This is a genomic window from Bacteroides sp. AM44-19, assembly GCF_003603395.1.
Taxonomy (GTDB): domain Bacteria; phylum Bacteroidota; class Bacteroidia; order Bacteroidales; family Bacteroidaceae; genus Bacteroides; species Bacteroides uniformis.
This window is the reverse complement of sequence record NZ_QTNB01000001.1, coordinates 459,913-517,583: the sequence shown is the minus strand read 5'-3', so window position 1 is coordinate 517,583 and position 57,671 is coordinate 459,913. Positions and strand designations below refer to the sequence as shown.

Sequence of the window (57,671 nt, the reverse complement as noted above, 5' to 3'; positions counted from 1 at the left end):
CAGCACTTTACCGGTTTTGGTATCAATGCCCTTTTCATTCACGCCTTCTCCTTCCCAACGCAGTTCCACACCGGTTTCCTTGAAGGCAAGTGTAGTGAAATCACGTACGGTATGATATTCTCCGGTAGCTATGACAAAATCCTCCGGAGTGTCGTGCTGCAGAATCAGCCACATGCACTCCACGTAATCTTTGGCATATCCCCAGTCGCGCAGCGAATTCAAGTTACCCAGATATAACTTGTCCTGATATCCTTGGGCTATACGTGCTGCCGCCAGTGTAATTTTGCGTGTCACGAAGGTTTCTCCGCGCCGTTCGCTTTCGTGGTTGAAGAGAATGCCGTTTACGGCGAACATGCCGTAGCTTTCCCGGTAATTCTTCGTAATCCAGAAGCCGTATTGCTTGGCCACACCATACGGACTGCGCGGGTAGAACGGGGTTGTCTCTTTCTGTGGTACCTCCTGCACCAGACCGAACAGTTCGGAAGTCGAAGCCTGATAGATTTTCGTTTTTTTCTCCAGTCCCAGGATACGTACTGCTTCCAGCATACGCAGGGTGCCTACGGCATCTGCTTCCGCAGTATACTCCGGCACATCGAATGATACTTTCACATGGCTTTGTGCCGCCAGGTTATAGATTTCGTCCGGCTGCACCTGCTGTATGATGCGGATAAGCGAGCTGCTGTCCGTCATGTCACCGTAGTGCAGGTTTACGAGACGGTTCTTCTTCATGTCACGCACCCATTCATCCAGATAAAGATGCTCTATGCGTCCGGTGTTGAACGATGACGAACGGCGCAGAATGCCGTGTACTTCATATCCTTTTTCAATTAGGAACTCGGCCAGGAATGAACCGTCCTGACCGGTGATGCCTGAAATCAATGCAATTTTCTTATCCATGATTCGGGTTTTAAAATCAGTTTTTATTTATGTTATGATGTAAATTTCTCTTTTGTGATATTCCATAAGAATAAGCAGTTCCCGATGATATATCTTCTCCACATTCTTTTGGGTTCCTTTATCAGCCGGTACAGCCATTCCAACCCGTGTTCCTGCCACCATACGGGAGCACGTTGCACGTTTTCGGCAAAGAAGTCGAACACAGCGCCAATAGTACCGATGGGACCGTTTACCTCCAGTTCTTTTAGGTGTGCATAAGCCCATTTCTCTTGTTTGGGAGCGGTCATGCCCACCCAGAGCAAATCCGGCTGTGCCCGGTTTACGGCGGCTATCATGGCTTGATTGTCTTCTTGGGTGAATTCCGGCTTGTAGGGTGGGGAATAGGTTTCTACCCGGATATTGGGATATAACCGGACAGCTTTTACCTTTATTTTCCTCAGGGTGTCTTCGCTACTTCCCAGGAAGAAGCAGGTTCCTCCTTTCCGGTTCAGTTTATCCATTTCGTACAGAAATAAGTCCCATCCCGCTGTGCGCTCTATCTTCTCATGTCTCAGGAGTTTGAACGCCAGTACAATGCTTGCTCCGTCCGGAATCAATGCGTCTCCCCTCAGCAAAGCTTCTGCAAAGGCAGGATCTTTCAATGCTGTGTTATACGAGTGCGCATTGATGGTGTTAATCAGCAGTTTGCCTTCGGGCAATGCGTCAAGTTCACTTCTGTGTTCCAGAAGCGAAATCGTCTTTAACTTCAACATGTAAAAAGGAGTATAATTTTCCGCAGAGTACGCTACGCTGTCGCCCGTCACATGGAAAGGTATTTTTGAACGGAACGATGCAATATGTCCGAAAACTGCGGCAAATGTAAAGATTATGTGTGTAATATACAAGAGGAATGTGAAAAATGTAATTTAGTTGGTCTGGTGGTTGATGCAGATACCTTTCAGATACCATTCGTACAAACGGTGTATTCCTTCGTCTATTTCTATTTTATGATGCCATCCCAGGTTATGCAGTTTGGTCACATCCGTCAGTTTGCGCAGTGTGCCGTCCGGTTTCGAGTCATCCCATCGCAGCTCACCTTTGAATCCTATTTCGGCTATAATCTTTTCAGCCACTTCCTTTATGCTGAGTTCCTTTCCGGTGCCCACATTGATGTGGCAGTTGCGTATTTCTTTACTGTCCGGAGCATATGTGTCTTTAAAGTCCACATTCAGCAGTACATGTACACTGGCATCCGCCATTTCTTCGCTCCATAGGAATTCACGCAACGGTTTGCCGGTTCCCCACAAGGTGACCGCTTCCGGAGTTATTCCGAAGTTGGCAAGCTCTGCCAGAATCTCCTCGTTGCTATAGCTGCCGTTTACCCCTTTCACCGGACGCAGGTCGATGTCTTTGCGTACAGCATCCCAGTCCCCTTCGTTGAGGCATTTGGCAAGGTAGACTTTGCGAATCATGGCAGGCAGTACATGGCTGTTTTCCAGGTGGAAGTTGTCGTTCGGTCCATATAGGTTGGTAGGCATCACGGCTATGTAATTGGTTCCGTATTGCAGGTTGAAGCTTTCACACATCTTCAGCCCGGCTATTTTGGCTATGGCATACGGTTCGTTGGTGTATTCCAGCGGAGAGGTCAGCAGCACTTCTTCCTTCATGGGCTGCGGAGCTTCACGCGGGTAGATGCAGGTGCTTCCCAAGAAGAGCAGCTTCTTTACTCCGTGACGGAAACTCTCGCCGATTACGTTCTGCTGGATTTGCAGATTCTGATAGATAAAGTCCGCCCGGTATTGCAGGTTTGCCATAATGCCACCCACATGGGCGGCAGCCAGTACCACCGCTTCCGGTCGTTCTTCATCGAAAAATTTCTTTACGGCGGTTCCGTCCAGCAAATCCAGTTCTTTGTGTGAGCGTCCTACTAAGTTTGTATAACCTCTTTGTCGCAGGTTGTTCCAGATGGCGGAACCTACTAAACCACGATGCCCCGCTATAAAAATCTTTGCATTTTTTTCTAACATGACTAATACCCTAGTTATAAAATTAATTTTTTCTATTTACTTCTTGTATGAAGCTATACATTCTTTTAAAATATCTTTCATCCGGTTCTCAAACTTTTCCAAAGTGAATTCCCTTTGAAATTTTTCTTTACCGGCTTTACCCATTTCAGCACATATCATGGGATGGTCTATTAAATATTCTATCTTTTCTGCCAGCTGTTGCGGACTATGTTTTTCCACGATAAATCCGGTTTTGCCTTCCTCTATGATACCGGGTATTCCTCCCTCATTCGTACTGATGCAGGGTAGTCCCTGTTCCATAGCCTCAAGAAGTACTAATGGGAAACATTCATTATGATAATAAGTGGGAAATATAAATAAGTCTGCTTGTTTAAGAAACAATTCTTTTTCTTCTCTATATTTGGCTCCGTGTGCCTGTATATACTTGTCTAGATTTTTGTGTTTTACCTTTTGGTTGAATTCACTTTCCGCAATGTCACTCCATTTTCCAATGTAATCACAATGAAATGAATAACCATCGTTCTTTACGATATTTAGTGCATCTATCAAATCCCATACCCCCTTTTCCCTTAACATGTTGCTGAGGAATAATAATTTGAAAGGGGTGTTTCTTTTCTTGGAAAAATCATAGGTTACGTTTTGTGGAATGCCATTGGGACAGTATACCACCTGTTCTGGTTTTACAAATTTTTGGATGTCATTGTAGAGTGGGGGAGCCAGCAGTATTATCTGTATATTCTTGAAAAAGGCTTTGTATAACCATTTGTCCGGCCATTGCCCTTCTCTTGATTTCACACCTTTGTTATGAAAATGTATTATGATTTTCTGTCCCAAACATTTTAGCAGGAATAGGGTACAAAAATCTTTGTAGAAAGCCCCACCTTTGGTATTGGGAGTCAAATAGCATAATTGCGACTTTATTCTCTTTACGGTTTTTGCTATTTGTATCTGTTTTTTTAAGTAAACAATAAGTTTCCTTATTCCTCCTTTTCCTATGTCATTGATATCTTTGGCAAGAGTTAAGTTAAGATAATGGCAGTCAAAAGCTTCGTTTATCACTTTGCTGTCATGGATATATTCCCCCATCATGGATGCACCGTGTACGGGTGGGGGCATGTGCATTATAAAAAGAACTCTTGGTTTCATGTTTCGTTTAATCAAATTCAAAGTATAGACTTCAACCAGTGTGCTATGGCGAGGTTACCATTATCAGTTTGATGTCTTTCTCTTGGCATATATTGATGATGTACCTATTGTTTATGTGAACTTTACTACTTCCGGTGATACTCCCTGTATTGCAGCAACTTCGCCAACATCCACCAAGTAATAGGAGTATGTTTCGTCATATTCATGAGTTTACCAATGGAGTCCTTCACAAAATATCTGCCATATTTCAAAGCCTCTTGACGGCTCAATGTCAAACGACCGGAGAGAAGTTGGCAATAAGTGAGGTTGCGTGAAATACGACCACGGGCTTTTAAATAACCTGCAGGTAGTTCATTGGGCAGGCGTGTAACAATGCGCTTTTCCCAATCAGCAATACTGGGCGCGCTGTTCCAGCGTATCATCATTTTGTTTAACCAGCCTTGACTACGGGTCACGTCTCCACCATCGCTTACAAAAAGAATTTCCGGGATAAATCCCCATTGTCCATAGGTAGATACCATAGCCCAAAACTCCAAATCTTCAGTGATGCGAAGGTCTTTACGTTGTCCTCCAATTATATTAATCACTTCTTTGCGGATTAAGACACTTCCTGTACAGACATGCATGTGCTTTGCCCAGAAAGTGAAAAAATCTTCTAAGATGAAAGCTTCTTTATACTCTTGGTAGCAACTGGGGATTTCAAATGAACCGGAGACAGTGAGGTGACGTTGCGCAACATTTACTGCCACACAATCAGGATGGTTGTCCAAAAATGAAACAGTTTTTTCGATAAAACCTTGTTCCCAATAATCGTCTGCATCCAAATAAGCGCAATAGCGACCTTGTGCTGTCTTAATCCCATTGTTACGGGCAGCAGAAGGTCCTTCGTTTTTTTGTCGTAACAATGTGATGTTGGCTTCTTTTCGGGTTTTGATAATCTCTATGGAGTTATCTTTGCTCCCATCATCAATGAGAATAACCTCTATAGCGTAAGATGTTTGCTGGTTGAAAATAGAATCTAATGTGCGGTTAATGGATGGGGCGGCATTATAAACCGGTATGATTACAGATAAATCTATCATAGCATTTTATGGATGTGTACATATATTTAACAAATTATCCAAGTAGGCTTTCGACTTAATCAATTCACGTTGCTTGATGTGATTGATCTGTTCGTAATCGAAAGGATAATCATAAGCTTTTTCCCATTTTTCTGGACTGCCCAAGATGCAATTGTTTAATCCGAAAAGAGCCATTAAACTCTCCATACGCGAATTCACTTTATGTCGATGTCTGTTAAACACGAATACAGGTTTGTTAAACATGATGGAGAATGCCGTGCCATGAAAGGAATTGGAAATAAAAACTTTACAATGATAAATCATTGAAATAAACTCACGAGGGCCTGCTTTCATGAAGTTTTTGTTGGCATAAAGCAATGGATAAGTATCTGCTATGGCATAAATCTTCAGATGATGCCGCTGTGCATACTCCTTGGCAAATTGCTTTAATTCTTTGTTCCCCTCAAAGTCGTAAATCAATAGATAATCTTTTTTGGGGATGTTTGTTACCATCAATTTTTTCCATTGCTCTGCCGAAAGTAAAAATACAGGATCAAGTGTCCATGTTCCCTCTATATTCATACTTCTTAAAATATCAAGGCCATGATATTCACGTACCGCCACAGCATCAAAAGTTTCCAATGACTTTTGAATGCGTCTTTTGTTTGTCTCGTCTATGTCCAAATACGAAAAACTTGCAGCATATGATGCTTTATGCCCTTGTTTGACAAACTCCAGGAAGAAAGCCGGATCACGTCCGGCTTCATAAAACACGTTCCATATCTGGTCGCTCCCTACAATGTATAAATCTGCTTTTGGAGGGTTGTTACAAAGTTCTTTATACGAAGTATACCTTAAGGACGTTTCCTTTAGTGTCCGATGATTGAATATGTCGAATGTTTGTTTTCTGCCTAAAGTTGTCTGGCGCTGTAGATACTTCATCACCCGATAGGCAGCACGTGTCAAGGTATATCTGCTCAACTTCGATTCAGGATTCACCCATTTGTAATTATATTTGCGAGTTAGATAGTCTGGTTGGTAATTGATGATTTCCACTTCGTGTCCTAGATTTGTCAAATATTGTTGCAGGGCATAGGCTTGCAGTGATGCGCCATAATTATAAACATCGTATGTGGTAAGTGTGTTTATTTTCATAAATTGTTTTGATAGAACTTATTTTTTGCAATGTTTTTGGGCAATATCAATAGCGGCCATAATACTTTGGGCTGCTCTTTCAGCTGTATGTTTACTTACAATGCGCTTAGACACTTCACCCATTTCCTTTAACCGTTCCTTATTGTTTACAATATTTTGTAAGGTGTCAATGATGGACTGTTCATTGTATGTATCAAACACCCAACCGTTTTCTTTAGTGATTAATTCCGGGTGGCATCCATTGTATATCGTAGTAGCTACGGGTAATCCACAGGCCATTGCTTCTGGTACCACAAGACTCCAGTTGTCTTCTACTGTAGGGAGGATGAAACAATCTGCAGCTTTATAATATTGGGCAATACTATCATAGTCAATGCCTCCTATTAATATCACATCTTGTATCTTTTCGTTTACTATACGGTCACGCAATGGTTGTTCCAAACGTCCATATCCCACATAAACTAAAGTGCAATTTTCTTTGCAATGTGATTTAAATTGTTTCCAAGCAGTCAACAATTGATCAACTCCTTTGATGGGTATTAATTGACCTACAAATAGAATCATGAGCCCCTTGGGGGGGATTTTTAATTCTTTTTTTACTTTGACAATATCTTCATTCGCTATATTTTGTATGGTTCTTGACATACCTGAAATGTCTGCTACCATATGCCCAAATGTTAATCGCTTACTGTCAAACCCTAAAGAGCGAACGTATTCTCCACATAAAATACCGTTACAATCAATAGCGTCTATCCAACGGGAAACTATTTTTCGGTACCATATCCGTAGTCTTCCAGCATTACGTTCTGTATGTGCTGTTCGTTCATAGCACATTACATGAGGAATTCTTTTTAATGCACGTACTGCAAGTGCTGCATATGTCCATTGCATAAATCCATCAGAAATTAATACATCTGGCTTACTGTCAAGAACTTGTTTGATAAGTCCTGGACTAATAGGAATTCTAAAGGTAGTATTACTTTTTGAGGCATTATCAATTTTGGGTTTATTTCCAATACGAAATTCTTTTTCTCGGGCGATTGCTTTATCCCCTAGAACTTCTTTTATTTTTTTTTGTGTCCGCTCTGGTGGAATGTCCTTATAATAAATTACAGTAAGGTTTCTTCCGCAGAGTTTGTTTAGCTCCTGATAAACAGGAATACGATAATCAAGAAAGCTACGTGTTACCCAAGTTATCTTCATACAACGTTTTTATTGTTATTTACATAATCTGAAATTTTTTCAACCAAATCCCAATGCTCTGAACTGAATTTGCGAGCGAACAACATATTTGAATTGATTAATTCATCATAATCTTTTAACTGCCAAATATATGGATTTCCCCTTTGCCAATCTACTTTTCGCAAACACCCCTTATATTCATCTGTTTTTGAATAGAATTTATCTACAAATGGAGAATTGATTAATAAAATCGGTTTGTAAATTTCGTCACAAGCGAATGTATATCGAAACCTTTTGTAGATATAATCTTGTTTGGAAAGAATATAACTTACAGCTTCTTCTGTAAGAGAACTCCAAGTTGTGCCTTTGACTAAAATCGGTATCTCTTTATGCGAGCGCATAATTGGCAGAATCTTTTGCAGTTTTACTAAAATCGAGTTCAAAATACCTTCAATTTGACTTCTCCACCCAAATCCGCGGAGATGCTTGGTGAAAAGATGGTAATACATAATCTTGCTTTTTGTACGCCAAGCATTTTGCATAAGACCATAGAATTCTATTCCATTATGTTCTTCAAAAAAACGGTGAATAAAATTTTGTGATTTGAGAGGTAAATCGATTCCGCTCATTAAGTGGTAGTATCCATACGGACCATGATTATGAGCTAATTTATACAATTCCATTTCTGCCCATGCAATTGTACAATCTGCCCATCTTACATCTATCCGATGTTCATTAGATACAGTGAATAGCTTTGAATACACAGGGTGATATTTTATATCATAAGACACTTTTTTGTCTATGTGAACATAAATATCATTTCCGGGATAATCCAATAGATCCAAAAGTCTTTCCAAAATTTTAAAGTCTGTATGTGCTACAATTAAATATGCATGTTTCATGTAACATAATAGGAATAAGAAAGAATTACCAAGAAACTGTTTAAAATTGATTTTTTAAAAATTGAATCAATGAATCTGTAACTAAAGTCTGACCGTTAACGTTTAAGTGAAGGGGATCAAAAAAAAGTTCATAATTAGATTCATGTTTTGTGAAGTCAATAAAATAGACCATATTATTGTTCGCCAATTTTCGGTAATACTCCATTATGTATTTATAGTTTTCTGGTTGTGTATGGTTTATTGTATCAAGTGTAGGAGTGTTAACTAAATAAACTTTTATGCCGCGTTTTGTCAGCATATGTATTAGCTCATTCAATTTAGACATAAGTTCCTTATTAAAGCTAATGTTACTTTTCCATTTGGAACGCTGTTTCTCAAATTCGTCCATATTTATTTGATTTGTCTTATAGTTTTTGTCATCGTGCATCCAGCCGCGAACAGATGAGTTTATCAAGTCATCGCTATAACGAGACAACCGGATGATTTTGTGCTGCCAATATTCTGTAGGTTTTGCGTGTCTTTTTAAATAGTCGTTCACATTCTTGTCTTCATAGAATGGATAAAATAGCGTATAGCAATTTTTACTAATATTACCTTCTGAAAAAGTAAAAGCATCCACTCCGATTAATGCTGCTTTTAATTTTTTTGAGTATTTTGAGTTTAAATACTGTTGAGTCATTAGATATCGTTCGGGTAAACTTACTCCAGTACGAGTATATTTACTTATTTTGCATTTTAGTCCTTTTTCCAATTTGTCTCTATCCACTCCCATCATCATATGGCTATGACCTACTATTAATATTTCAGACTCTTGTCTTAATCCAAACCCTTTGTTTAATCCTTCTTTTAATAAACTGCTGATAGCAAAATCAAGAAAGAAAAAAACTGCAATGGCAATCAATATTTTATATAATTTCTTCATGTGTCAATTTAAAATTTGAAATAAACAAACTGCGCGCCCGATTGTCCTAATAGAGAAATAGAAAGCAACGTTATCACCAAGAATGCTAAGTTTTTTCCATCATAAGGATTGTTTTCACTTTCTGTTATAGTTATCACTTTCTTATAAGCCAATATTTCAAGTATGATAAATAGTGCTAATGCTGCTAACATTAAAACGAAGCCCATTAGCGATGCGGTGGTGTATTGCCGCCCCCAATCTCTAAATACTCCATTTATCATAGCCGTTGCATCATTGAATGTGTTGGCACGGAAAAAGACCCAAGCCAGTGACACTACTATATATACATAGATGCCTTGTACCCATATACGCCAAAATGACAAAAATTGGTTTTTCAGCCCGCTGATATGTTCTATCAAATACAATACGGCATGTAATGCTCCCCAAAAAATGAAAGTCCAAGCTGCTCCATGCCACAATCCACTAACTAAGAACACTAGTGAAATATTGATATACCATCGCCATTTCGGCACTCTATTTCCTCCACAGGCAATGTAGAGATATTCGGTGAACCAAGACGTAAGTGATATATGCCATTTTTTCCAAAATTGCCTAATTGTAGTGCTGAAATAAGGAAAGCGGAAATTATCATTTAATCTGAATCCCATCATTTTTGCCACACCGATTGCCATGTCTGTATATCCGCTGAAATCGCAATATATCTGTATACTGTATAATGCGATTGCAAGCAGGTTTGAATTTCCTGAATAGAAGTCCGGGTGTTCAAAAACGGAATTTGTATATATGGCTATGCGATCGGCTACTACCACTTTTTTGAAAAGTCCCCAAGCAAATAATTCGCTACCTCTTAATAGATTGTCATTGGTGATAGGGTGTAATTTGTGCAGTTGGGGTAATAGATTGCGCCCCTTTTCAATCGGGCCGGATAGTATATTAGGGAAGAAGGACACAAACAACATAAAGTCAATTAAAGGAGCTTTTTCTTTTATTTTTCCCCGATATATATCAATGGTATAGGTCAATGCCTGAAACGTAAAAAATGAAATTCCGATAGGGAGTACCCATGTGGCAAAATTTTCATTAGCTAGTCCAAGAACGTCCACAATAAAAAAATGAGCATATTTATAGCAAATTAATGGCAGAAGACTTAGTATGACAGTAGTACCACATACCCATTTACGTTTTTGCTGCAACAAACTTTTGCCGCTTATCCAATTAAGTAGTGTAATAGCTCCTAATAGTACAACGTACGTAGGTGATAGTTGAGCGTAGAACCAATAACTGGCTATTAGTAATATTGTATTACGTAAGAATACTCCACCCCATTTTAATTTTTCGTGTATCCATAATGTAGCTAATAGGGGAACTAAGAATAATAAAAAATTAATATCAGAAAATAACATGTTCTTATTTGGTTTTATATTGAATGGTGTGTATTAATGCGAAAAGTCCCAAGATGGGTGGTAAGGTATAATTCCATTCAGAACCCACAGCAGGGAACGATAGATTGTTAACGGTTACAACAGCGAGCATGGGCAAAAGTATGGTCATTTCTGTGCCATATTTGGAAGAAAATGTACCTTGAATATTTATCCATATTGTTTTCAAATAAAACCATCCAAAAATAATAGCTCCTGCAATGCCTGTCCCCAAAAGGACAGATAAAAAGCCGTTGTGGGTGGAATAAGCGGCAGGAAGTCCAGTTAAGTCAACCAAATGCCGTTCACCAACTATATAGCCTAAACCAAACCAAGGATGTTTCCTCCAAGTATCAAACACCACATTCCAAATAATCTGCCTGCCTGTACCAGATTCAACGGCTTCTTGTGATTTGCCGTAAAATACGTACTCGAACACTAAATCTTTAAAAAAATAATAGAATGCCGAGAAAAACAAAAAAGTGACTGCAAGTTTTGGAATGTTTACACCCTTTTTAGTGCATGATAACATTACGAACAAGCCAACTATAAAGGCAATATTAGAAGCAGATGAGGTTCCCATAAGCAACATGAAAAAATTCCAGTATACAAGAGGTGCTAAATGACGTATTTTGTAATGGTTTTTCATTTTCCATGCCATTAAGGCACCCATAGCGGCAATAAGGCTGTGGGTATTGGTGTGGACCAATATGCTTTTAAATGCCAGTACTTTTGCAAAATATCCTATTGTTGCCGATAATGTACATAGATACAATAGATATAGCATGGCTTTTCTCCTGCTTTTTGTTTTCCACATGATTACAGAAACTAACATGTAAGATGAGATTAGTTCTAAACATTTTGAAAAGAGAGCTTTATAATCAGGAAATATAGCCCATAAAAAACTGAGTAATGCAAATATGTAGAACACAAAATAAGATTTAGTTGCTTGAATAGCCGGTGTCAAACTTTTACTTTCTTTAAATGCATAGTAGTAATTGAGTATTGTGCAAAGTAACATCAAGAGAGTGCCTCCGCCTACACTTTCGTTTCCGACATCTTGTTGCACATTAAATATGGTTTTTCTACTCATGTGTAAGAGAATGAGTAAGGTATATATCCAGATTTCTTTGGGATATATCTTTTGGAATAATTTATAATGATATGTTATAAAATTCATCATTAGTTACATTTTAGAGATTTTTTCGTATATCCATAGCAACCAACTATGCTCACGTCTATATTCTTTATAATATAATATTCTACTTTCCGTTTCTATGGCATTGCGTTTGTCTGTTTTCACAGTGGTACTTCCTCCTTCATAATGTATTACAGAAACCGATGGCTCAAATGCGAAACTCCAGCCATGAAGTATAAAACGCTCTGCTAATATCGCTTCTTCATAATAAAGGAATGTGCGTGAATCAAATCCCTCAACAACATGGAATCTATCTGCTCTTACTAGCATAAAAGCGCCACTCACCCAATAGCACTTCCCTTTTGGGGGCTTTGGGGTAGTAGTAGGGATCATAGCTTGTTTGGTTGTAGTATTCTGTCTTCTTAGTTGGGTTGATTCGGATATTGTAAATGTCGCTTTTTGATTTTTCATGGTTTCTCTTTTTCTCTTTTTTCTTAAGAAAGGGAAAAGTTTCCATCCTATAAGTCTTTTAGGTGAAATATATTTCATATGGGGACTTTGGTCGTTTCCATCTAAGCCTATCACTCTTGGTCCTACTCCAGCACATTGCTCATCTTGATAGAAAGTAGTGGCAAGCACATTTAAAATATTAGGATTCATTATCTCAATATCATCATTAGAAAATAGGTAATTGTCAAATGATATCCCGCTCTTTTTCAAAATATTTACGCCCCAATTGTTTCCCTTGGCATACCCCAAATTTTCAGTAGTAGATATGCACCATCCTTTGGGATGGTCGGCTACTTGTTGCGATTGGTTTATATATAATAATTCACAATCATAAGCAAGATTGCGTCCATATTCTTCGGTTGCATCCACAGCAACAACTATAACACGATATGCATCAGAGAGCTTCGAAAGCTGTTTTACTACATATTTACGAGTGCCTTCTGCATTGTGATAAGACACAACTATGATACCTGTCATCATTTTACTTGTTTCTTTTAAAGATATTGAAAACATGAAGCAATATCATTTCATAGAGTTTTGATAAGGCAATAGGCAAGGTACATCCTGCTAATATATAAAGCCCCATCCACTCCATGGAGAGGTAATTTATACACGGAAATTCAGCGATGCGCTCTAACGGATAATCATACATCAAGCATTGCAAGAGATTTACCGCCTTAAAGGCAAGAAAGTGCAATAACATAATGGAAAAACTGTAATCTCCACAAATGGCAATCCAATTTCCAATCTTGCTGTTGGAAATCAAGTGCGATAAGCAATATACCATTAAAGCCCCCATTGCCGCTATAAGCAAGATTGTTATAGGATTTTCAACATTCACGTTGGCTGGCTGCAAACGCCCGTAGATACCGATGGAAGTCAGCCAAAGAAGCAGTATCAAAAGTACGGTAAATAGGATTGCATATAAGAGTTGCATATTTCGCCCCCCCCCCTATTTATCTTTTTTTTACATTTTGAAAAAAGGAAACCTTCATAGAATATCCCACATATTATCATATATTGCCAGATGCAATAAGGACTTTCCAAATGTACGGCATAAAGGCAGATAGAAGCTATACCAATCAGAACCGAGAATACTAAAATTTGGTTTACCTGTTTCGATAGGTTGTTCTTTAGTAGTGAAGCTGTTTTAAAAGCTCCCCAACTTATCAAAGAAACAATTAGCATAGCCGGACAAAACCACATGGCGCCCATTAAAGTTTCGTGTGAAACCATCCGTACTGTGACATGAAACAGTTCTTTCAATATATCTGTAGCAGTTAAAACATTAGAATAGATGTACATATTGTGTAGTGCATTATGCAATAACGCGCACCCAATGCCTGCGCACACAAACGGTATATACAAACGCTTTATTTTTTTTATTAGGTAATTCTTGGGAGCAGCCAGATACTTTTCTTTAAAGAAATATCCGGCTATAAAGAAGAATATAGCCAAATGATATTGGTTGACAAAAATTTCCCAAAACGACGAGTTTACGCAATGCCCTATCACTACGCTGATGATAGCAATTCCCTTTATAATAGAGAATGTAGGGTTATGTTCATTCTTGAAAACCATACAGTTTATCGTAACTCTTTATGTCCATGTATTTTTCGTTCATCAATAATTCCCATTTTTGCATATTTCTTGCATTGAGTCTTTTAATCTTCGGGAAAAGCAACTTTATAGCTTTGGGCGAGATATAAGCACAGGCAAGTGCTCTTATCGTATACCATTTGCGAACCTTGATCCATGGAATATTTACGAAGGCTTTCATAGTAGTTACATCAGTTGCGAAAATGCGTATAAATTTCAATAAATAGCATTCAAGATCTTTGTCGTATTTTTCCAATTGCCCGACATCTAATGATAATAATATTTTTTTTATCAGATGAAGATGACTTTTCAAGTGCTGCTTGCTGCTGATCTTACTGCTAATACTGCCGTTAGTTTTAAAAATACGATAAAAATAATCCGGCTTAGTATCAGCGTAAGCGTATTTACATCCTTTCAACAATGCCTGTATGTTAAAGTCGGAATCTTGCATGGAAAGTAAATTTTCATCCCATTCGAGTTTTCGCTCTTTATATGACAACACCCTATAAATATTAGTCCATCCTACCATCGGCAAAGTCCAATTTAATAAAGCCTTTAAGGTGTCATCAAACAGCTGGTAGCCATAAACATAGTGATACTTATGGTCTTCGCAAACCATAAGAGCCGGGAAAATGGCAAAGTCTAAGTCTTTATGTAAATCCATGTAAGAAACCCTTTGCTCAAAACAATAAGGAGCGATAAGATCATCGGCATCGAAAAAGATAACATATTCAGAATCGCTCGCTAAACTCAGCCCCATGTTTCTGCACGTTTGCGCACCTTTGGGCAGGCGATTCCTTAAATGATATGCAATACGTTGGTCTTTTTTACTAAAACCTTTGACAACTACTGCCGTGTTGTCCGTGGAATGATCGTCAATTAGCAAAAGACGCCAATCTTGAAAACTCTGGTTCAAGATACAATTTAATAGTTGCGCGATGTATTTTTCGCAATTCCAGCATGGAACTACCACTGTTAGTTTGGGTGTGTGCATTTTAATTTATATTTTTACTTTTTGAACCATCAAGATAAGGAACTTCTTCGTGAAGTATGTCATACGTCCGGCAGTTGATGTGAAGGTTAATTCTCCAAAATACACATGCCCGTCTATTTTATAGAAATCAACTCTAACGACCTTGAAAGGTTCAGAAAGTTTGCGTGCGTATTCTATCATATCAGCGAGCTTTGAAGGCTGTGGTACCATATGATTATTCTTGTAATCAGGCGATATGTATCGGTCTAAATTTTCCCATTTTAAAGAGAATAGATTCAACTCCCTCTCTCTCGGGGGTAATATTTTTCTGCAATAATTAATGGTTTAATATTCAGATAATGAGGTTTTGCTGTCATTTTACCGAATTTCCGGTGTAGTTTTTTTTGAGTATATGATTAATGTGTTTTTTATCAATGTTCATCTTGTCATGAACAAGGATTGTGTCCAATTAATATGTTTATGAAAAATTTCATAATACAAATAATCCGCCAGCTTTTAAGGATTATATATTGAGTAAAACTTCTTGATGTAATAACGATATTCCCTTCTGACCTTTTGGGGCATATTCTGTAACTTCATCTTTCTTTATTATTGTAAATTTACGCTAAACTAATCAACCTATAAATAGAATATTGAGCCATTTTTGAATCCTGCCATTCGTAGTGTTCAAGTTGCGTATCAATTGCTCTTGCAAAAAAACTATGAGAAACGCTGCGCTCATAGCGATAGCAAACTTAGCCATATAATGCATGTCACTGTTTGTATATGTAAAAAATTCCACAAACGGAATATGCCAAAAATATATCCAAATAGTATGTGAGCCAATGTATTTAAAAAAAGTGCTTACTTTACCCTCTAACATGCCATTCATTTTTCGTTCTATAGATTTTCTTCTCATCCATAATATGCTAATTATTGCAATAGCGAATGAGGAATAATATATTTGAGGAGGATATTTATATGCACTTGTCACAATGAATTGGTGCGAAGTAGAATAATAGTAAAATGCAATAATGGTAAATATCAACAATCCAGATCGTTGTATTGTGTAATGTATTTTTACCCCCCCCGTTTTAACAGTAACCATGCCTAATATGAAAAATATGGAATAGGGTATTATTTGCGCAAAAATATTCCACAGAAGAAAATCTGTATTGATATACCTAAGCGTTATTTCATAGCAAACGTAAACAAGTGTTAATTGTGTGGCTATTTTCTTAGAACTGTTGATGAAATTAATATATTTTTTAAATAAAGGTGCCAATAAAGCAATCAGAAAAAATACCCTTATTATCCAAACAAACCAATAAGTATAGAAGATGCTATTGAAAAGCAGGAATTTGGCCATAAAATTGGATGAAAGAAATGACAGAACGCACCCATATCCCCATATGAATATCCACGCAGGAAGTATCAGACGCTTGAAGCGCTTCCAGCAATAAGAACCATAAGATTCGTTTTTAGAACTTAATGCATATGACACTCCTGAAAGGAAAACCATCATAGGTACATTAAATTCTGTCAACTGACATACAAAATTACTATCAGGATGACAATGTATAAGAATAATGGCAATTAGAGCAAAGCTACGTAGTATATCAATACTGTTATCTCTAGTTTTAGTGGCAGAACTTATTATCGTTTTCATTTAATAGTTTTTTTCTTTCCTTTTTTCAAGCCCTTAGCTTTTCTATAGCACCATGAATATATCCGATAAATAAATTTATATTGGCAAAACCAAAGAAATCGTCTGTCTATATATCGATACAAAGGTTCCTTCCCATAGGTAGCTATAAATGTTTTTAAAGCTTGATACTCTTCGTGTTGAAAAGATCGTGACGGGTTAAAGAAGTTGCTTACACACGTTGCTTTTTTTAGCAATTTTGCATAGTTCCATTGAGGGTCATCCCCTAAAATCATACGATTAATCTTACCTATCCGAAGTCCATATTCATCAGACATTGATATTGTATTCATCACTCCATTAGGATTCTCGCAATAAACATATGTGCATTCATTTATTATTTTAGCTTGAGATATATGCTTACCAATATACAGATTCGTAGTAAAATCTTCACCGATTGTAAGCTTGTTTTTAATGCACAAATTAAATATATAATCGTCTAATAGGTTTCTACAAAATAAAGAACCGCACATATATGCATCAAGATCTCCTAAAAAAATTTGCTCTATAAACTCTTTTGAGGTCAAAGATTTAGTCTGATACTCATTCTTCCCTTTGCGAGGCGTAGCGTTATTAACGCATACCACACCTTTCACTATGTCGCAGCCATTGCCAATTTCAGCAGCCATTACTTCCAAAGAATAAGGAGGAAGCAAATCATCTGAGTCAAGAAAAGCGACATACGCTCCATCGCTATGGTGCAAGCCAGTTAATCTTGCCCCGTGAGCACCGCGATTTTCTTGCTCCACCACGATGATACGCCTATCTTGTTCTGCCATTTTCCGGCAAACAACCACCGAATCATCGGGGCTGCCGTCAATCACTAAAATTAATTCCCAATGAGTATATGTTTGAGAAATAACCGAACGCACTGTACGCTCAATAAACTTCTCAGCCTTATAAATAGGTACGATTACTGATATTTTTTCCATCAAATACTATTCTTTTACTTTTTAAATTATCATCAACCTTTTTTTATTTAGGTGTTTTTTCAGCCATACCAATAGACCTTTTTGATTTTACTATTTCAATGAGGTCATTATAATTTTCATCATTTGTAAGAATAGATATGCCTATATAACTAATTATGCCAATAAAACTACCTAAAATGAACTGATAATAATAATTTGAAGTTAAGAACATAGGTATTGAACATAACAATCCCATAGCCCATGCTTTTGCAAGCAGAGGAATAATACACTTCATTTGTTCCCAAAAGCCTAATTGAATAAATTTGCCTGTATAATAACAGTTAACACTATAGGCTATTAAGCCGTAAAAAGCACGGCCAAAGCACAACCACCAAAGACCAAAGGGAATTGTCGTAAATAAAATAGACAAACCTATTATACGATTAACTATGTCCAATTTTAATATAAGGTCAGTTCGTCCTTTTACATACAAAATATTCAAATTAACACGAGTCAACGGATCAAACATATAGCCAAATGCTAATACTTGTAATAAAGGAACACAAAAAATCCATTTTTCACCTATCAATAGAACAATAAAAGGTTCTGCGAGCACAATTAGTCCTACTAAAATGGGATGAATAATATATATAGGAAGCCGCAGAATTTTTTGATAGCTTCGTCGTAAACGGTTTGTATCATCTTGTACTTTGCACATTAATGGATATGCAACTTTCATCACAACACTTATCAATGTACTGGACGGTAAATCAGCGAATTGATTAGCGCGATTGTAGTGTCCCACTTCCGTTGGAGTAAAAACACGACCAATAACCAATGTATATAGATTATTATAAATACTAAATAAAAATCCGGACACTAATACCTTGCTCCCAAAATTAAACAGATAGTGGAAAGACTTCCTTGAGAAAACAAACATTGGTATCCATCTTGTATATATTTCAACGAATAAGACTCTTAGCAAACAGGCTGAGACTTGTTGGAATACAAGCGACCAAACTCCAAATCCAACATAAGCCAAGACAATCCCTATGATTCCGGAAATGAGATATGAAGTGATATTTATAATTGAAGAGGCTTTAAATTTAAGTTCTACAGACAGCTTGGCGTTTTGCGAAATAATTAGAGAATTAAATACAAAACCTAACGAAATAACCTTGATTACATCTGTAAGCTCAGCTGTATGATAAAAAACGGCAATATGTGGTGCCGCTATAAACAATATTACATACAAAAACAATCCAACAATTACATTAAAATAAAAACAAGTTGAATAATCGACCTCATTCCTATCTTTTTTTTGAATCAATGCGCTGCCAAAACCACTGTCGAGAATTGATTGCGCCAAATCGGTAAATATAACGGTCATGCCCACAATCCCAAACATTGACGGTTCAAGAATACGGGCGATTATTATTCCGATTATTAATCTAAGAAATTGGTGACCAAACCGTTCCATAGCTGTCCATAACATTCCGGAAACGGCACTGCTCCTTAAAGATGCTTTCATTATCCCAAGATTTCTATTTAGATTGTAAGTACTCAATTTAGGGTATCCTTCTTTGAAAGGGCTCTTTAGAGTGTCCTAAAAATGAGTATGGCTAAAAATTCAATTGATTTTACTCAGTCCCTCCTGAAAATATCCCTCGTATAAATCTTCTCCTTCACATCCTCCAAACAAGCATCATATCGATTGGCTATTATCGCATGGCTCTGCTTCTTGAACTTGTCCAGATTATTCACCACCCGGTTGCCGAAGAACGTGCTTCCATCTTCCAGTGTCGGTTCGTAGATGATAATCTCTGCCCCTTTTGCCTTTATCCGTTTCATTACACCTTGAATGGATGATTGTCGGAAATTATCCGAATTGGACTTCATCGTCAAGCGATATACGCCAATTACAACTTGCTTTTCTTTTGCAACATCATAATTACCTTCTGCATAACTATAGTAACCGGCTTTCTGCAATACACGGTCAGCAATGAAATCCTTGCGTGTGCGATTGCTTTCCACAATGGCGGTCATCATGTTTTGGGGGACGCGGTCGTAATTGGCAAGGAGTTGCTTTGTATCTTTAGGTAAACAATAGCCGCCGTAACCGAAAGAGGGGTTGTTGTAGTGTGTGCCGATACGTGGGTCGAGACATACTCCGTTGATGATGGCTGCGGTATCAAGCCCTTTCATTTCGGCATACGTGTCGAGTTCGTTGAAATAGCTGACACGCAGGGCAAGGTAGGTATTGGCGAAAAGTTTTACGGCTTCGGCTTCTTTCATACCCATAAATAGGGTATCTATGTTCTCTTTAACAGCACCTTGTTGGAGCAATGCTGCGAAAATTTTGGCATATTCTTCCGCATTGGGATTGCTGATGGCATTTATAGCTGTATTTTCTTCTGTAAATTCTGTTCCTTCAATAATTTTAGGATAACCTACTATGATGCGAGAAGGATAAAGGTTATCGTAAAGTGCTTTACTCTCACGCAAAAATTCCGGAGAAAAGAGCAGGTTGAATTTCTTGCCTTCCAGTTCCGGATTGTGAAGGAATTGTTGTGCATATTTTATATAGAGTGAACGGGTATACCCCACGGGGATGGTTGATTTGATGATCATTACCGCATCCGGATTTACGCTGATGACGAGGTCTATCACATCTTCGATATGATGGGTGTCGAAGAAGTTCTTCACCGGGTCGTAGTTGGTAGGAGCGGCAATAACGACGTAGTCCGCATCTTTGTAGGCTGCCTTGCCGTCCAGAGTAGCAGTTAGGTCAAGCTCCTTTTCTGCCAAATACTTCTCTATATATTCATCCTGAATGGGTGATTTCTTGTTGTTGATAAGTTCTACTTTATTAGGGATTATATCGACAGCAGTGACATGGTTGTGCTGTGCAAGCAAAGTTGCAATACTCAGACCTACATAGCCGGTACCTGCAACGGCAATATTATATTGTTTCATAATCATGATTATATTTTATATGGAATAGCTGCTTACTTTCTCTAATATCTATACCATAAAATTCACAGATTCTTGTAGGTAATTTTTCTTTTCAATTTCTGTCAATTTATGTAATCAGTGGTAAGCCGAAATGACACCTGTGTCACCCCTTAAACATAAATACCCGTTACGCGCGCGAGACAAATTATCAATATGCACAGACCTGTATCGTTTGTGTGTGATAAATATTAGCCTAATAGGGAGTATTGGAAAAAGGGTGCCACAAGTGTCAAGGTTGCAAGTGAAGTTAAGGCTTCAGGACTCCGGTATGGATTCTGTAGTTCCTCAAATCACTCTCCAGGCAATCTGCCACCTCTTTCTCAAAACTCTCCCTTTCTTGGTCTGTTTTCGGGAACGACCTCCAGAAATGCGTTATGGCATGTATCTGGTTGATGTTGTTGCTCAGCCCTTTTTTAAAAGGTTGTAGGTTCTGGTACTCATCATCGTTGCTTGGGCGATGGTCTCGTTGGTCAGATGTCTGCCGTTAACGAGCTGTTCTTTCTGGCATTTGCTCAGAAAGGCTCCGAATGCCGGTGTCACCGGCTCTTTCTTTGTCATGTTGACTCTTTTAATTGTTAAACAATAATAAAAACAAGCGAAATCATTTCCATGTAGTGGAAACGACCGGACTTGTGTATCTGGGCACTTATGCGTTCCTTCGCGTCGTAATTTTAAACATAAACAAAAATCAGTAAATTATGGAACACCGCAATATCAGCCTTTTCAGAGGCTATTCGGACACAGAATCAGTAGAAACTTCTCTTGAAGAAATAGTCAACATCATTAAATGCGACGCTGCCCTGCGAGACCGCACCGAGAAACATCGCTACTACTTGCAGCAAGACCTGCGTAGGGATGCCGACCGCGAGAAGTCCGGCTGTCCCTGCTTCGCTGTTGCCGTCTGCTTTGAAGGTGGGAAGACCCGCGAACATATCTGTGCCTGGACCGGCTATACCTTGGTCGACCTGGACCATATCGCTCCCGAGCGGATGGCTGCCACACTGACATTGATTTGTGCCGACAAGTATACATTGATGGCCTACACCACTATCAGCGGTCATGGCATCCGTATCATCTGCCGCATCGATGACCTGAACGGAGCGGAAAAGGGAAAAGCCTTCCGGCAATACGCCAAGTATTTCAATCAAGTCAACGACTACTATTCCTGCCTGGTGGGCTTCGAAAGCGACGGGCAGTGCAAGAATGCTACCCGTATCAGTGGACTGGCTTCCGACCCTCATGTATATTACAATCCCAGTGCCGCTTCTTTTGTTTTGCAAGATAGTCCGATTGCTCCCCAACCGCAGGATAGCGCTTCCGAAGCTGTGCCGACAAAGCGCAACAAACGTTTGGAGAAGGTGGTGAAAGCTGCCGAACGCCTGCTGGAAGAGGAGGGAGTGAGTTATTGTGAACATCATCATAACGAATATGTGATGCGCATGGGGTATCTGCTCAACCAGTACGGAGTGGCCCGGAAGACAGCCGCCGCTTGGGCAGCGGAGCACTTTCCTGACTATGACGGGGATGTGGCAACTGTCATCGGCTCCTGCTACGCGAATACCGGGGAGCATGGCACCCGCTCCCTTGTCCGCAGGGGAGAGGGCGATGAAAAGTTTGCCACGGTGGCAGATATCGAGCAGTTCCTTTCCGAACAGGCGAAGTTCCGCAAAAATACGGTGAGTGGCAAGTTCGAAGTCCTGATGACCGACTGCGGAGAGGAGTATGCGGAGCTGACCGACCGCTACGTCAACACGTTGTGGAGCCGCATGAACAAGGCAGGGATGCTTGCCCGCATTGCGGACATACGTTCCGTGCTCGATTCGGAGTACACACCGCTTTTCAATCCCTTTGTAGCCTATCTGGAGGGGCTGCCTGCTTGGGACGGTACTACTGACCCTATTGCTCGTCTGGCTGCCGGCGTACATGTGAAGGACGACCAGAAGCTTTTCGGCATCTACTTCAAGAAGTGGCTGGTGGCCACCATTGCTTCGCTGCTCGATACTAAGGTGGTGAATCATGAGATTCTGGTCTTCATCGGTAAGCAGGGCATCTACAAGACTACCTGGATGCAGCGTCTGCTTCCTGTCGAACTTCAGCGTTATTTTTATGTGAAAAGCAACAGCCGGCGCGTCAGCAAGGACGACCTTTTTACGCTGACCGAGTTTGCACTGGTATGCCTTGAAGAGCTGGAGGAGATGACCTCTGCCCAGGTCAGCCAGTTGAAGGCCATCACCGGCATGACAGACGTGAACGAGCGTGCCGCCTACGGACACTTCAAGGAGAGCCGTCCGCATATTGCCAGCTTCTGTGGCACGAGCAACAACGTCACCTTCCTCAACGACCTCAGTGGCAACCGCCGTTGGCTTCCCTTCGAGGTGGATTCCATAGACAGTCCTTTCGATTATCCCATAGACTATGCCGGAGTGTATGCGCAAGGCTATGCCCTCTGGAAGAGCGGCTTTCACTACTGGTTTGAGCAGGAGGAGATTGATGCCGTGAATCTTCATAACCGTTATTTTGAGGTGCCCTGCCTGGAGCGTGAGCTCGTTCAGGTGTACTATCGCCGCCCCATGCCGGGCGAGGAGTGTATGTTCTTGACCAATGCCCAGATACTGGGACATATCAACATAGGTATCCGGCAACCCTTGAGTCCCACGCGCCTCGGTCTGGTGATGAAGCAGGAGGGCTATGAGGCTGTCCGTTCCGGTGGCCGTCGTGGTTATCGGGTGGTCGAGCTGAAAGGGGATGAAATCTACCGCAACCAATGCGCCATGGCGCGCTATGTGGGGGATTGATTCTTTCACGGTTTTCCTAAATACCTGAATATAAGTTCCACCTGCAGGGAGGTGAATATTTTCTGGGAGCCTTTGTAGCCGGTATGCCGCAGGGCTTCGTCCAGTTCCAAATTCAGCTTCATCCATTTGGACAAGCGGTTGAGTGCGGATGCCGGTGAAATGGTGGGGGCGTATGCCTCTGCCAGTTCACGTTTGTAATAGGGGCGGACGGGCCACTCTTTGCCGGGGATATTTTCGTAGTCTTCAACGTACTTCATAAACAATGCTTTAACTGGTTATTACACTGTAAATGTACGGAATTTTTTCTGTATACCCATTGCCGGAACCCGGTATAATCTTACCTAATCTCACATTTTCCCACATCCCTTCATATCACTTCACCGCATCTCTTATTCTGCCCGGAGGTACGTCGTATCTTTGTTCTGTCAGACGATGAAGGGTGAAGATTAGTAATCGTGACGCGCGAAGATTAGTAATCGTAAGCCCCTGGGATTAGTATCGTCTCCCTATCTTTTAATTTTTAACTTATAATTTTTAATTTATGATTAACTACAGTATCGTGATGCGTGGCAATCCTACCGATAAGACGGTTGCCAAAAAAGCGTACGCAAGTGCGCAGTATTCGGAAGTGATGGACATCAACCGCTTTGCCGAGCATATAGCCAGTCATGGCTGCGTGTACAAGCGTTCGGATATCGTTGCCATCCTCACCATGTCCGTGGATTGCATGCGGGAGCAGTTGCTGGCCGGACAAAAAATCCAGTTGGGCGACCTGGGGAGTTTCTACATCAGCATCAACAGTATCGGCGCGGCTTCTGCCAAGGAGTTCAATCCTGCCATCCATATCCGTAGGCTGAATGTGAACTGGACCTGTGGCCAGCGTTTTGGAGAGCTGCTGGAGGAGGCGGAATTCAATCTGGTGGCAACCCGAAGTGCAGCCCGTGCCGTGGTGAAAGCCCTGAAGGCCGGAAAGACTACCGTGGACCTGACCGGAGCCACTGGCGGGGGTGAAGATGCCGGTGGAGGCAGCAACCCGGGAGGCGGTTCGGACGGAGACCAGGGGGAAAATCCGTTAGGATAGAAGGCTAATGTGCTAATTGGCTGCGCTTTAGCATGTTAAAAATCCAGATAACCATATTATTTAATTCCTTAATTGCAAATTGTTATGAGTGAGAAAACAAAATCAAAATCTGTATGGGGCATTGTCCTCAAAGTGATTATTACCGTGGCCACTACATTGGCCGGAGTGTTTGGTCTGACTTCCTGCATCAACCGTTAGCCGGATGAAGGCAGGCAGTTTCTATCAGAACTATCGGGAGGTACGCCTCCTGGTAGTTCATTGCAGCGCTACGCGTTGTGACCGCCATTTTTCGGTGGAGGCGCTTCGCCGCAGTCATTTGGCACGGGGCTTTGCCGATATCGGCTATCATTTCTACATCACCCGTGACGGTGAGGTGCATATTTGTCGTCCGGTCCATCAGATTGGAGCTCATGCCACCGGTTGGAATGACAAGAGTATCGGCATTTGCTATGAAGGCGGGCTCAACGAAGAAGGTTCTCCCGCCGATACACGTACGTATGCACAGAAATGTTCCTTGCTCGACTTGCTCCGGCAGTTGAAGACGGACTATCCCCTTGCCCGGATTTTAGGGCATCGGCAACTCAGTGCATCCATCCATAAGGCTTGTCCTTGCTTTGATGCAAAGGGGGAATATGGGGGGATAATCACTAATCACCCAGCATTGCGGTAATATCTTCCCGTATTTTGTCTATTTCCCAATATCCTATGGTCTGCAGACCTTCTAATATAACATCTTTCTCAAAGTTTATATTCGAGCGATGGCAAAAGTAGTCTCCTATTGATTTTATCAGTGTATAGATGGTATGGCCTTTTATATGCAGATATGTATTTTTTTCATTCAGACCTAACTGTTGAAAGTATACTTTATCTTGTACATTGACATACGGGAAGTTGTCTGTTTTTATTTTACGAAGAATGCCTTTCCCGTTTTCTGCTAATTCTTTATTGTTGCATTGTCGTGGGATAGGTTCATCAAAACGCCTTAAAGAAAAGTCTTCTTTGAACCCTCGTTTCCTCATTGTCAGAAGATGCAGGAAACTTGTATAGGTGGCACACGAAAATTCATTGATGAAATATAGAAAACTGAAACCCTGCGCTTTCTCCGGACATTTGCTTTTCCATGATTTTTCTAACTTTTCAGCGTAACAATAATGGTTTTCCCATGAATAACTATATGTTTGCAAGATAAAATGAGCACTGTCTATCCCTTGTTCCCGAGATAGATGCCTCAAATCGCTGTCTATACAGATAAAAAAATTACGGGAAAGATGATTTTTGTATTTTAAACATTGCTTACACCCCTTTGAATCGTTCCCTAACTCACTTTTACTGAAATAAATGTAGTTGTACTTTCCGGGACGGCATTCTTGTAACATGGTGTCCCAAAACATCTCGTCTTTTTCATTTTCCAAGTGGACGGAAGCTCTATATGTTTTGTCAAGAATGGGAATATTGGCAAAATATTCGGCTTGCATCTCAAAAGCAGATACTGATTCCGGCATGGCTTACTTTATTATATCTTCCATATAAACAACTTTATCTCCCCAGCCGGCTCCAAACATACTTGGTGAATGGGTAGCAATAATGATTTGACAAGAAGGGTTAATCTGTCGTATTCGGTCGATAATTTCTCTTTGCCATCGGATATGCAATGAGATTTCCGGTTCATCCATAAAAATGATGGCAGGTTTCTTTTCCTGCAAGAAGACTTTTAACAAAATTAGCAGTAATTGTTTTTCGCCGGATGATAATTGCTCCAAATGGAGTGTATTCTCATTTTGGTGGAATATCAATGTACTGTTGTTCCCTTTGGAAATACTGATTGTTTTACCCGTATCCTGGAATAATTCATTGATGATACCAAACAATTCATCTATATTTTGTTGTATCTCGTTTGCTTTATCGCGAAAATCCAGCATTTTCATCCGATAATTGAAAAATGAGATGCCTTCCTTGTTTTGAAAGACCACATTGTTCAGTTCTTCCATCAATGGACTTCCTGATTTACGTTTATTGGCTAAAGGGGTATCGAATGTACGGAGATATACCAGCGGATAAACTTCTGTGCTGAGAGGGGTGCTTTGAATATCTTGATATTGATATTTTTTTAGTTCTTTTGCATCATTGGTATAATAAGCATACATGATATCCATGAGCGTAGTTTTTCCACTGCCATTGATTCCAACCAATACATTTACATCTGAATTGATGGTTGTCCACTCCACTTCTTTATACCCCCACAATCCTTGTAAGGAAAATGATTTTATATATGTTTTATGAGAATCCTTCATAATTTTTCCACTTATCATCAGCAAATATATGGAAAGTTATTGAGACTTATGTTTTTTATGCATTTTAATTTTTAACTTTTAGTTTTTCCACGTATCCTATCGGCATGTCCACATGTGCGCAGCCCAGCATATCCAGCCGGACTGCCACTTTGCTTTTTCCTCCTATCATGACCAGTTCTCCCTCCAATCCGGCAAGGGGGCCTTTTATTACTTTCACGGCATCACCTGCTGCCAGAGGTGTACTGCAAATCTCTACAGCCTCCGGGCTATAGTCCAGCATAAAGCGGAAACGTTCCATCTGTTCCTCGGGAATGACGGCGGGACGGCTTTCACCGCGCAATACCATGTATCGACTGATAGCTTGTAAGGTAAGCGGCAGGGGGCGTTCCTGCGGAGTGACATGCACGAAAATCATCATCGGGATGACCAGGCGGTCCACTTTCTTGCGCCGGTCGCTCCATTGGCGTATTTCGCTTTGTATGGGTAAGTAATATTCCACTCCCATAGCTTTCAGCCGTTCGGCAGTCTTCTTTTCCAGACAAGACTGCACGTATGCCACCAGCCATTGGCGACGAGGAATAATATGAGGGGTGATATCAGTATGGCTCATCTGAATTTTTTTTAATAAGGTGTTCCGGAACAGCGCTCTGCCTGCCGGAACACCAAACAAACAAAACAAACAAAATAAATCCGGGTACAAAGAACAGCGATGCACTTTGCATGACGCCCCAGACTTATAGGAATATGCTGAATAAAGTATTTCTATGGTCTATAAATAGTTGAGGTTCGGGCGCGCTACGCGGTCGCCTGTCACATTGGAGGGGCGGGGTTAATTAAAAATTAGAAATTAGAAATTAAAAATTAGACACTCGATTATTTACTCTCAACTCTTAATAGCTAGTCGCTAACTCAACTGTATCCGTATTTCTTACCGTAGCCGTAATACTTTCCGTATTTACCATAGCCGTAGTAATAACCGTATTTTTTCTTCTTCATATCGATTCCGTTGACTACTGTGCATAAGTTGGGGAGACGATGATGCTCCTGAAGCTCGTTGATGAGCTGGTAATCGGTCTTATGCGTATAATCTGCACGACAGACGTAGATACTGGCGTCCGCTACGCGCGAAAGGATGAGCGTGTCGGTCACCATGCCGATAGGGGCTGTATCCAGTACGATATAGTCATATTCTTTGCGTAATGTACTGATGGTGTCTTCCAGTGACTGGCGTGCCAGTAGTTCCGTAGGATTGGGTGGGATGGGACCGCCCAATAGCAGGTCGAGGTTGGAAGTTATGCCGGAAGGCTGTATCAGCGCATGAAGGTCTGTGGATTTGGGGGCGGCAAGGTATTGGGTGATTCCTTTTTCTTTGTGTGAAAGATGGAACAACTTGTTCAATCCCGGTTTGCGTATATCCAATCCTACCAGAATGACCTTTTTGCCGAGCAGCGCCAGACTGAGGGCGAGGTTGGAAGCTATGAAAGTCTTGCCTTCACCGCTTATGGTGGAGGTAACCAGGACGACTTTCTTATCCGGATCGCCCATCATGAAGAGCAGGTTGGTGCGCAGGCTGCGGAAGGTTTCCGTCATGATGTCGTTGTCGTTTTCGCGTACGGCAATGGCAGACTCTTCATGCTTGTTTGAACCGGTAAGGGGGATGTCACCGATAATGGGAACCTTTGTGAGCTTTTCCACATCGGTATGCCCTTCAATGCGGAAACGGAGCAGGTTCAATAGGAAAATGATGCCCAAGGGAATGCCGATGCCGATGACAAAGGCAATCATATAGATTTTTTTGCCTTGGGGAGAAACGATGCCGGCAGGCATGGGCTCTTCGATAATGCGTCCATTGTTGGCGGTTGCAGCCAGTGTGATGGCGTTTTCCTCGCGTTTCTGCAGCAGCATGATGTAGAGGGTGGCCTTGATTTCCTGCTGGCGTGCGATACTCATGAACTCCTGCTCCTGCTTGGGGGCGTTGCTGATGCGGCTTTCGTACTTGCGCGACTGTCGGTCGATGTTGCTCCGGGTGATTTGCAGGCCTTTCAAAACACTGTTTACGGTGGTTTTCACATTGTGGCGCATGGCCTCGATCCCCGTGTTCAGATTGATGATGGCGGGATTGCTTTCGGAGGAGGTACGTAGCAGGCGCTTACGCTCCACGATGAGATTGTTGTACTTGTCTATGGCGGAGGTCAGGTTCATGTCGCTCAGTCCTACGTTGGCAGGGATGATCTCGTCGTTGTTTGCAGGATTGTTGATGTAGTCGCGCAGATAGTTCACGAGGTTGATTTGGGTGGCGTTCTCTGCATATTGCTGTTCATACTTGGAACTTTCCTGAAGGGCAAGCTGCGCGTCGCTGCTGATGTCGGTCAGTCCGGCGCGTTGCTTGAATTCCGCCAGTTCGGTTTCTGTGGTGCCCAGTTCGTGGTTGATGATGCTGATACGTTCCTCGATGAAGTCGGCGCTTTTCTGGGCCACTTCATTCTTTTCTGTGTTGGTGTCCTGATTATAGAGTATTATCAGTTCTTGGGTGAAATCGGAGGCTCGTTGTATATGGGTGTTTTGTACACTGATGGTGGCAATGGTACTGGTATTGGATATGGGGGCTACGGTCAGACCTGCCCTATAGCCTGCTGCTACGGCAGTGGGGGTACTGATGATAGCCTTCAGATTGACGGGCTCTTGCGGAGTAGGCAATGAGTCATTGTGCGAAATGGTGATGACACCTACCGGGAGTGGTAGAATGGCAGGTAGTTCGTCGAAAGATTTGGTCGTTTCTTGCTTGTCTCCGTTTTGTATATAAAAGGCTGTGACAGTCAGTTGGCCGGTAGGGGAGTATATCAGTTCCAGCCGAATGTTCCCTTCCAGTTTGTCAGCTTCCTCGGCGGTCATGAACACATCAAGAGGGGAGTTTTTGTAAAGTGGAACATCGTAGCCGAAAGATTGTTCGATGGCGATGTTGGTATAAAGGTTCAGACGTGACACGACTTTCTTGATGAGTGTCCTTGATTTCAGAATTTCCAGCTCATTGTCAAAGTTGCTGGTCATGGAAAGCATACCAAAATCCTGCATGGCAGACAGTGCATTGTTGGTACTTTTCTTGTCGTCTTCTTTAATTAGGATAGAAGATGACACTTCGTAGACAGGTATTTGGTAACGGAGATAAGCAAAGGCCAGGCCAGTGCATATCAATACGCTTGCCACAAACCAGGGCCAATGAATGATGTATTTGAAAAAGAGGGCTTGGAAATCTGTTTTTTCCTCTTTTTCGTTTAAAAGGTCATCGTATAAATCTTCTTTCATTTTTTGAGGATTAAAATTATCTTACAATGTTGACAATCAGACTTGCGAGTGAAACAAGGGAAGTAATCACAGAAACCCAGATAGTGGTACTGTTACTGACGCTTGCACTCTTTGCCTTGGTTTTATTTGGAGCTATATAAAGGATATCATTCTGCTGCATGTAGTAGTAGGGAGAATGAAGAATATTCTGCTCGTTCAAGTTTAGGCTGATGACATTTCGCTGGCCGTTACAGTCTTCGCGGATGAGCTTGACGTTGTTTCGTATACCGTAAATGGTCATGTCGCCTGCCATGGCAAGCGCCTCGAAAATATTCACTTTCTCATTATTGATAGTGAAAGTTCCGGGACTGTTCACTTCACCGAGGACAGAAATTTTGTAGTTGGACATACGTACAGTGACAATAGGTATTTCTTTGAGATAAGGACGAAGCTGTTCACGGATAAGGTTCTCGGCTGCATTTTTAGTTAAGCCCCCTACTTTCAGTCTGCCTATCACGGGGAAGTCTATCTCACCTGCATTGTCTACGAGATATTGTTGCAGAGCTGGTTGCGATGTAGTGCTGGCATTGGATTGTGCTATATTATTATAGGTCTGCATGGTCAGGTTGAACGGTGCGGCAGCTTGCGGATCAGTGGTGTTTATGGTGATATTCAGCAAGTCTTTAGGTTGGATATGCGCATCGTAGAGGGTATCCTGCTGGTTGACTTCATTGATGACGATTTCCTTATAACTCTTATCTGTAAGTGATTTGTAACTTTGTAGATAAGGTACTTTTTTGTAAGATTGGCAGCTTGCCAATGTAATTGCCGCCATCAAGATGGCTATACTTTTCTTGTTTTTCATTACTGCTCCTTTTAATTTTTGATTTTCAATTTTAATTCTCAATACGCTTCTTTCTCGCCTTGAATGGCGTTTCTGATTGTCTTGTATATAATGTATAAATCCAATAGAAAAGTCCAGTGTTCCAGATACCATACATCGCGCTGTACACGTCCTTCCATTTGCCAGAGTTCTTTGGTCTCACCACGGTAGCCGGTGACTTGGGCCCAACCGGTGATGCCGGGCTTTACCAGATGTCTGACCATATATTTGTCGATAAGGCGTGAATATTCTTCTGTGTGTTTCAGCATATGGGGGCGTGGCCCTACAACGGACATTTGCCCCAGTAACACATTGATAAATTGGGGAAGTTCGTCAATGCTGGCTTTACGGATGAAATCTCCGATTTTTGTTTTGCGCGGGTCATTGGCGGTGGCTTGTAGTTCGTCACTGTCTATGTTGACACGCATCGAACGGAATTTGTAACACCAGAATTCATTTCCATTCTCTCCGCTTCGTTTTTGTTTGAAGAAGATAGGACCGGGGGAGGATAGCTTGATAGCGGTACCTATGATGATGTAGACGAAGGGGAATACTGTACACAGAAAAACGAGGGAGAAAAAGAGGTCGAAGGTTCTTTTCAGCAGGCGATTTTCCATTTGTGCCAAAGGTTCCTCGCGGATAGTGAGTACGGGGATATTGCCAAACATCTCGAAGTGCATGCGACGATGCAGGTAATTGCGAATATTAGGTACACTATAGAAACGAATCAAGTGATTTTCGCAATAATTGATGATTGGAAGTATTTCATGGCTACGTGCAGAAGGCAAGCAGCAATAGACTTGTTCTATATGGTGTTGCTGTAAATAAGTGACAACTTCTTTAGGCTGCCCTAAATAGGGGACATCTTCGGGAAAATCATCAGAAGGTACATCACAGAAATAGCCGGTAATGCGGAAGCCCGTGGTGGGATCTCCGGTCATTTCCTGATAGAGTTCTGTCATGTTTTTGTTACTGCCGATTAAAATGATGGTACGTGAGTTGCCTCCATGTTCTCGATATTTTTTCAGTAAATACCGGAAAAGAAGGCGATATATAGCGAGGCAGATAAAGAAAATACTATAAAAGCATGTGAAAAAACGGAGTGAACTGGTACCGATATCTGCTAAAGTAGCCAAGCTGATGAACAGCGTGGCGTGAAAAGTTGTATTACGGAGAGCCCGACGTACAATGCGTTCCGGACGTACAATACGTTCATGCAGTACGACGCCATTGGAGTAATTGCAAAGTAGATAGACTAGATTCAATAATACCAATAGCTGGGACAATGAATGTGTAAATTCATTGCCCAGTGTTTGGTAGTCAAAAATGTGATATAGCGAGATGAAAATGATGTTCAGTAAGCATAAGTCACCAAAGATAATGACGAACTTAATCACTTTATTGAAATGGAGAACTTGTTTCATAATTCACACTAATTCAATAGCTTTTTTCTTTCTCAATGGTATTGAAAGAGAAAAAACTGTTCATTCTTGTTTGTTTAATAATTCTCTTACTTACAAGGTAAGAGGTGGTATTTTATTTGGAGAATAATCTTATAAACCAGCCATTAAAAGGTATTTTACATTAAAAGACTATATATGTAATTAAAATGTAAAACGATATTTTATCTCATAATTAAATTTAATTTTTGAATTCAAAATGGGGGCGTTTATGTAAATATATAAGACTGAAATACAAGTGGCTGCAATGTGTCTTATATCTATATATGAGATAAATATGAATTAAAAAATAAATCTATTTTTTTGCGATTGTAGTAATCTTTTTCATATCTTTGCAGCCACAAAACATATTCTCTTACCTTGTAAGTAAGAGAATAAAATTGGATAATAAAAGTACTCCTATACAAATAGGAATACTTTTACAAATTCTAGTTTTTAGGGCTTTTTCTTTTTGTTTGGATGGATTGTTGCAATCACTTTTTTATTTGCTTTACTCATCGCATTGTTGTCAAAAGAAGCGAGGTAAACATGAGTTACCTTTTCAGAAGTATGTCCTAAGCTTTCACTAATCACAGAAATGGCCACTCCTTCGTCTTTGGCAGTGGTGGCCCAGCTATGGCGGGCTACATAAGATGTTAATGGAATGCTTAACCGTAACATCTTCGAAAGTGTGTGTAAATGTTGGTTGTAGAGCCGTAAAGCACTTTTGTATTGTCTGTAACCATCTTCCCCGGTCAGTGATAATATCGGTAGCAAATAGGGGGAAGAGGCGGCTTCGTTTTTATACCTATTTATAATCTGTGCGGCATACGACTCTATATGTACGGACAATTGCTGACGGGTCTTATGGCGGTAATAATAAATGGTATTGTGCTTGACATCCGTTTTGCGGAGATGTACAAGGTCTACGAACGGAATGCCTCGTAAGTAAAAACTTAACAGAAACATGTCGCGGCTGAAACGCAAGGCGGGTTTCTTCTCCAAATCAAGATTTACCAAGCGCCGGATTAGTAAAGGAGAGATGGCCCGTTTGGCGGTAGGCTCATAGCCAGTGAATACATAGGCGAACAAATCGTCTATACTGTGTGTGAATGGAATGCCTTGTTCGGCAGCCTGGTGAGAGATGGAACGGAGCATACGCATATAGGTGGATATGGTATTATGGCGCCGCCCTTCGCCGAGCAGCCGGTCTTCGTATTGCTTGATGAGGCTGGGGGTAAGATCTGCAAAAGTGATGGAACGGTGGCCGATGAAGCGGAAAAAGCTGTTCACTGTACTGGTATATATACCGGATGTACTGTATCGTCCGGCTTGTTTTGTCCGCTGTATCAGGGAAGCGGAAAAATTATGTATAGTATTCATAATCTGAATTTTAATATTTTAAATACATATAAAACAACCTTGAGCATGAAATGATTGTATGGCAATCAATGCACGCTTAGGGGAGAAATGGTAAAATTTCTATACAAATTCAGATATGTATTCTCCGGGCAGACAGGAGGAGGGTTACAGTATGCCCGAACGTACCCGACTCAGTGTTTCGGGGGTCATCAGCAGATAGGACGCAATGTGCGACAAAGGAGCCCGCTTGATGACTTCGGGCTGATGTTCCATGAGCTGGTTATAGCGCTCGCGTGCAGTCTCAAACCGCCAGGAGTCAGCCTTTATCTGTGAAACAATCAGGGAATATTCCAGAATCTTCCGATAGAACATGTTTATTTCCCATGAGATTTCGGTAAGTGTCAGCAGCTTGTTGTATGGCAGCAGGTATACGACACTCGGTTCGAGTGCCTCAATCATGAGGTGGGTGGGTTCCTGCTTCAAGGTACTTTCTATGCAGATGATGATGCAGCCTTCATAGGAAAAGTGTTCGGTGACGTCTTTACCGTTTTTATAATAGAATTGGCGCAACATGCCTTTTCCTACAAATACGATATTATGGCTTATCTGCCCTTCATTGAGTAATAATGCGCCCTTTTCTACTTCCTTGCGAATGAGGATTTCCTCTATCAACCTTCTTCCCTCGGGAGCCATGCCTGGATAGCGGGAGTTGATAGCGGCATCTACGGTTTCTTTCAATAGTGCATCCATAAAGCCATAATTTGTTTGTTCGAGGGGCAAAGATAAGGTTTTTACGAGAAAAAATCAGCTCCGTATGAAACTTTTGTTTACCCATTTCATGCCATACCAGCGGCGGACGAAAATGAAGCCGCGGATATTCTCGTCCAACAGGAAGGCTACCCACATGCCGCAGATACCCCAGCCGAAGAGGAAGCCGAAAAGGTATCCCACACCTACAGCTACACTCCACTGCACCACCAACCCTACGTAGAAGGGGTAGTTGACATCTCCTGCCGCACGAAGGGCGTTGGTGGCGAAGATGTTGATGGGGCGGCCTATTTCGAGGAGTACATCTATGATAAGGATGGTGGCACCCATACGTATGATGTCGGGGTTGGACGTGAGCCAGCCAAAGATGGCATGCCCCGAAAGGGCGAGGATGCAGGACAGCATGACGGTAATCATGACGGATTTCTTCATGACGTATTTTCCCATAAGGAAGGCTGCGTGAGGTTTCTTCTCGCCTATCAGATGCCCGATACAGATGGCGCCGCCTTGTGCCATGGAGATGCTGAACAGATAAGCGAACATGATGATGTTGACACAATAGGTACGGGTGGCGAGCGCTTCCACTCCCAGCATGTTGATGAAGTAGGTGATGACGACTTGCGACGAGCTGTACGACAATTGTTCGCCGGCGGAGGGCAGGCCTACCTTCATCAGGTTCTTTAGTTCTATCCACGGAAAAGGGCGGAAGTATGCCGGTGGAAAACGGTGGATGTGCTTGCGGAACAGTATGACGAACAGTATAATCATGGAGACACCCCGGCTGAAGGCTGTGGAGATGGCGGCGCCTTCCACGCCCAGTTCCGGAAAGCCGAAGCGACCGAAGATGAGGGAGTAGTTGCCGATGATATTGAGGATATTGACTACGACGGTGACCATCATCGGGTAGATGGCCTTGTTGGCACTGCGCAGGGAGGCGGAGAGGGTGAGGGATAGTGCCTGGAAGAAGGCGAAAGCGCCTACGATACGCATATAGTCCATGCCGTCCTGCATCAGTTCAGCGGTGAGCCCCATCAGCCGGAGGATGGGATGGGCGCAGGAGAACAGTACCAGGCTGACCGTGATACCTACCGCCAGGTTGACGAGGATGGATACGCCGACTACTTGCACTACTTTCTTGTGTAGTTTCGCACCGAGATACTGGGAACACAGAACGGACGTTCCGAGGTTGATGACTTCGAAAACGAGGAAAGTGAGCATGATAATTTGGTTGACTACCCCTACGGCGGCAACACTGTTGTCCGAGTGGCGGCTCAGCATGATGGTGTCCACCGCACCGAGCATCATGATGAGAAGTGTCTCTATAAAAATGGGGGCGGCCAGCTTGGCAAGCCGCTTTTTCAGACTTTCTTGTTGTATCATTGTCCGTGTATGTGCACTATACTTTAAAAATCGCGCAAAGATAAGGAAAGGTTGAAAAGGACGGTTTGATATGTATCAAATTTTTTTTCTTGTTTTAGGGTTTGAGTGTTAACGTGTTATCTCAAATTGTATGAAAACGGTGAAAAAAATATGTAGGAAAGATTTGCACAGTCCAAAAGTTTGCCCTACATTTGCACCGCATTTGAAAAGAATGCTGGTTATAAAAAAGGAAGTTTGGGTGAGTGGCTGAAACCACCAGTTTGCTAAACTGACGTACGGGTAACCGTACCGGGGGTTCGAATCCCCCAGCTTCCGCCAGATGCACTCTTAGCTCAGTTGGTAGAGCAACTGACTCTTAATCAGTGGGTCCAGGGTTCGAATCCCTGAGGGTGTACAAGACAAATGCGAGGGTGGGTTCATCTAACGGTTAGGATACATGCCTCTCACGCATGGTATACGAGTTCGATTCTCGTACCCACTACAAAAACAAGAAAGCGGTTGACTGATGAAACGGTTAACCGCTTTTTGTTTTTCATTTTTCTGTTGTAATCCGAAAATAGTTTCTATATTTGCACCCGCTATGGCGAAATGTATATTCTATATCTTGTTAGGGTTGTTCCTCATATCGAAGTTCACTTCCGTTTCTGATGATATGGAGGGATGTAAGACACTCCCTACTGCGGATGTGCATTATTTCTCCGGAACCCGGTACAGCTTGTCGGGGGCAGATGGCAGACAATGCCAGGAAAAAGGGGAGGACGCGAATTATAATTGCCTGGCAGATGCCGGTTGCATAGGAAATACCTTCTCATTACGGCATGCCTCTTGCTCGAAATTGTTGAGGCTTAATCCGGACTTCATTGCCGCCAAGGTTGCGAGAACCCTGAAAACTCTGCTCCCGGAAGAAAAGACAACTTCTTTCCCCTTTACTTTCCATCTCCATAAGATTTCATATAGATATTATGTATATACGCTGAGGCGTATTCTTATTTAGTACTTTCCCCTCCTCTCTTTCGGGAGCCGGAGAGATTGCCCGTCTCCCCATGCCGAGTTTTTCTCTATTTTTTAAGTACTGATAATCAATATATAATGGATTTTCTATTGGATTTTATTCTCCATATCGATCAGTATATGATTGATATAGTGCAGGAATATCATATGTGGGCGTATGCCATATTGTTTCTGATTATTTTCTGCGAAACGGGGCTGGTGGTCACACCTTTCCTGCCGGGCGATTCCCTGCTTTTTGTGGCGGGAGCTATTGCCGCACTGCCCGACATGCCTCTCGAGGTCAATGTGCTGGCTTTGATATTGTTTGTTGCCGCGGTATTGGGCGACTCTTGCAACTACATGATAGGGCATTTCTTCGGGCAAAGGCTCTTCAATAATCCCGATTCCAGAATATTCAAGCAAAACCATCTCGACAAGACCCATGAGTTCTATAAGAAGTATGGAGGCAAGACAATTATCATAGCTCGTTTTGTGCCTATCGTCCGTACGTTTGCGCCATTCGTGGCGGGGATGGGTAAGATGCATTACTATTACTTCATGCTGTACAACCTGATTGGGGGCGCCTGCTGGATTGTCATTTTCTGTTATGCGGGTTATTTCTTCGGTGACCTTCCGTTTGTACAAGAGAACCTCAAACTGCTGATTGTGGCCATTATTGTGGTTTCCATACTGCCGGCCGTGGTAGAAGTGCTGCGTGCAAGACTGAAACAACGAAAACAAAAATAAATTAATATACTTAGTACATTTATCCATTATGAAGAATTCTTTTTTTAGCCGGTTCACACCGAAAGAACCGAAATTCTTTCCTTTGCTGAAGCAATTGTCTGAGATTTTATTGTCCTCGTCGGCTCTGTTGATAGAAATATTGGGCCATGACTCGCCTGAGAAGAGGGCGGAAGATTATAAACGAATCAAAGATTTGGAGCGCGAGGGCGATAAGCTGACCAATCTGATTCTGGATGAACTGGGCACTACTTTCATTACTCCTTTTGACCGGGAGGATATCCATGACCTGGCTTCGGGCATGGATGATGTGATTGATGGAATAAACAGCTGTGCCAAGCGTATCACTATCTATAATCCGCATCCTATTTCGGACAAGGGGAAAGAGCTGGGACATATGGTTCAACAAGAAGCGGCCCTCATCGGCCAGGCCATGGATGAACTGGAGGCATTCCGCAAGAGTCCGGATAAGCTGCGCGCATATTGCAACCAGATGCATGACATAGAAAACCGGGCAGATGATATTTATGAATTTTTCATCACCAGGCTTTTTGAAGAAGAGAAGGACTGCATTGAACTCATCAAAATCAAGGAGATTATGTATGAGCTGGAAAAAACGACGGACGCAGCCGAACACGTGGGCAAGATTTTGAGGAGCCTGATTGTGAAATACGCATAAACGAACGGACGCATGGAACTATTAGTGATTATCATTGTACTGGCTCTGATATTCGATTATATCAACGGTTTTCATGATGCGGCCAATTCTATTGCCACCATTGTGTCTACCAAAGTGCTTACACCGTTTCAGGCGGTGATATGGGCGGCTTTCTTCAATTTTGTGGCCTTTTTCATCGCCAAGTGTGTCATCGGCGGTTTCGGCATTGCCAACACCGTATCGAAAACGGTGATGGAGCCTTACATTACTTTGCCTATCATTCTGGCCGGCGTGATTGCGGCTATTGCCTGGAATCTGTTCACTTGGTGGAAGGGAATCCCTTCCTCTTCTTCGCACACGCTTATCGGAGGTTTTGCCGGAGCTGCCATCATGGCACACGGTTTTGAGGCCATCCAGTTGAGTATCATTCTGAAGATTGCGGCATTCATTTTTCTGGCTCCCTTGATTGGTATGGTGGTGGCATTCGGTTTTACGTTGTTGGTCTTGTACATTTGCCGCAGGGCGCATCCCCATACGGCCGAGGTGTGGTTCAAGAAACTGCAGCTGGTGTCTTCGGCTTTGTTCAGCATCGGGCACGGTCTGAATGATTCACAGAAGGTAATGGGTATCATTGCTGCGGCTATGATAGCCGGACATTCGGAAGGACTGGGAATGGGGATAAACAGTATTGATGACTTGCCGGACTGGGTGGCATTCTCTTGTTTTACGGCCATTTCACTCGGTACCATGTCCGGCGGGTGGAAGATTGTGAAGACCATGGGGACTAAGATTACGAAGGTGACGCCACTGGAAGGGGTGATTGCGGAAACTGCCGGTGCGTTTACGCTTTATCTGACGGAGTATCTGAAGATTCCGGTAAGTACGACACACACCATTACGGGAGCTATTATCGGAGTAGGGGCCACGAAGCGGCTTTCGGCTGTGCGTTGGGGAGTTACGAAGAGTCTGATGACCGCTTGGGTGCTGACTATCCCCGTCAGTGCTTTGCTGGCAGCAGGGATTTATTGTATCGTATCCCTTTTTTAGAAGTGCTGCCGCATAAAAAATAGACGGGTTCGTTTTATTTTGCATGAGGTTTGCACTATCTTTGCAGCCTGAAACTGTAAAATAGAATGCACATTGGACTGGCTATATAGTTTATTCGTCGAGCACTCCGCCTTGCAGGCGGTTGTGGTACTCTCACTGATTTCCGCTATCGGATTGGGATTGGGGAAGATACATGTTTGCGGCATTTCATTGGGAGTGACGTTTGTATTCTTTGCCGGCATCATTGCCGGGCATTTCGGGTTGTCCATAGACCCGCAGATGCTGAATTATGCGGAAAGCTTCGGGCTGGTGATATTTGTGTATGCTTTGGGTTTGCAGGTGGGACCGGGTTTTTTCAGCTCTTTCCGTAAAGGAGGGGTACAACTGAATATGCTCGCCACGGGTGTAGTGCTTATCGGCACCCTGCTGACTGTACTGGGCAGCTATGGGTTGGGAGTATCCCTGCCGGATATGGTGGGCATACTTTGCGGTGCCACGACAAACACACCGGCACTCGGTGCGGCACAGCAGACATTGAAACAGATGGGATTGGAGTCCAGTACCCCTGCTTTGGGGTGTGCGGTGGCATATCCGCTGGGGGTGGTAGGGGTCATTCTGGCCGTACTGTTCATCCGTAAGACGCTGGCGCATAAGGAAGACCTGGAATTGAAAGAGAAGGATGACGTGAACAAGCCTTACATTGTTGCGTTCCAGGTGCACAATCCTGCCATCTTCAACAAGAGTATCAAGGAAATAGGCGGGCTGAACAGCTATCCGAAGTTCGTGATTTCCCGCTTGTGGCGGGATGGGAATGTGAGTATTCCTACCTCGGAAAAGATTATAAAGGAAGGTGACCGCCTGCTGGTGATTACCTCGGAGAAAAATACGCCGGCTCTGACTGTGCTTTTCGGCGAGCAGGAGCATACTGATTGGAACAAGGAAGATATAGACTGGAATGCCATAGACAGCCAGTTGATTTCGCAACGTATCGTGGTGACGCGCCCGGAGTTGAACGGCAAGAAGCTGGGTTCTCTCCATCTGCGTAATCATTACGGTATCAATATCAGCCGGGTTTATCGTAGCGGCGTGCAGCTGCTGGCCACAGCGGAACTGACCTTGCAATTGGGTGACCGCCTGACCGTAGTGGGCGAAGCCGCTGCTATACAAAATGTGGAGAAGGTGCTGGGCAATGCTGTGAAAAGCCTGAAGGAACCGAACTTGGTGGCGGTATTTATCGGCATTGTCATCGGTCTGGCTTTGGGAGCAATTCCTATTTCCATTCCCGGCATCAGCGCTCCCGTGCGGCTCGGATTGGCAGGAGGCCCTATCATCGTAGGTATTCTTATCGGGACATTCGGTCCGAGGATGCACATGGTGACTTATACTACGCGCAGTGCGAACCTGATGCTCCGTGCATTGGGATTGTCTCTTTACCTGGCTTGCCTGGGACTGGATGCAGGTGCCCATTTCTTCGATACGGTATTCCGGCCGGAAGGGCTGTTATGGATTGCTACGGGTTTTGCGTTGACTGTGGTTCCGGTATTGATTATGGGTATCGTTACCTTCAAGTGGCTGAAGATAGATTTCGGAACAATGGCGGGTATGCTGTGCGGAAGCATGGCAAACCCCATGGCGCTGAACTACGCCAACGACACCATTCCGGGAGACAATCCGTCTGTAGCTTATGCTACGGTTTATCCGCTGTGCATGTTTCTACGGGTAATTATAGCCCAAGTGCTGCTCATGTTCTTCATTAATGGATAATGAAGAATGAGGGATATTATCAACTGTCATTTATCAACTATCAATTAAATAACTATGGGAAATATAACTCCGGAAAGTATTGTCAATGACTTGCGTTATTTGCAATTATTATCACGCAGTTTTCCTACCATTGCTGATGCCAGTACAGAAATCATCAATCTGGAGGCCATTCTGAATCTGCCGAAAGGTACAGAGCATTTTCTGACGGATATTCATGGCGAGTATGAGGCTTTTCAGCATGTGCTGAAGAATGCATCGGGGGCAGTGAAACGTAAGGTGAACGAAATATTCGGGCATACACTGCGCGAAAGTGAGAAGAAGGAAATCTGTACGTTAATTTATTATCCGGAAGAGAAGCTGCAACTTATCAAGGAGCAGGAAACGGACCTGGATGACTGGTATTTGATAACACTGAACCAGTTGGTAAAAGTATGCCAGAACGTTTCGTCCAAATATACCCGTTCGAAAGTACGCAAGGCACTTCCAGCAGAGTTCTCGTATATCATTCAAGAGCTGTTGCACGAATCGAGCATCGAACCTAACAAACATGCCTATATCAATGTCATAATCAGTACCATTATCTCTACGAAGCGTGCGGATGATTTTATTGTGGCGATGTGCAACCTTATCCAGCGCTTGACCATCGACTCGCTGCATATCGTGGGCGATATATACGACCGCGGACCGGGTGCGCATATTATCATGGATACTCTCTGTGATTATCATAATTTCGACATCCAATGGGGTAACCACGATATTCTGTGGATGGGTGCCGCATCGGGTAATGATGCTTGTATAGCCAACGTAATCCGTATGTCGATGCGCTATGCCAATTTAGCAACGCTGGAGGATGGTTATGGCATCAATCTGTTGCCGCTTGCAACGTTTGCCATGGATACCTATGCGGATGACCCTTGCACCATCTTTGCGCCGAAAATGAACTTTGCCGATGCGGAATACAATGAGAAGACCTTGCGGCTGATTACACAGATGCACAAGGCGATTACGGTTATCCAGTTGAAACTGGAGGCGGAAATCATCAGCCGCCGTCCTGAGTTCGGTATGGAGAACCGGAAACTGCTGCATCTGGTGGATTTCGAGCGTGGTGTGTTTGTATACGAAGGCAAGGAATATCCGTTGCGCGATGTGAATTTCCCCACCGTAGACCCGGCGGACCCGTATCGTCTGTCGGACGAAGAGCGCGAACTGATGCACCGGATTCATTCTTCTTTCATGAACAGCGAGAAGATGAAGAAGCACATGCGCTGCTTGTTTACGTATGGCGGCATGTATCTGGTGTGCAACAGTAACCTGCTTTATCATGCTTCCGTGCCTCTGAATGCGGACGGCAGTTTTAAACATGTCCGCATCGGCCAAAAGGAATACTGGGGACGTAAGTTGCTGAAAAAGACCGACCAGCTGATACGTACCGCTTACTTTGACGAGGACGGTTCGGACGAGAAACAGTTTGCACTGGATTATGTCTGGTACATGTGGTGCGGACCGGATGCCCCTTCCTTCGATAAAGACAAGATGGCTACCTTTGAACGCTATTTTGTGGCCGACAAAACATTGCATAAGGAGACGAAAGGGCATTACTATGCTTTGCGCAACGAGGCTGAGGTGTGTGACCGCATTCTTGAAGAGTTCGGCGTGAAGCCGGGGCCACATTCGCATATCATCAACGGACATGTACCGGTAAAGACCATTAAAGGTGAGAAACCCATCAAAGCGGATGGTAAGCTGCTGGTGATTGACGGTGGTTTTTCAAAAGCCTATCAGCCGGAAACGGGAATTGCGGGATATACGCTGGTATATCATTCCCACGGCTTGCAGTTGGTGCAGCATGAGCCGTTCCAGAGCCGTCAGAAAGCCATTGAAGAAGGACAAGACATCAAGTCTACAACCCTGGTTGTCGAATTCAATTCGCAGCGTATGATGGTGAAGGATACGGATAAAGGAAGTGAACTCGTTACGCAGATTCAGGATTTGATGAAACTGCTGGTGGCGTATAGGACGGGGCTGATTAAGGAGAAACAATAATTTATAATTTCAGTATCGTCACCCCGCCCTCTACAATGATGCCTTTGTCATAGGTTTTCCCTTGGGTGTAGTAGCGGCTGCCGCCATAACCGCCGGTGAGGAATATGCCAAAGCGCTCGGTCAGGTGGTATTCCAGATTGACACGTGCCTGGAGGGCATAGAGACGTGCCGGAATGCCGTAGTCCTTGTTCTTGAAGGTTTCTATATGTTGGTATCCCAGATCTCCGCTGATGAACAGCTGTTTGTAGAGCGGTAATTCAAGACCGGCACGGTAGAAGAGGGCAGCGGAAAACTTATCGCCAAAATCCAGATAATGGGTACCGCCACCGAGGATGGTATAGAAGAGCCGGTTCTTGAAACGGGCACCTACATTCAGCTTGGTGGCATTACCACCGAAAAACATCAGTTGAACTTTTGTTTGGGGATTGGCATTGACTAATCCCAACTGGAAACCATCTAATTTTTCTTTGTAGTAGTTGAATAGACCTATTTGAAGCCCTTTGGCGCGTATAGCCATATTGGCAGCGCCTATTTGTAATCCTCGAGCTGTACCACCCACCACATTGCCCAGGCCGGAAACCTGAACACCGGTCATATCTCCGGCGGTGATGTTGGTAAGGGCGGACATCTGCATGCCATTCAAGTCTTCACCGATTACACTTAGCAGGCCGGCCCCTGAAAATCCTTTGAAATTTCCACCGGAAATATTGGCGAGTCCGGCAAAGTGTATGCCGGAAGCACCTTCTCCGCTGATATTCAACAGGCCGCCTATGGAGGCGCCACGATTATAGTCCCCACTGATGTTTGCCAGACCGGAAATGATGACGCCTTGCGCATGGTTTCCGGTGATACCTACTAGTCCCGAAACGGATACTCCGATAAGGTTGTTGCCATTGATGTTGGTAATTCCTGCTATCTGCATGCCTCGCATGCTTCCCCCCACCATATTTGACAGACCTGCCATCTGTACACCGTTCACATCCCTGCCGGTTACACTGCCAAGAATATTCATGCCGAGGCCATTCAGACGGTTCATGGAGGAGAACACACCCAGATTGAAGCAGGTGCTTCCTATGGTATCAGTCCGCTGTGTGGAGATGTTTTTCCATAAGGAGATATTGATACCTACCGGGCCATGGTCTGTTCGTGGAGAGCGTTGTTTCCGGAAAGATTTCTCGGAGGATTTCTGAATCGTATCCGGCTGTACGCTGCCCGGATTATGTTCTTGGGCAAGAGCTGTCCCTGCAAAAAGCAGGGACACAAGGAGGAGGGAAAGGTTTCGTTTCATACTTTTTTCTATATTTCGTCCGGCCAGGGAGCTGGTTGGCGGGTGGCACGCAACAGAGGGCGCTGCGCATCCACAGACCGGAGGTAATTACTTAATTTCCGTGACAACTCTTTGACAACTTCAGGCTTCTCTCGGGCCATATCATGTTTTTCACTGATGTCGGCGGGGATGTTGAAAAGTTCCCGTCTACCGTCACCGAAATAATACACCAGCTTCCACTCGCCCGAACGGATGGAGCAAGTGGCTCCGATGCCCGGGCCGGAAGGACCCCAGCTATTGGGATAATGCCAGTAGATATCACGGTCTTTCATTTTACCTTTTCCGGTGAGCAATGGCATGAAACTGATGCCGTCGCGTTGCTGTACGGTTGTATAGTTGTCTACGCCTGCCATCTCAAGGATGGTGGGGAAGAAGTCCTCTATCATCAGGTAATGGTCGCATTGGGTTTGGGGCGCTACGATGCCCGGCCAGCGGACAATCATTGGTTCACGTATGCCTCCTTCGTAGGCGGAACCTTTACCACTGTTGAGCGGATAGTTCTGGACATGCAGTTGTCCGGCGCGGGTATGGGCCGCCAAACCGCCATTGTCGGACATGAAGATGAGGATAGTGTTTTCCGTCAGGTTGTTCTTGTCCAGATAATCCATAATGTCTCCCAGACTTTTGTCCATACCCTCAATGAGAGTAGCATAGGCAGCTTCTACCGGAGGAAGGCCTTTGTCCAGGTACTTCTGGTAGAAACGCATGTCAGGTTGTATAGGGGTATGGATGGCATAGTGTGCCATGTACAGAAAGAATGGCTTGTCAGTCTGCTGTGCATCGTCCAGGGCCTTCATGGCCTCTATGGTAAGGGCTTCACTTAGGAAAGTGTCGGTTCCATGATATTTCTCCAGACCGGGTACGGCAGCCAGCGGGCTTTTACCGTCTGTTTTGTTGCCGAAATTCTCCTTGCCATAGTAGCTGGCAGGTGAACCGGCGGCATGTCCGGCTATGTTCACTTCAAACCCCATTTTCAACGGGTCGGCTCCGGGAGTGCCTTCAGCACCGAAGTGGGCTTTTCCGCAATGAATGGTGTGATAGCCATGGTCTTTGAGCACTTCGGCCAGGGAGGTGACTTGTGTGGTCCGTTCCACGCCAGGCTCTTGACAAATGCCGTTAACGTTCCATTCCGGATAAATCATGACCGAGTCGGGTTGTTCATGGGTAGTGTTCTTGCGGAGGGTCCAACTGGTGACTCGATGCCTGGCAGCATTCATTCCCGTAAAAAGGCTGACACGCGTAGGTGAACTGATGCTGCATGCATAGGCCTGCGTAAACATTTTGCCTTGTGTAGCCATCCGTTCCATGTTGGGAGTATGGTACGTATCGTTGTACTTGGTACGCTGTGTCCAAAAGGGGAGGGACGTGTCTTGCCATCCCATGTCATCCACTAGGAACAGAATGATGTTTGGCTGCTCTTTTGGAGCAGGTACGGCATCCCCAGGCGGCATGCCATACGCTTCTCCCGCCATTCCGCATATCGGAAGCATGGCGGATAATAATAATTCGTTTCTCATTTAGATAATAATTTAGAAAGGGTTAGATAGGTTGTAGTTTAATTGTTTTTTTACATTATCCTTTGGCCTCCTGATACAAGAAGCGTTTGATAGATTTCTTCGGCGTTTTTTCAAATTCTTCAGGATAGATTTTCATTTTGAATATCTGGCTGTATGCGGGCAGTTCTGCATTCAGTGCCACACGGTTTTCCTCCATGACGCGTTCGATGTCGTCATTGTTCAGCCCATGGGCAAAGGCATCATCGAAGTCGGGGTAAACCAGACCTACCAGTTTCTCATTCTGCTGCACGATGATGCTTTCGGCTACATACGGCATATTGTTCAGTTTGTCTTCTATCTCTTCCGGGTAGATATTCTGACCGCTCGGACCAAGGAGCATGTTCTTGCTGCGTCCCTTGATGCTTACGTTGCCTTCGGCATCCATCAGGGCAAGGTCTCCGGTGTGCAGCCAGCCGTCTTTGTCGAGTACCTGTACGGTGGCCTCGTCGTTCTTGTAGTAACCCAGCATGACATTGGGACCACGGCAGACAATCTCTCCCGGAATGTTTTCGGGATCGGATGATAGGATTTTCACCTCCATACGCGGTGCGGCCTTTCCGCAAGAACCGGGTTTGAAGCGGGTCCAATCCTCGTAACAGATGATGGGACCGCATTCCGTCATTCCATAGCCTACCGTATAGGGGAAATCTATCATCTTTAAGAACTGCTCCACTTCCTGGTTGAAGGCAGCTCCTCCTACAATGATTTCTGCAAAGTTTCCGCCAAAGGCTTGAATCATTTGTTCGCGTACGGTCGCCTTTATCTTGTCATTGATGATGGGTACTTTCAGCAACAACTTCATGGCGGGAGTTTCCAGCTTGGGCAGTACGCTCTTCTTTATAATCTTTTCGATAATGAGCGGAACAGCCACAATCAGGTTAGGCTTCACTTCGGTGAAAGCCTGGAAAATGATTTTGGGGCTGGGCATACGAGTGAGGAAGAATATGTGGCAACCTACGGCGAATTCATACAGAAACTCGAATGCAAGTCCGTACATATGTGCCATTGGCAGCATGGAGACAATCTTGTCACCGGCTTTCAGCGGCAATACTTCGAAAGCAAAAGTGGTGTTTGACCAAAGGCTGCGGTAGGGCAGCATCACTCCTTTGGAGTAACTGGTGGTGCCGGATGTATAGTTGATGACCGCCAGTTCGTCGGGCTGGTCCTTGTGATAACTGACATGTTCCTTGCGGAAGTTCTTGGGGTATTTCTTACCGAACATTTCGTTGAGATGTTCGCGGGCATAGTCCAACTTTTCGCTACGGGAGACAAGAATGTAGAAGTCTGCCATCATCATGATGCCCTCCAGCAGCGGCATGGCACTTTCGTTGAGGTTTTCCCAAACCTGGTCGCCTACGAAAAGCAGTTTGGCTTCGGAATGGTTCACGATGTTGTGTACATTGTCTGCCTTGAACTCGTGAAGGATGGGGACGATTACCGCACCGTAGGTCAATGTTGCGAGGAACGTTACGCCCCAGTGGGAACTGTTGCGGCCACAGACGGCAATCTTATCGCCTTTCTTGATGCCGCTTGCCTCGAAAATGATATGCAGCTTTTCTATTTTGCGGGCTACGTCCTTATATTGTAGGGTTGCTCCCTTATAGTCGGTCAGAGCGTCTAAATCCCAATTTTCCTTTATGCTATTCTCTATATAGGCGATAAAACTTTGTTCCATGATATTAATTGCACATTTGGTTGAAAATTGTGCAAATATAAGGGTTTATATATAGAAAGCAAACTTTTATAGGGAAAATAGTTTTTATGGCGGCTATTTGCTAAAACTCGACAGTTATACCTAAAGTAGGCAGGATAGTGCCGCTTTCCTGCTTGAGGTATTTCATTTTATAACGCTGTTCGGCAACAGGAGCAGACGGATTTTCGATGATGCCCGTACTCATTATCACATCCGGCTGCTTCAGTTTGTTGCCGGTGATATTCTGTATGTCCAGATAGATTCCTATCATGCAGTGATGGAAGTAGAAGGACTTGTCCACACGCAAGTCTAACTGGGCAAAGTTGGGAAGCCGCCCGGTATTATAGTACGCATAGTCGTAGTAGGGCTGTCCTTTGGCATCCCATGCTTCTACGAGTGATGATTTGTCTTCATCATAGGGAGTGTAGGGGCTGCCGCCTATATAGCTTAGCTTGCCTCCTATGCTCCAGCGCCGGGGCAGGTTGTATGTACCGCTCATGTTGAGTATGAAACGGTTGTCCCAGGCAGATGGAATGAAGTCTCCATCTGGACGGTTGCGGTATTCGCTGCGGTATAAGGTGAAGGAGGATACGAGATTGAACTTGCCGGATGCCTGCCAGCGGAACATGGTTTCCAGTCCGTAGGCCCTGCCGCTGGCTGTAGGGACGAGTGCTTCGTTGCCAGTGACACCGTAATCGTTTCCTTTGCATGCCAACGGAATGTTGTCTTGAAGGGAAAGTGGCATACGGCTGTAACGCTTGAAGAAACCTTCTGCAGAAACCATGAACCGGTCTTGCAGGTGCCAGTCCACACCGAGGCTGCTTTCAAAGACCTGCATGTACTTCAGGTTTTTGTTGAGATATTGCCCTTCATTGTCTTTATATCCCAAAGCGGTGTAGGGAGGCAATTGGTGGTAGAGGCCGGTACTTCCGCTCAGGGTCCATTGTTCCGAGAGTTTGTAGGATGCAGAGAGGCGTGGGGAGAACTGTTTCCATAGCTGCCGCATCTTTCGGTTGTAAGTGTTGCCATCCATACGGATACCGGCAGAAAGGGCCAGACGCTTGTCGGCGGTGGTATAGTTGGAAGAGAAGAAAGCCCCCCAGCCGAAGATGTTGAGTGAGGTTTCGTAGATGGAAAGCGTACCCGAATGACTGCCGTATAGTCTTTGCCTGCTGTGGTTTGTATAGATGGAGTTGTTCAGTTCTGCTCCTTCTTTTAGGGTCCATGCTCCCAAGCGCGTTTGGTTTTCGAAACGCAGGGTGGTCTTTTGTTCTGTGGAGCGTAGGCGCAGGGTCAGGTTGTCTTCGGAAGAGTCATCGTTGTTGCGGTATTTCAGATTGCGGTTGTTCAGGTAGTTATGGCTCAGTATAAGGGATTGTACGTGCCTTCCATTGTAGTGTCTGTAAGAGGCTCCGAGAGTGAATGTTTCCTGATGGATAGTGGGGAGATAGCTGAGCAGATATTCGGCATCTTCTCCTTTTTCATCGGTATTCAGTTTCATCTTGTCAATGCCTGCAAGACCAAGCAGGGTCAGCTCGCTGTGCTCGTTGAAACGGGTTTTTGTTTTGAATTGTCCGTCAATGAAATTGGGCAGGAAGGGCAGTCCCAAAGCCTTGAACAAAAGTTGCAGGTAGGACTGGCGTGCGGAGAACAGATAAGTGGTGCGCTGCCCCAGATGGCCTGCTCCGCTGAGCGAGACTTCCGATGCGCCGATGGTGGCTTTGAACGCCTGCTTGTCCGGATTTCCGTCCTTGAGGCGGAAGTCGAGGACGGAACTCAAGGCTCCGGAGCGGTTGGCGGGGAAGGCGCCCGTATAAAATGTAATCTCGCGTATCAGGTCGGCATTGACAATACTTACCGGTCCTCCGGATGCACCCTGAGTGGCAAAGTGGTTGATGTTGGGGATTTCGATGCCATCCATATAAAAGCGGTTTTCGGAAGGAGAACCGCCCCGAACAATCAAGTCGTTGCGATAGCCGATGGGAGAGAAAGAGACGCCGGGATAGGAGCGTACGATGCGCGAAACATCCCGGTTGGCTCCGGGACTTTTCTCTATTTCCTGCAAGCCGATGATACGCATGCTGACCGGGCTTTCGATACTTCGCCGGAAGGGGGAAGGCACCACCACTACTGTGTTCAGCAGATTGGCATCCTCTTCCATCTCTATCTCGATGAACGGGGTTGAGGCTGAAACGATATATTCGGGGGTGGAAACAGTCTGGTATCCTATGCAGGATGCCTCAAGGCTATAGATGCCCGGAGGTACCTGCTCTATCTTGAATGTGCCGAGTGAATCGGTGGATGCCCCTTTCCCGGGGATGCCGGCAACGAAAACGTTGGCGTAGGCCACGGGTTGTCTGGACTGTCTGTCGATGACTTTGCCGCGAACGGAATAGGTCACGGGAGCTATCATGGCATTCATGGTTGGGCTGATACCTGATAAAAGTATCAGCAATATAAACAATACAGTTCCCACCTTGTACCGTATGGCATTCATGGCTAATCAGACGTCACTAATTACTTTCCCAAGTACCATCGGTACATGCGTTGCACACCTTCCTCGATATCAATCTTATGATGCCATCCCAATGTATGTAACTTACCGGGATCGGTCAGTTTGCGCATGGTGCCGTCGGGTTTGGAAGTGTCGAAGGTCAACCGGCCCTGATAGCCTACGGTGTTGACAATCAGCTCTGCCAACTGGCGGATAGTGATTTCCTTGCCCGTACCGATATTGATGTGACAGTTGCGGATTTCCTTGTCGTCCGGCTCGAAGGTATCTTTGAAGTCGACGTGTTCCATGACGAAGACGCTGGCATCTGCCATCTCCTCGCTCCAGAGGAATTCGCGCAAGGGGGTGCCGGAACCCCATAATCTCACTTCTTCTTCGCTGATGCCGTATTTCCGGAGGATATTCAGAATGTCCTCTTTGCTGCTGTCGCCGTTGATGCCTTCCACCGGACGCAGGTTCATGTCGTGGCGTACGGCATCCCAGTCGCCTTGTTTCAGGCAGTGGGCGAGGTGTATCTTGCGTATCATGGCAGGGAGCACGTGGCTGCGTTCCAGGTCGAAGTTGTCGTTGGGACCGTAAAGGTTGGTGGGCATCACGGCAATGTAGTTCGTACCGTATTGAAGATTGAAGCTTTCGCACATTTTCAGTCCGGCTATTTTGGCGATGGCATAGGGCTCGTTCGTGTATTCCAGCGGAGAAGTGAGGAGTGCGTCTTCTTTCATCGGCTGTTCGGCATCACGGGGATAGATGCAGGTGCTGCCCAGAAAGAGAAGTTTTTTCACTCCGTGGCGGAAGCTTTCGCCGATGACGTTCTGCTGTATCTGCAAGTTCTTGTAGATGAAGTCGGCACGGTAGATACTGTTGGCCATGATGCCACCCACAAAGGCGGCGGCAAGGAATACATATTCGGGCTGTTCCTCGTCGAAGAAGCGGCGTACGGCAACTCCGTCGAGCAGATCGAGTTCTGTGTGGGTCTTGCCGATGAGATTGGTGTATCCTTTCTCCTCAAGATTTTTCCAGATGGCAGAACCTACCAGTCCCCGGTGGCCTGCTACATATATTTTGGCATTTTTGTCTAACATTGTTGTCTGAAAGTTTAATAGTTCATTCAAAGCTCTTTGCTTCTTAAATACAGTTTCTTCACAAATTTCATGTCGTGCTCTGCCATGATGCGTACCAACTCTTCAAAACTGGTCTGCCTCGGATTCCATCCCAGCAGTGTTTTTGCTTTGGTGGGGTCGCCCAGCAATTGTTCCACTTCGGCAGGCCGGAAATATTTGGGGTCGACTTCCACGAGGACTTTTCCGGTCTGTGTGTCGATACCCTTCTCATCCACTCCCTGGCCTTCCCAGCACAGAGTGATGCCTACCTCTCGGAATGCCAGTGTCGCAAATTCGCGTACGGTATGCATTTCTCCGGTGGCAATGACGAAGTCTTCGGGGGTGTCGTGCTGCAGGATGAGCCACATGCACTCGATGTAGTCTTTGGCATATCCCCAGTCGCGCCGGGCATCCAGATTGCCCAGATACAGCTTGTCCTGGAAGCCTTGGGCGATGCGGGCAGCCGCCAGTGTGATTTTTCTTGTCACGAAGGTTTCACCTCGGCGTTCGCTCTCGTGGTTGAAGAGTATGCCGTTTACAGCAAACATGCCATAGCTTTCGCGGTAGTTCTTTGTAATCCAAAAGCCATACTGTTTGGCTACGCCATAGGGGCTGCGGGGATAGAACGGGGTCGTTTCGCTTTGCGGCACTTCCTGCACTTTTCCGAAGAGCTCGGAAGTGGAGGCCTGGTAGATGCGTGTCTTCTTTTCCATACCGAGAATGCGTACGGCTTCGAGCATGCGCAGGGTGCCTACGGCATCGGTTTCGGCGGTATATTCGGGCACGTCGAAGGATACTTTGACATGGCTTTGGGCGGCAAGGTTATATATTTCGTCCGGCTGCACACTCTGGATGATACGGATGAGAGAGCTGGAGTCTGTCATGTCTCCATAGTGCAGGTTAATGGTACGTTTCTGTTTCATGTCGCGTACCCACTCATCGAAGTAGAGGTGTTCGATGCGGCCGGTGTTGAAAGAGGAAGAGCGACGCAGGATACCGTGCACTTCATATCCTTTCTGCAGGAGGAATTCGGCAAGGAACGAGCCGTCCTGCCCGGTAATGCCGGAGATAAGGGCTTTCTTCATAATGTATGCTTCTTGTTATTATGTCTTTTCGGACTGCAATATTCGTTATTTTCCACGAGATGGCAAAATATAAACTATTTCTTTCCCATCACTTTGTCGATAATCAGTGCGATTGCCCCGTCGCCCGTCACATTGCAGGCAGTACCGAAGCTGTCCATCGCTATGTATAGTGCAATCATCAGCGCTTGTGCCGACTCGTCGAAGCCCAGCATGGATTGCAGGATGCCCAGTGATGCCATGATGGCGCCTCCCGGTACCCCGGGAGCGGCTACCATAGTGATGCCCAGCATGAAGATAAATCCTGCAAATAGAGGGAAATCATGGGGCATGCCTTGCATTATCATCAGTGCCAGGGCGCATGCCACAATCTTCAATGTGCTGCCCGACAGATGGATGGTGGCGCAAAGTGGGATGACGAATCCGGCAATATCGGCAGAGACGCCGTTCTTCCGACTTTGCTCCAATGTTACAGGGATAGTGGCGGCACTGGATTGAGTGCCTAGAGCCGTGAAGTAGGCAGGCATCATTCGTCCCAGTAGTTTGAGAGGGTTCTTGCGGACAAACAGTGCCGCAATGCTGTATTGGAATACCAGGAGAAAGATGTGAAGCAGGAAGATTACACCGATAATCTTAATAAAGACCATCAGGATGCCGAATACTTGTCCACTGTGCGTCATGTTGAGGAAAATGCCGAAAATATAGATGGGAAGCAGCGGCAATATCACTGCACTGATCATGCGGATGACAATCTCTTGAAAATCGCGTGCCGCATTTTTCAGTACCTCACTTTTCAGATGAGCCAGGCCCAGCCCCAGTGTGAAGGCAAGTACGAGTGCGGTCATAACATTCATCAAGGGCGGGATACCCACGGAAAAATAGGGAAGAATGCCTTGAGACTCACTGACTTCTTCTAACGGCACCCCGGTTTCTATGAGGGAAGGAAATACCGCCATACCGGTGAAGTAGGAGAGAAAGCCGGAGAATAGGGTAGCTCCGTAAGCAATGAGTGCCGTGACGACCAGCATCCGTCCGGCTCCTTTGCCGATGTCGGCAATGGCAATCGTGACCAGTCCCACAATGATGAGGGGGATGGAGAAGTTCAGGAATTCACTGAAAATGGCATTGAATGTTACGAACAGCCGTACCAGCGAAGCCGGTAGGAAATTTCCGAAAAGTATACCTAAGATAATGGCAATGATGATGCGTGGCAATAGTCCGATGTGGAAGTTCTTCATGAGCATTGGTTTTCTGTCTGGTTGAAAAATAGGCTTTCGCTGACAAAAGTACTATTTTATTTTCGTAATTCATACGAACAAATGCTGTTAGCATTTTGTTTCCATATAAAGACAAAATTTACATGAATATGAAGAATTTAAATAAAACAGACATTGGACTTATCGGTCTGGCCGTGATGGGCGAGAATTTGGCTCTCAATATGGCAGATAAGGGATGGAACGTATCGGTGTATAATCGTACGGTTCCGGGAGTGGAAGAAGGGGTGGTGGAACGTTTTGTGAACGGCCGCGCCAAAGGGAAAAAAATTGAAGGCTATACAGACATAGCCGAATTTGTAACTTCCATTGCCACACCTCGCAAAATAATGATGATGGTTCGTGCCGGCAGTGCGGTGGATGAGCTGATGGAGCAGCTGTTTCCCCATTTGTCCGAAGGGGATATCCTGATTGACGGTGGTAATTCCAACTATGAGGACACCAACCGGCGTGTGGCATTGGCCGAAAAGAAAGGCTTCCGTTTTGTGGGAGCCGGAGTTTCCGGTGGAGAGGAAGGGGCGCTGAACGGCGCGTCTATCATGCCCGGAGGCTCTGAAAGTGCCTGGCCTGAGGTGAAGCCTATCCTGCAGAGTATTGCGGCAAAAGCATCTGACGGTACTCCGTGCTGCCAGTGGATTGGTCCTGCCGGTTCCGGTCATTTCGTCAAGATGATACATAACGGTATCGAATATGGAGATATGCAGCTTATTGCTGAAGCTTATTGGGTGATGAAGAATCTGCTTGGTCTGGACAATGGACAGATGGCGGAAATCTTTGCTGATTGGAATGAGGGCAAGTTGCGTAGCTATCTCATTGAAATTACCGCCAACATACTGCGTCATAAGGACAAATCAGGAGGTTACCTGATAGATAAGATATTGGATACCGCCGGACAGAAAGGTACGGGCAAGTGGTCCGTTATCAATGCGATGGAGCTGGGCATGCCGTTGGGGTTGATTGCTACGGCTGTGTTCGAACGTAGTTTGTCGGCACAGAAGGGCTTGCGAGAAACGGCTTCCAAGCAATTTGTATGCCGACGCTCGCAGGCGGTGTACAACAAGTCGGAGATGGTGAAGGATATCTATTCCGCACTCTATGCTTCCAAATTGGTGTCATATGCTCAGGGATTTGCCGTGTTGCAGCGTGCATCCGACGCTTTTGCCTGGAACCTCGATTTGGCATCCATCGCCCGCATGTGGCGGGGTGGCTGCATCATCCGTAGTATTTTCCTGAACGACATAGCTACGGCTTTCGAGGCTAAAGACAAGCCCAAACATCTGCTGTTGGCTCCTTATTTCAAAAATGAAATGCAGCTGTTGCTTTCCGGCTGGAAACATCTGGTGGCACAATCCATGAAAGAGGAACTTCCGGTGCCTGCATTCTCGTCCGCCTTGAATTATTTCTATTCGCTGGTGTCTGCCAAGTTGCCTGCCAATATGATTCAGGCGCAACGTGACTATTTTGGTGCGCACACCTTTGAAAGGACAGACGAGTTGCGTGGACAGTTTTTCCATGAAAATTGGACGGGACACGGAGGAGATACGAAATCGGGTACGTACAATGTGTGAGAAAGGGGAGAAGATGATGAAAAAATTAGTGATTGTTATATTCGGCGCTTCGGGTGACTTGACGAAGCGCAAACTGATGCCGGCGCTCTACACTTTATATAGTGGCGGGCGGTTGCCGGAAGGATTCTCCATTCTGGGGATAGGACGCACCGAGTATACGGATGCCCGTTACCAAGAATATATAATGAGTGAATTGAGTAAGTTCGTAGCTTCCAAAGAGCAGGTGGAAGATAAAATGAAGGATTTTTGCAGCCATCTGCATTACCAGACTTTGGACCCTGCCGAGGTTGAAGGCTATCATCTGCTGGACGGACGTTTACAAGAGTTTACCGGTGAGCAGAAACCGGACAACCTGCTGTTCTATCTGGCTACTCCACCTTCCTTGTACGGTGTCATTCCCTTGCACTTGAAGGCGGCCGGTCTGAACCGTCCTGATACGCGTATCATCGTTGAAAAGCCGTTCGGTTACGATTTGGAGTCAGCCAGAAAGCTGAATAGCATTTATGCTTCCGTTTTCAAGGAGCATCAGATTTACCGCATCGACCATTTTCTGGGTAAGGAAACGGCGCAGAACATTCTCGCCTTCCGTTTTGCCAACGGAATCTTCGAACCGCTATGGAACCGTAATTATATAGACTATGTGGAGATTACAGCCGTAGAGAATCTGGGTATCGAAGGACGTGGCGGATTCTATGAAGGTGCCGGAGCCCTGCGCGATATGGTACAAAACCACCTCATACAGCTTGTGGCGCTCACTGCATTGGAACCGCCTGCCGTTTTCAATGCCGATAATTTCCGCAACGAGGTGGTGAAGGTCTATGAGTCATTGGCTCCCTTGACAGAGGAGGATTTGGAGGAACACATTGTCCGCGGACAATATACGGCTTCGGGCTCGAAAGCCGGGTATAGGGAAGAGAAGAACGTGGCACCAGATTCGCGTACCGAAACGTATATTGCCATGAAAATCGGTATTAACAACTGGCGGTGGAAGGGGGTTCCTTTCTATATCCGTACCGGCAAACAAATGCCGACAAAAGTGACTGAGATTGTTGTGCATTTCCGTGAGACGCCCCATCAGATGTTCCGTTGCGAGGGTGGACATTGTCCCCGTGCGAATAAGCTGATTCTCCGCTTGCAACCCAATGAAGGCATTGTGCTGAAATTCGGCATGAAGACTCCCGGACCGGGATTTGACGTGAAGCAGGTGATGATGGACTTCAGTTATGACCAGTTGGGCGGGTTGCCTACCGGCGATGCTTATGCCCGTCTGATAGAGGACTGCATACAAGGTGATCCTACACTCTTTACCCGCAGCGACGCGGTAGAGGCTTCATGGCGCTTTTTCGATCCCGTGTTGCGCTATTGGAAAGAGCATCCGGATGCTCCTTTGTATGGGTATCCCGTAGGTACGTGGGGACCTTTGGAAAGTGAAGCGATGATGCGCGAACATGGTGCTGAGTGGACCAATCCGTGTAAGAATTTGACTAATACAGATGAATATTGCGAGTTATGAAAAGTTATGTTTACCATTCGGCTACAGCTACGGCACATGCGTTGATTGAACATTTGATTGCGATGATGGAGCGTGAGCCGGAAAAGACCTTTTATTTTGCATTCAGCGGGGGAAGTACTCCTTCGCTGATGTTTGACATTTGGGCTAACGAATACAAGGAGGTGACTCCTTGGATGCGGATGCGGATTTATTGGGTGGATGAGCGGTGTGTACCGGCAGAGGATTATGAGAGCAATTATGGTACCATGCGCCGTTTGCTGTTGGATGAAGTAGGCATGCCCGATGAATACGTTTACCCTATTTATGGAGTGAACCGCCCGGAGATTGAAGCAAAGAACTATTCGACGCTGGTTTGCCGCACGGTTCCGCTTTGGGGTGGCTTCCCGGCCTTCGATGTCGTTTTGCTCGGTGCTGGAGACGACGGGCATACCTCCTCTATCTTTCCGGGGCAGGAATATCTGCTTTCTTCCTTTCATCCTTATGAGGTGAGTGTCAATCCCTATAATGGGCAGAAACGCATAGCCATGACCGGCTGCCTTTTGTTTGCTGCGAAGAATCTTATTTTCTTTATTACCGGCAAGAATAAGGCGGATGTGGTCCGCGATATTCTTGATTCCGGGGATACCGGTCCGGCAGCTTATGTGGCCCACCATGCCGAGCGTGTGGAATTGTTTCTCGATGCTCAGGCCAATGGCGGGAAAATGTCTACTTAGATGTACCGCTCTCCAGAATGCTTACGATGGAGAATAATGTAAAGCAGATGCCTCCCAAACCAGCCAGTACGCGTGCAGGGACAAAATAGGCATTGTGCAGGCTTGCCATCTCAAACAGAAAGGCGGAGAGAAACAGACAAGCCAGGGCCGTGAAGACCGGAATCAGCGGGATGCGGTTGGCCAGCTTGAAAGTGTTCCGCCAGATGGCGGCAAGTAGTATGACTTTGCTGGAAATGCTGTAGCATACCAGTCCCAGGCCTATCATA

The 57,671-nt window shown here is 44.3% G+C and carries 52 protein-coding genes and 3 tRNA genes (2 of these 55 only partly in view); 16 read left to right on the top strand and 39 right to left on the bottom strand.

Translation table 11 applies throughout. The annotated features are described in order from the left end of the window. The 21 genes from gmd (DW947_RS02390) to DW947_RS21505 all read right to left on the bottom strand — a co-directional run. A protein-coding gene (gene gmd, locus DW947_RS02390; RefSeq protein ID WP_117962764.1) for a GDP-mannose 4,6-dehydratase crosses the window boundary here: on the bottom strand, positions 1 to 897 show its 5' portion. Its footprint begins 213 nt before the window's first position; the window shows 897 of its 1,110 coding nt (coding positions 1–897); its start codon is at positions 895 to 897; its stop codon lies beyond the left edge, outside the window. A 32-nt stretch (positions 898 to 929) separates the two neighbouring features. After that, complete coding sequence (locus tag DW947_RS02385) at positions 930 to 1,649, bottom strand: WecB/TagA/CpsF family glycosyltransferase (RefSeq protein WP_117962887.1); 720 nt, start codon at positions 1,647 to 1,649, stop codon at positions 930 to 932. Between the two features lie 153 nt (positions 1,650 to 1,802). Next, complete coding sequence (locus DW947_RS02380) at positions 1,803 to 2,903, bottom strand: GDP-L-fucose synthase family protein (RefSeq protein ID WP_117962766.1); 1,101 nt, start codon at positions 2,901 to 2,903, stop codon at positions 1,803 to 1,805. 36 nt (positions 2,904 to 2,939) lie between these two features. Then, positions 2,940 to 4,049: a glycosyltransferase family 4 protein gene (locus DW947_RS02375; protein ID WP_229095566.1), complete on the bottom strand. Its 1,110-nt coding sequence runs from the start codon at positions 4,047 to 4,049 to the stop codon at positions 2,940 to 2,942. A 125-nt stretch (positions 4,050 to 4,174) separates the two neighbouring features. Then, a complete protein-coding gene (locus DW947_RS02370) occupies positions 4,175 to 5,131 on the bottom strand; it encodes a glycosyltransferase family 2 protein (RefSeq protein WP_035448099.1) in 957 nt (318 codons plus the stop codon). 6 nt (positions 5,132 to 5,137) lie between these two features. Then, positions 5,138 to 6,265 (bottom strand): polysaccharide pyruvyl transferase family protein, encoded by a 1,128-nt coding sequence (locus DW947_RS02365; protein WP_117866173.1) that lies wholly within the window; start codon positions 6,263 to 6,265, stop codon positions 5,138 to 5,140. 18 nt (positions 6,266 to 6,283) lie between these two features. Continuing rightward, complete coding sequence (locus DW947_RS02360) at positions 6,284 to 7,468, bottom strand: glycosyltransferase family 4 protein (protein ID WP_117866172.1); 1,185 nt, start codon at positions 7,466 to 7,468, stop codon at positions 6,284 to 6,286. Continuing rightward, the gene (locus DW947_RS02355) at positions 7,465 to 8,349 is read right to left on the bottom strand and encodes a beta-1,6-N-acetylglucosaminyltransferase (RefSeq protein ID WP_117866171.1); all 885 of its coding nucleotides are present in this window, start codon (positions 8,347 to 8,349) and stop codon (positions 7,465 to 7,467) included. Before DW947_RS02355 ends, DW947_RS02360 begins: the two co-directional genes overlap by 4 nt. A 40-nt stretch (positions 8,350 to 8,389) precedes the next feature. Further along, positions 8,390 to 9,271: an SGNH/GDSL hydrolase family protein gene (locus DW947_RS02350; RefSeq protein WP_117866170.1), complete on the bottom strand. Its 882-nt coding sequence runs from the start codon at positions 9,269 to 9,271 to the stop codon at positions 8,390 to 8,392. 8 nt (positions 9,272 to 9,279) lie between these two features. Further along, positions 9,280 to 10,674: an MBOAT family O-acyltransferase gene (locus DW947_RS02345; protein ID WP_117962770.1), complete on the bottom strand. Its 1,395-nt coding sequence runs from the start codon at positions 10,672 to 10,674 to the stop codon at positions 9,280 to 9,282. Between the two features lie 4 nt (positions 10,675 to 10,678). After that, positions 10,679 to 11,872 carry an O-antigen ligase family protein gene (locus tag DW947_RS02340; RefSeq protein ID WP_117866168.1) on the bottom strand — a complete coding sequence of 398 codons (1,194 nt, stop codon included), beginning with the start codon at positions 11,870 to 11,872 and terminating at the stop codon, positions 10,679 to 10,681. A 3-nt stretch (positions 11,873 to 11,875) separates the two neighbouring features. Beyond that, complete coding sequence (locus DW947_RS02335; RefSeq protein WP_165859457.1) at positions 11,876 to 12,817, bottom strand: glycosyltransferase; 942 nt, start codon at positions 12,815 to 12,817, stop codon at positions 11,876 to 11,878. Position 12,818: 1 nt separating this feature from the next. Then, entirely contained in the window at positions 12,819 to 13,238 is a 420-nt protein-coding gene (locus tag DW947_RS02330) for a hypothetical protein (RefSeq protein ID WP_133303602.1), read from the bottom strand. Continuing rightward, positions 13,235 to 13,918: an acyltransferase family protein gene (locus tag DW947_RS22090; RefSeq protein WP_117866165.1), complete on the bottom strand. Its 684-nt coding sequence runs from the start codon at positions 13,916 to 13,918 to the stop codon at positions 13,235 to 13,237. Before DW947_RS22090 ends, DW947_RS02330 begins: the two co-directional genes overlap by 4 nt. Further along, the gene (locus DW947_RS02320; RefSeq protein ID WP_117962776.1) at positions 13,902 to 14,930 is read right to left on the bottom strand and encodes a glycosyltransferase family 2 protein; all 1,029 of its coding nucleotides are present in this window, start codon (positions 14,928 to 14,930) and stop codon (positions 13,902 to 13,904) included. Before DW947_RS02320 ends, DW947_RS22090 begins: the two co-directional genes overlap by 17 nt. A gap of 6 nt (positions 14,931 to 14,936) precedes the next feature. Further along, positions 14,937 to 15,209 (bottom strand): ATP-grasp fold amidoligase family protein, encoded by a 273-nt coding sequence (locus DW947_RS22085; RefSeq protein WP_158589305.1) that lies wholly within the window; start codon positions 15,207 to 15,209, stop codon positions 14,937 to 14,939. A gap of 334 nt (positions 15,210 to 15,543) precedes the next feature. Then, positions 15,544 to 16,578 (bottom strand): acyltransferase family protein, encoded by a 1,035-nt coding sequence (locus DW947_RS02310; protein ID WP_117962778.1) that lies wholly within the window; start codon positions 16,576 to 16,578, stop codon positions 15,544 to 15,546. Next, a complete protein-coding gene (locus DW947_RS02305) occupies positions 16,575 to 17,546 on the bottom strand; it encodes a glycosyltransferase family 2 protein (RefSeq protein WP_117866161.1) in 972 nt (323 codons plus the stop codon). Before DW947_RS02305 ends, DW947_RS02310 begins: the two co-directional genes overlap by 4 nt. Before the next feature lie 43 nt (positions 17,547 to 17,589). Then, complete coding sequence (locus DW947_RS02300) at positions 17,590 to 19,056, bottom strand: lipopolysaccharide biosynthesis protein (protein ID WP_117866160.1); 1,467 nt, start codon at positions 19,054 to 19,056, stop codon at positions 17,590 to 17,592. A gap of 113 nt (positions 19,057 to 19,169) precedes the next feature. After that, positions 19,170 to 20,507 carry a nucleotide sugar dehydrogenase gene (locus DW947_RS02295; RefSeq protein ID WP_117866159.1) on the bottom strand — a complete coding sequence of 446 codons (1,338 nt, stop codon included), beginning with the start codon at positions 20,505 to 20,507 and terminating at the stop codon, positions 19,170 to 19,172. Positions 20,508 to 20,942: 435 nt separating this feature from the next. Then, positions 20,943 to 21,098, bottom strand: coding sequence for a hypothetical protein (locus DW947_RS21505; protein ID WP_005828011.1), 156 nt, complete (start codon positions 21,096 to 21,098; stop codon positions 20,943 to 20,945). A 140-nt stretch (positions 21,099 to 21,238) separates the two neighbouring features. On the opposite strand from DW947_RS21505, the gene DW947_RS02290 reads away from it, so the two are divergent. Then, complete coding sequence (locus DW947_RS02290) at positions 21,239 to 23,335, top strand: BT4734/BF3469 family protein (protein ID WP_117962782.1); 2,097 nt, start codon at positions 21,239 to 21,241, stop codon at positions 23,333 to 23,335. A gap of 5 nt (positions 23,336 to 23,340) precedes the next feature. Here the strand turns inward: DW947_RS02290 and DW947_RS02285 are convergent, their stop codons facing one another. Beyond that, entirely contained in the window at positions 23,341 to 23,592 is a 252-nt protein-coding gene (locus DW947_RS02285) for a DUF4248 domain-containing protein (RefSeq protein ID WP_005828017.1), read from the bottom strand. Between the two features lie 284 nt (positions 23,593 to 23,876). Here DW947_RS02285 and DW947_RS02280 point away from each other — a divergent pair, with 284 nt between their 5' ends. From DW947_RS02280 to DW947_RS02275, 3 genes are all read left to right on the top strand, one after another. Then, positions 23,877 to 24,416, top strand: a complete 540-nt coding sequence (locus DW947_RS02280) for a hypothetical protein (RefSeq protein ID WP_005828019.1) — start codon at positions 23,877 to 23,879, stop codon at positions 24,414 to 24,416. Between the two features lie 84 nt (positions 24,417 to 24,500). Beyond that, positions 24,501 to 24,614: a smalltalk protein gene (locus DW947_RS21500; protein ID WP_005828021.1), complete on the top strand. Its 114-nt coding sequence runs from the start codon at positions 24,501 to 24,503 to the stop codon at positions 24,612 to 24,614. A 4-nt stretch (positions 24,615 to 24,618) separates the two neighbouring features. Next, positions 24,619 to 25,086 carry an N-acetylmuramoyl-L-alanine amidase gene (locus DW947_RS02275; protein ID WP_057281280.1) on the top strand — a complete coding sequence of 156 codons (468 nt, stop codon included), beginning with the start codon at positions 24,619 to 24,621 and terminating at the stop codon, positions 25,084 to 25,086. Here the strand turns inward: DW947_RS02275 and DW947_RS02270 are convergent. The 9 genes from DW947_RS02270 to DW947_RS02230 all read right to left on the bottom strand — a co-directional run bounded on the left by DW947_RS02270 (position 25,064) and on the right by DW947_RS02230 (position 35,821). Then, entirely contained in the window at positions 25,064 to 25,918 is an 855-nt protein-coding gene (locus DW947_RS02270) for a DUF4435 domain-containing protein (protein ID WP_057281279.1), read from the bottom strand. The genes DW947_RS02275 and DW947_RS02270 overlap by 23 nt on opposite strands. 3 nt (positions 25,919 to 25,921) lie before the next feature. Beyond that, positions 25,922 to 26,707 (bottom strand): AAA family ATPase, encoded by a 786-nt coding sequence (locus DW947_RS02265; RefSeq protein WP_064774928.1) that lies wholly within the window; start codon positions 26,705 to 26,707, stop codon positions 25,922 to 25,924. 64 nt (positions 26,708 to 26,771) lie between these two features. Then, positions 26,772 to 27,317, bottom strand: a complete 546-nt coding sequence (locus DW947_RS02260) for a UpxY family transcription antiterminator (RefSeq protein ID WP_057281277.1) — start codon at positions 27,315 to 27,317, stop codon at positions 26,772 to 26,774. 299 nt (positions 27,318 to 27,616) lie between these two features. After that, positions 27,617 to 30,010, bottom strand: a complete 2,394-nt coding sequence (locus tag DW947_RS02255; RefSeq protein ID WP_117962784.1) for a GumC family protein — start codon at positions 30,008 to 30,010, stop codon at positions 27,617 to 27,619. A gap of 16 nt (positions 30,011 to 30,026) precedes the next feature. Then, on the bottom strand, positions 30,027 to 30,854 hold the full coding sequence (locus DW947_RS02250; protein WP_044468649.1) for a polysaccharide biosynthesis/export family protein: 828 nt from the start codon (positions 30,852 to 30,854) through the stop codon (positions 30,027 to 30,029). Between the two features lie 38 nt (positions 30,855 to 30,892). Continuing rightward, positions 30,893 to 32,296, bottom strand: coding sequence for an undecaprenyl-phosphate glucose phosphotransferase (locus DW947_RS02245; RefSeq protein ID WP_117962786.1), 1,404 nt, complete (start codon positions 32,294 to 32,296; stop codon positions 30,893 to 30,895). 471 nt (positions 32,297 to 32,767) lie between these two features. After that, positions 32,768 to 33,694, bottom strand: a complete 927-nt coding sequence (locus tag DW947_RS02240; RefSeq protein ID WP_008663082.1) for a tyrosine-type recombinase/integrase — start codon at positions 33,692 to 33,694, stop codon at positions 32,768 to 32,770. Between the two features lie 144 nt (positions 33,695 to 33,838). Next, positions 33,839 to 34,423 (bottom strand): Crp/Fnr family transcriptional regulator, encoded by a 585-nt coding sequence (locus tag DW947_RS02235; RefSeq protein ID WP_005828036.1) that lies wholly within the window; start codon positions 34,421 to 34,423, stop codon positions 33,839 to 33,841. A 54-nt stretch (positions 34,424 to 34,477) separates the two neighbouring features. After that, complete coding sequence (locus tag DW947_RS02230) at positions 34,478 to 35,821, bottom strand: MATE family efflux transporter (protein ID WP_117962788.1); 1,344 nt, start codon at positions 35,819 to 35,821, stop codon at positions 34,478 to 34,480. A gap of 228 nt (positions 35,822 to 36,049) precedes the next feature. Here DW947_RS02230 and DW947_RS02225 point away from each other — a divergent pair. From DW947_RS02225 to DW947_RS02185, 9 genes are all read left to right on the top strand, one after another. Continuing rightward, positions 36,050 to 36,139, top strand: a tRNA-Ser gene (locus DW947_RS02225). 3 nt (positions 36,140 to 36,142) lie between these two features. Beyond that, positions 36,143 to 36,215, top strand: a tRNA-Lys gene (locus DW947_RS02220). A 15-nt stretch (positions 36,216 to 36,230) separates the two neighbouring features. Next, a tRNA-Glu gene (locus DW947_RS02215) sits at positions 36,231 to 36,302 on the top strand. Between the two features lie 99 nt (positions 36,303 to 36,401). Beyond that, positions 36,402 to 36,815, top strand: coding sequence for a hypothetical protein (locus tag DW947_RS02210; RefSeq protein WP_087332590.1), 414 nt, complete (start codon positions 36,402 to 36,404; stop codon positions 36,813 to 36,815). A 95-nt stretch (positions 36,816 to 36,910) separates the two neighbouring features. Further along, on the top strand, positions 36,911 to 37,558 hold the full coding sequence (locus DW947_RS02205; RefSeq protein ID WP_044468001.1) for a DedA family protein: 648 nt from the start codon (positions 36,911 to 36,913) through the stop codon (positions 37,556 to 37,558). Positions 37,559 to 37,586: 28 nt separating this feature from the next. After that, positions 37,587 to 38,234, top strand: a complete 648-nt coding sequence (locus DW947_RS02200) for a DUF47 domain-containing protein (RefSeq protein WP_057088281.1) — start codon at positions 37,587 to 37,589, stop codon at positions 38,232 to 38,234. 12 nt (positions 38,235 to 38,246) lie between these two features. Further along, positions 38,247 to 39,260 carry an inorganic phosphate transporter gene (locus DW947_RS02195; RefSeq protein ID WP_005828041.1) on the top strand — a complete coding sequence of 338 codons (1,014 nt, stop codon included), beginning with the start codon at positions 38,247 to 38,249 and terminating at the stop codon, positions 39,258 to 39,260. A gap of 93 nt (positions 39,261 to 39,353) precedes the next feature. Further along, positions 39,354 to 41,024 (top strand): putative transporter, encoded by a 1,671-nt coding sequence (locus DW947_RS02190; RefSeq protein WP_005828042.1) that lies wholly within the window; start codon positions 39,354 to 39,356, stop codon positions 41,022 to 41,024. Positions 41,025 to 41,078: 54 nt separating this feature from the next. Beyond that, positions 41,079 to 43,067, top strand: a complete 1,989-nt coding sequence (locus DW947_RS02185) for a fructose-1,6-bisphosphatase (protein WP_005828043.1) — start codon at positions 41,079 to 41,081, stop codon at positions 43,065 to 43,067. 1 nt (position 43,068) lies between these two features. Here DW947_RS02185 and DW947_RS02180 read toward each other — a convergent pair whose 3' ends face one another. The 7 genes from DW947_RS02180 to DW947_RS02150 all read right to left on the bottom strand — a co-directional run bounded on the left by DW947_RS02180 (position 43,069) and on the right by DW947_RS02150 (position 53,575). Further along, on the bottom strand, positions 43,069 to 44,355 hold the full coding sequence (locus tag DW947_RS02180; RefSeq protein ID WP_008663090.1) for an LA_2272 family surface repeat-containing protein: 1,287 nt from the start codon (positions 44,353 to 44,355) through the stop codon (positions 43,069 to 43,071). Between the two features lie 8 nt (positions 44,356 to 44,363). Next, the gene (locus DW947_RS02175; RefSeq protein ID WP_005828045.1) at positions 44,364 to 45,911 is read right to left on the bottom strand and encodes a sulfatase; all 1,548 of its coding nucleotides are present in this window, start codon (positions 45,909 to 45,911) and stop codon (positions 44,364 to 44,366) included. 55 nt (positions 45,912 to 45,966) lie between these two features. Continuing rightward, a complete protein-coding gene (locus DW947_RS02170) occupies positions 45,967 to 47,625 on the bottom strand; it encodes a long-chain fatty acid--CoA ligase (protein ID WP_005828046.1) in 1,659 nt (552 codons plus the stop codon). 100 nt (positions 47,626 to 47,725) lie between these two features. Further along, positions 47,726 to 50,140, bottom strand: a complete 2,415-nt coding sequence (locus tag DW947_RS02165; protein WP_117962790.1) for a TonB-dependent receptor — start codon at positions 50,138 to 50,140, stop codon at positions 47,726 to 47,728. Between the two features lie 20 nt (positions 50,141 to 50,160). Then, entirely contained in the window at positions 50,161 to 51,237 is a 1,077-nt protein-coding gene (locus tag DW947_RS02160) for a GDP-L-fucose synthase family protein (RefSeq protein ID WP_117962792.1), read from the bottom strand. A 26-nt stretch (positions 51,238 to 51,263) separates the two neighbouring features. Next, complete coding sequence (gene gmd / locus DW947_RS02155) at positions 51,264 to 52,340, bottom strand: GDP-mannose 4,6-dehydratase (protein WP_005836261.1); 1,077 nt, start codon at positions 52,338 to 52,340, stop codon at positions 51,264 to 51,266. Between the two features lie 74 nt (positions 52,341 to 52,414). Further along, on the bottom strand, positions 52,415 to 53,575 hold the full coding sequence (locus DW947_RS02150; RefSeq protein ID WP_005837656.1) for a dicarboxylate/amino acid:cation symporter: 1,161 nt from the start codon (positions 53,573 to 53,575) through the stop codon (positions 52,415 to 52,417). A 128-nt stretch (positions 53,576 to 53,703) separates the two neighbouring features. Here DW947_RS02150 and gnd point away from each other — a divergent pair, with 128 nt between their 5' ends. Genes gnd through pgl form a run of 3 tightly spaced genes read left to right on the top strand, consistent with a single transcriptional unit; the run spans position 53,704 to position 57,405 of the window. Further along, positions 53,704 to 55,179, top strand: a complete 1,476-nt coding sequence (gnd, locus tag DW947_RS02145) for a decarboxylating NADP(+)-dependent phosphogluconate dehydrogenase (RefSeq protein ID WP_117962891.1) — start codon at positions 53,704 to 53,706, stop codon at positions 55,177 to 55,179. 16 nt (positions 55,180 to 55,195) lie between these two features. Next, positions 55,196 to 56,692, top strand: coding sequence for a glucose-6-phosphate dehydrogenase (zwf, locus tag DW947_RS02140; protein ID WP_117962889.1), 1,497 nt, complete (start codon positions 55,196 to 55,198; stop codon positions 56,690 to 56,692). Next, positions 56,689 to 57,405: a 6-phosphogluconolactonase gene (pgl, locus tag DW947_RS02135; RefSeq protein ID WP_005836269.1), complete on the top strand. Its 717-nt coding sequence runs from the start codon at positions 56,689 to 56,691 to the stop codon at positions 57,403 to 57,405. The genes zwf and pgl overlap by 4 nt, the downstream gene beginning before the upstream one ends. Here pgl and DW947_RS02130 read toward each other — a convergent pair. Then, a protein-coding gene (locus DW947_RS02130) for a DUF2776 family protein (protein WP_117962794.1) crosses the window boundary here: on the bottom strand, positions 57,398 to 57,671 show its final stretch. The gene runs 770 nt beyond the window's last position; only the last 274 of its 1,044 coding nucleotides appear in the window; its start codon lies off the right edge, out of view — the gene reads right to left on this strand; the stop codon is at positions 57,398 to 57,400. The two genes, pgl and DW947_RS02130, sit on opposite strands and share 8 nt — an antisense overlap.

Bases quoted from the DNA above. Each gene is read 5' to 3' on its own strand.
- DW947_RS02300 (WP_117866160.1), bottom strand. From the start codon at position 19,056: ATGAAAGCATCTTTAAGGAGCAGTGCCGTTTCCGGAATGTTATGGACA.
- DW947_RS02175 (WP_005828045.1), bottom strand. From the start codon at position 45,911: ATGAGAAACGAATTATTATTATCCGCCATGCTTCCGATATGCGGAATG.
- DW947_RS02195 (WP_005828041.1), top strand. From the start codon at position 38,247: ATGGAACTATTAGTGATTATCATTGTACTGGCTCTGATATTCGATTAT.
- DW947_RS02350 (WP_117866170.1), bottom strand. From the start codon at position 9,271: ATGAAGAAATTATATAAAATATTGATTGCCATTGCAGTTTTTTTCTTT.
- DW947_RS02280 (WP_005828019.1), top strand. From the start codon at position 23,877: ATGATTAACTACAGTATCGTGATGCGTGGCAATCCTACCGATAAGACG.
- DW947_RS02270 (WP_057281279.1), bottom strand. From the start codon at position 25,918: ATGCCGGAATCAGTATCTGCTTTTGAGATGCAAGCCGAATATTTTGCC.
- DW947_RS02335 (WP_165859457.1), bottom strand. From the start codon at position 12,817: ATGATGACAGGTATCATAGTTGTGTCTTATCACAATGCAGAAGGCACT.
- DW947_RS02240 (WP_008663082.1), bottom strand. From the start codon at position 33,694: ATGAATACTATACATAATTTTTCCGCTTCCCTGATACAGCGGACAAAA.
- DW947_RS02310 (WP_117962778.1), bottom strand. From the start codon at position 16,578: ATGAAAACGATAATAAGTTCTGCCACTAAAACTAGAGATAACAGTATT.
- DW947_RS02245 (WP_117962786.1), bottom strand. From the start codon at position 32,296: ATGAAACAAGTTCTCCATTTCAATAAAGTGATTAAGTTCGTCATTATC.
- DW947_RS21505 (WP_005828011.1), bottom strand. From the start codon at position 21,098: ATGACAAAGAAAGAGCCGGTGACACCGGCATTCGGAGCCTTTCTGAGC.
- DW947_RS02235 (WP_005828036.1), bottom strand. From the start codon at position 34,423: ATGGATGCACTATTGAAAGAAACCGTAGATGCCGCTATCAACTCCCGC.
- DW947_RS21500 (WP_005828021.1), top strand. From the start codon at position 24,501: ATGAGTGAGAAAACAAAATCAAAATCTGTATGGGGCATTGTCCTCAAA.
- DW947_RS02360 (WP_117866172.1), bottom strand. From the start codon at position 7,468: ATGAAGATAACTTGGGTAACACGTAGCTTTCTTGATTATCGTATTCCT.
- DW947_RS02250 (WP_044468649.1), bottom strand. From the start codon at position 30,854: ATGAAAAACAAGAAAAGTATAGCCATCTTGATGGCGGCAATTACATTG.
- DW947_RS02365 (WP_117866173.1), bottom strand. From the start codon at position 6,265: ATGAAAATAAACACACTTACCACATACGATGTTTATAATTATGGCGCA.
- DW947_RS02370 (WP_035448099.1), bottom strand. From the start codon at position 5,131: ATGATAGATTTATCTGTAATCATACCGGTTTATAATGCCGCCCCATCC.
- DW947_RS02210 (WP_087332590.1), top strand. From the start codon at position 36,402: ATGGCGAAATGTATATTCTATATCTTGTTAGGGTTGTTCCTCATATCG.
- DW947_RS02290 (WP_117962782.1), top strand. From the start codon at position 21,239: ATGGAACACCGCAATATCAGCCTTTTCAGAGGCTATTCGGACACAGAA.
- DW947_RS02260 (WP_057281277.1), bottom strand. From the start codon at position 27,317: ATGAGCCATACTGATATCACCCCTCATATTATTCCTCGTCGCCAATGG.
- DW947_RS02305 (WP_117866161.1), bottom strand. From the start codon at position 17,546: ATGGAAAAAATATCAGTAATCGTACCTATTTATAAGGCTGAGAAGTTT.
- DW947_RS02200 (WP_057088281.1), top strand. From the start codon at position 37,587: ATGAAGAATTCTTTTTTTAGCCGGTTCACACCGAAAGAACCGAAATTC.
- pgl (WP_005836269.1), top strand. From the start codon at position 56,689: ATGAAAAGTTATGTTTACCATTCGGCTACAGCTACGGCACATGCGTTG.
- DW947_RS22090 (WP_117866165.1), bottom strand. From the start codon at position 13,918: ATGGTTTTCAAGAATGAACATAACCCTACATTCTCTATTATAAAGGGA.
- DW947_RS02285 (WP_005828017.1), bottom strand. From the start codon at position 23,592: ATGAAGTACGTTGAAGACTACGAAAATATCCCCGGCAAAGAGTGGCCC.
- DW947_RS02265 (WP_064774928.1), bottom strand. From the start codon at position 26,707: ATGAAGGATTCTCATAAAACATATATAAAATCATTTTCCTTACAAGGA.
- DW947_RS02345 (WP_117962770.1), bottom strand. From the start codon at position 10,674: ATGTTATTTTCTGATATTAATTTTTTATTATTCTTAGTTCCCCTATTA.
- DW947_RS02385 (WP_117962887.1), bottom strand. From the start codon at position 1,649: ATGTTGAAGTTAAAGACGATTTCGCTTCTGGAACACAGAAGTGAACTT.
- DW947_RS02230 (WP_117962788.1), bottom strand. From the start codon at position 35,821: ATGATACAACAAGAAAGTCTGAAAAAGCGGCTTGCCAAGCTGGCCGCC.
- gmd (WP_005836261.1), bottom strand. From the start codon at position 52,340: ATGAAGAAAGCCCTTATCTCCGGCATTACCGGGCAGGACGGCTCGTTC.
- DW947_RS02180 (WP_008663090.1), bottom strand. From the start codon at position 44,355: ATGAAACGAAACCTTTCCCTCCTCCTTGTGTCCCTGCTTTTTGCAGGG.
- DW947_RS02185 (WP_005828043.1), top strand. From the start codon at position 41,079: ATGGGAAATATAACTCCGGAAAGTATTGTCAATGACTTGCGTTATTTG.
- DW947_RS02375 (WP_229095566.1), bottom strand. From the start codon at position 4,049: ATGAAACCAAGAGTTCTTTTTATAATGCACATGCCCCCACCCGTACAC.
- DW947_RS02275 (WP_057281280.1), top strand. From the start codon at position 24,619: ATGAAGGCAGGCAGTTTCTATCAGAACTATCGGGAGGTACGCCTCCTG.
- DW947_RS02320 (WP_117962776.1), bottom strand. From the start codon at position 14,930: ATGCACACACCCAAACTAACAGTGGTAGTTCCATGCTGGAATTGCGAA.
- DW947_RS02205 (WP_044468001.1), top strand. From the start codon at position 36,911: ATGGATTTTCTATTGGATTTTATTCTCCATATCGATCAGTATATGATT.
- gnd (WP_117962891.1), top strand. From the start codon at position 53,704: ATGAAGAATTTAAATAAAACAGACATTGGACTTATCGGTCTGGCCGTG.
- DW947_RS02255 (WP_117962784.1), bottom strand. From the start codon at position 30,010: ATGAAAGAAGATTTATACGATGACCTTTTAAACGAAAAAGAGGAAAAA.
- DW947_RS02380 (WP_117962766.1), bottom strand. From the start codon at position 2,903: ATGTTAGAAAAAAATGCAAAGATTTTTATAGCGGGGCATCGTGGTTTA.
- zwf (WP_117962889.1), top strand. From the start codon at position 55,196: ATGAAAAAATTAGTGATTGTTATATTCGGCGCTTCGGGTGACTTGACG.
- DW947_RS02170 (WP_005828046.1), bottom strand. From the start codon at position 47,625: ATGGAACAAAGTTTTATCGCCTATATAGAGAATAGCATAAAGGAAAAT.
- DW947_RS02355 (WP_117866171.1), bottom strand. From the start codon at position 8,349: ATGAAACATGCATATTTAATTGTAGCACATACAGACTTTAAAATTTTG.
- DW947_RS02165 (WP_117962790.1), bottom strand. From the start codon at position 50,140: ATGAATGCCATACGGTACAAGGTGGGAACTGTATTGTTTATATTGCTG.
- DW947_RS02295 (WP_117866159.1), bottom strand. From the start codon at position 20,507: ATGATTATGAAACAATATAATATTGCCGTTGCAGGTACCGGCTATGTA.
- DW947_RS02340 (WP_117866168.1), bottom strand. From the start codon at position 11,872: ATGATGAATTTTATAACATATCATTATAAATTATTCCAAAAGATATAT.
- DW947_RS02160 (WP_117962792.1), bottom strand. From the start codon at position 51,237: ATGTTAGACAAAAATGCCAAAATATATGTAGCAGGCCACCGGGGACTG.
- DW947_RS02150 (WP_005837656.1), bottom strand. From the start codon at position 53,575: ATGAAGAACTTCCACATCGGACTATTGCCACGCATCATCATTGCCATT.